This window comes from Novosphingobium sp. BL-S-34 (assembly GCF_056857015.1).
Genome location: NZ_CM166472.1, coordinates 1,189,223 through 1,243,122, shown reverse-complemented (window position 1 = coordinate 1,243,122; position 53,900 = coordinate 1,189,223). Strand labels below are relative to the sequence as shown.

General features: G+C 66.0%; 55 protein-coding genes and 2 tRNA genes (2 of these 57 running past the window's edge). 33 read left to right on the top strand and 24 right to left on the bottom strand.

All coding sequences use genetic code 11. The features are described from left to right. Nucleotides 1-1,043 carry the 5' portion of an FAD-binding oxidoreductase gene (locus tag AC1VV3_RS05780; RefSeq protein ID WP_482962031.1) on the bottom strand. It extends 379 nt beyond the left edge of the window, so the window shows 1,043 of its 1,422 coding nt (coding positions 1-1,043); it begins with the start codon at nt 1,041-1,043; its stop codon lies off the left edge, out of view. 167 nt (nt 1,044-1,210) lie between these two features. Between AC1VV3_RS05780 and AC1VV3_RS05775 the strand changes: the two genes are divergently transcribed. From AC1VV3_RS05775 to AC1VV3_RS05765, 3 genes are all read left to right on the top strand, one after another. Beyond that, complete coding sequence (locus AC1VV3_RS05775) at nt 1,211-1,819, top strand: hypothetical protein (protein ID WP_132263716.1); 609 nt, start codon at nt 1,211-1,213, stop codon at nt 1,817-1,819. A gap of 247 nt (nt 1,820-2,066) precedes the next feature. After that, nucleotides 2,067-3,503, top strand: coding sequence for a DEAD/DEAH box helicase (locus tag AC1VV3_RS05770; protein ID WP_482962072.1), 1,437 nt, complete (start codon nt 2,067-2,069; stop codon nt 3,501-3,503). 196 nt (nt 3,504-3,699) lie between these two features. Then, nucleotides 3,700-5,118: a carboxylesterase/lipase family protein gene (locus tag AC1VV3_RS05765; protein WP_482962030.1), complete on the top strand. Its 1,419-nt coding sequence runs from the start codon at nt 3,700-3,702 to the stop codon at nt 5,116-5,118. A 30-nt stretch (nt 5,119-5,148) separates the two neighbouring features. Here AC1VV3_RS05765 and AC1VV3_RS05760 read toward each other — a convergent pair whose 3' ends face one another. Beyond that, entirely contained in the window at nt 5,149-7,449 is a 2,301-nt protein-coding gene (locus AC1VV3_RS05760) for an ATP-dependent helicase (RefSeq protein WP_431566712.1), read from the bottom strand. Nucleotides 7,450-7,583: 134 nt separating this feature from the next. On the opposite strand from AC1VV3_RS05760, the gene AC1VV3_RS05755 reads away from it, so the two are divergent. Then, on the top strand, nt 7,584-8,261 hold the full coding sequence (locus tag AC1VV3_RS05755) for a hypothetical protein (RefSeq protein WP_431566713.1): 678 nt from the start codon (nt 7,584-7,586) through the stop codon (nt 8,259-8,261). A 45-nt stretch (nt 8,262-8,306) separates the two neighbouring features. Here AC1VV3_RS05755 and rsmD read toward each other — a convergent pair whose 3' ends face one another. Further along, the gene (gene rsmD / locus AC1VV3_RS05750; protein ID WP_431566714.1) at nt 8,307-8,864 is read right to left on the bottom strand and encodes a 16S rRNA (guanine(966)-N(2))-methyltransferase RsmD; all 558 of its coding nucleotides are present in this window, start codon (nt 8,862-8,864) and stop codon (nt 8,307-8,309) included. A 26-nt stretch (nt 8,865-8,890) separates the two neighbouring features. Continuing rightward, entirely contained in the window at nt 8,891-10,348 is a 1,458-nt protein-coding gene (locus tag AC1VV3_RS05745; RefSeq protein ID WP_431566715.1) for a pseudouridine synthase, read from the bottom strand. A gap of 110 nt (nt 10,349-10,458) precedes the next feature. Here AC1VV3_RS05745 and AC1VV3_RS05740 point away from each other — a divergent pair, with 110 nt between their 5' ends. Next, entirely contained in the window at nt 10,459-12,141 is a 1,683-nt protein-coding gene (locus AC1VV3_RS05740) for an AmpG family muropeptide MFS transporter (RefSeq protein WP_431566716.1), read from the top strand. Nucleotides 12,142-12,144: 3 nt separating this feature from the next. Here AC1VV3_RS05740 and AC1VV3_RS05735 read toward each other — a convergent pair whose 3' ends face one another. From AC1VV3_RS05735 to trpB, 3 genes are all read right to left on the bottom strand, one after another. Continuing rightward, nucleotides 12,145-13,440 carry a bifunctional folylpolyglutamate synthase/dihydrofolate synthase gene (locus AC1VV3_RS05735; RefSeq protein ID WP_431566717.1) on the bottom strand — a complete coding sequence of 432 codons (1,296 nt, stop codon included), beginning with the start codon at nt 13,438-13,440 and terminating at the stop codon, nt 12,145-12,147. Between the two features lie 103 nt (nt 13,441-13,543). Beyond that, on the bottom strand, nt 13,544-14,320 hold the full coding sequence (gene trpA / locus AC1VV3_RS05730; protein ID WP_431566718.1) for a tryptophan synthase subunit alpha: 777 nt from the start codon (nt 14,318-14,320) through the stop codon (nt 13,544-13,546). A 4-nt stretch (nt 14,321-14,324) separates the two neighbouring features. Beyond that, nucleotides 14,325-15,566 carry a tryptophan synthase subunit beta gene (trpB, locus tag AC1VV3_RS05725; protein WP_132263702.1) on the bottom strand — a complete coding sequence of 414 codons (1,242 nt, stop codon included), beginning with the start codon at nt 15,564-15,566 and terminating at the stop codon, nt 14,325-14,327. A gap of 244 nt (nt 15,567-15,810) precedes the next feature. On the opposite strand from trpB, the gene AC1VV3_RS05720 reads away from it, so the two are divergent. Continuing rightward, nucleotides 15,811-16,278, top strand: a complete 468-nt coding sequence (locus AC1VV3_RS05720; RefSeq protein WP_132263700.1) for an outer membrane protein — start codon at nt 15,811-15,813, stop codon at nt 16,276-16,278. A 179-nt stretch (nt 16,279-16,457) separates the two neighbouring features. On the opposite strand, the gene AC1VV3_RS05715 is transcribed toward AC1VV3_RS05720, so the two are convergent. Continuing rightward, nucleotides 16,458-17,099: a phosphoribosylanthranilate isomerase gene (locus AC1VV3_RS05715; protein WP_431566719.1), complete on the bottom strand. Its 642-nt coding sequence runs from the start codon at nt 17,097-17,099 to the stop codon at nt 16,458-16,460. Nucleotides 17,100-17,145: 46 nt separating this feature from the next. Between AC1VV3_RS05715 and AC1VV3_RS05710 the strand changes: the two genes are divergently transcribed. Next, nucleotides 17,146-17,583: a DUF4019 domain-containing protein gene (locus AC1VV3_RS05710; RefSeq protein WP_482962029.1), complete on the top strand. Its 438-nt coding sequence runs from the start codon at nt 17,146-17,148 to the stop codon at nt 17,581-17,583. A 22-nt stretch (nt 17,584-17,605) separates the two neighbouring features. Here AC1VV3_RS05710 and AC1VV3_RS05705 read toward each other — a convergent pair whose 3' ends face one another. The 4 genes from AC1VV3_RS05705 to purB all read right to left on the bottom strand — a co-directional run bounded on the left by AC1VV3_RS05705 (nt 17,606) and on the right by purB (nt 21,077). Continuing rightward, nucleotides 17,606-18,364, bottom strand: a complete 759-nt coding sequence (locus tag AC1VV3_RS05705) for an SIMPL domain-containing protein (RefSeq protein WP_132263695.1) — start codon at nt 18,362-18,364, stop codon at nt 17,606-17,608. A 266-nt stretch (nt 18,365-18,630) separates the two neighbouring features. Continuing rightward, nucleotides 18,631-19,308: an orotidine-5'-phosphate decarboxylase gene (gene pyrF, locus AC1VV3_RS05700; protein WP_132263693.1), complete on the bottom strand. Its 678-nt coding sequence runs from the start codon at nt 19,306-19,308 to the stop codon at nt 18,631-18,633. A gap of 4 nt (nt 19,309-19,312) precedes the next feature. Continuing rightward, nucleotides 19,313-19,672: a lipopolysaccharide assembly protein LapA domain-containing protein gene (locus AC1VV3_RS05695; protein WP_431566721.1), complete on the bottom strand. Its 360-nt coding sequence runs from the start codon at nt 19,670-19,672 to the stop codon at nt 19,313-19,315. Nucleotides 19,673-19,763: 91 nt separating this feature from the next. Beyond that, nucleotides 19,764-21,077, bottom strand: a complete 1,314-nt coding sequence (purB, locus tag AC1VV3_RS05690) for an adenylosuccinate lyase (protein WP_134095376.1) — start codon at nt 21,075-21,077, stop codon at nt 19,764-19,766. 369 nt (nt 21,078-21,446) lie between these two features. Here purB and AC1VV3_RS05685 point away from each other — a divergent pair, with 369 nt between their 5' ends. Then, nucleotides 21,447-22,532: an alpha/beta fold hydrolase gene (locus AC1VV3_RS05685; RefSeq protein ID WP_132263687.1), complete on the top strand. Its 1,086-nt coding sequence runs from the start codon at nt 21,447-21,449 to the stop codon at nt 22,530-22,532. Between the two features lie 21 nt (nt 22,533-22,553). Here AC1VV3_RS05685 and AC1VV3_RS05680 read toward each other — a convergent pair whose 3' ends face one another. The 3 genes from AC1VV3_RS05680 to radC all read right to left on the bottom strand — a co-directional run bounded on the left by AC1VV3_RS05680 (nt 22,554) and on the right by radC (nt 25,310). Beyond that, nucleotides 22,554-23,666 (bottom strand): endonuclease/exonuclease/phosphatase family protein, encoded by a 1,113-nt coding sequence (locus AC1VV3_RS05680; RefSeq protein ID WP_431566722.1) that lies wholly within the window; start codon nt 23,664-23,666, stop codon nt 22,554-22,556. Between the two features lie 128 nt (nt 23,667-23,794). Next, nucleotides 23,795-24,547 carry an NRDE family protein gene (locus AC1VV3_RS05675; RefSeq protein ID WP_431566723.1) on the bottom strand — a complete coding sequence of 251 codons (753 nt, stop codon included), beginning with the start codon at nt 24,545-24,547 and terminating at the stop codon, nt 23,795-23,797. Nucleotide 24,548: 1 nt separating this feature from the next. After that, complete coding sequence (gene radC, locus AC1VV3_RS05670) at nt 24,549-25,310, bottom strand: RadC family protein (RefSeq protein WP_431566724.1); 762 nt, start codon at nt 25,308-25,310, stop codon at nt 24,549-24,551. Nucleotides 25,311-25,363: 53 nt separating this feature from the next. Between radC and AC1VV3_RS05665 the strand changes: the two genes are divergently transcribed. From AC1VV3_RS05665 to purT, 10 genes are all read left to right on the top strand, one after another. Continuing rightward, the gene (locus tag AC1VV3_RS05665; RefSeq protein WP_482962028.1) at nt 25,364-28,585 is read left to right on the top strand and encodes an intermembrane phospholipid transport protein YdbH family protein; all 3,222 of its coding nucleotides are present in this window, start codon (nt 25,364-25,366) and stop codon (nt 28,583-28,585) included. Then, nucleotides 28,582-28,869, top strand: coding sequence for a YnbE family lipoprotein (locus AC1VV3_RS05660; RefSeq protein ID WP_132263668.1), 288 nt, complete (start codon nt 28,582-28,584; stop codon nt 28,867-28,869). The genes AC1VV3_RS05665 and AC1VV3_RS05660 overlap by 4 nt, the downstream gene beginning before the upstream one ends. Further along, entirely contained in the window at nt 28,869-29,264 is a 396-nt protein-coding gene (locus AC1VV3_RS05655; RefSeq protein WP_431566726.1) for a YdbL family probable chaperone protein, read from the top strand. Before AC1VV3_RS05660 ends, AC1VV3_RS05655 begins: the two co-directional genes overlap by 1 nt. 409 nt (nt 29,265-29,673) lie before the next feature. Next, nucleotides 29,674-29,994 (top strand): AtpZ/AtpI family protein, encoded by a 321-nt coding sequence (locus AC1VV3_RS05650; RefSeq protein WP_134095383.1) that lies wholly within the window; start codon nt 29,674-29,676, stop codon nt 29,992-29,994. Between the two features lie 53 nt (nt 29,995-30,047). Continuing rightward, entirely contained in the window at nt 30,048-30,833 is a 786-nt protein-coding gene (locus AC1VV3_RS05645; RefSeq protein ID WP_021233351.1) for a F0F1 ATP synthase subunit A, read from the top strand. Between the two features lie 40 nt (nt 30,834-30,873). Next, complete coding sequence (locus tag AC1VV3_RS05640; protein ID WP_007013775.1) at nt 30,874-31,098, top strand: F0F1 ATP synthase subunit C; 225 nt, start codon at nt 30,874-30,876, stop codon at nt 31,096-31,098. 98 nt (nt 31,099-31,196) lie between these two features. Continuing rightward, nucleotides 31,197-31,691 (top strand): F0F1 ATP synthase subunit B family protein, encoded by a 495-nt coding sequence (locus tag AC1VV3_RS05635; protein ID WP_132263664.1) that lies wholly within the window; start codon nt 31,197-31,199, stop codon nt 31,689-31,691. Beyond that, nucleotides 31,684-32,280: a F0F1 ATP synthase subunit B family protein gene (locus tag AC1VV3_RS05630; protein WP_431566727.1), complete on the top strand. Its 597-nt coding sequence runs from the start codon at nt 31,684-31,686 to the stop codon at nt 32,278-32,280. The genes AC1VV3_RS05635 and AC1VV3_RS05630 overlap by 8 nt, the downstream gene beginning before the upstream one ends. A gap of 281 nt (nt 32,281-32,561) precedes the next feature. Then, nucleotides 32,562-33,920, top strand: a complete 1,359-nt coding sequence (gene mgtE, locus AC1VV3_RS05625) for a magnesium transporter (RefSeq protein WP_134095384.1) — start codon at nt 32,562-32,564, stop codon at nt 33,918-33,920. A 31-nt stretch (nt 33,921-33,951) separates the two neighbouring features. Then, nucleotides 33,952-35,118 carry a formate-dependent phosphoribosylglycinamide formyltransferase gene (gene purT, locus AC1VV3_RS05620; RefSeq protein WP_314464454.1) on the top strand — a complete coding sequence of 389 codons (1,167 nt, stop codon included), beginning with the start codon at nt 33,952-33,954 and terminating at the stop codon, nt 35,116-35,118. A 44-nt stretch (nt 35,119-35,162) separates the two neighbouring features. Here the strand turns inward: purT and gloB are convergent, their stop codons facing one another. Together gloB and rpsA are read right to left on the bottom strand one after the other, a co-directional pair. Next, complete coding sequence (gene gloB, locus AC1VV3_RS05615) at nt 35,163-35,933, bottom strand: hydroxyacylglutathione hydrolase (RefSeq protein ID WP_431566728.1); 771 nt, start codon at nt 35,931-35,933, stop codon at nt 35,163-35,165. A 164-nt stretch (nt 35,934-36,097) separates the two neighbouring features. After that, nucleotides 36,098-37,810, bottom strand: coding sequence for a 30S ribosomal protein S1 (rpsA, locus tag AC1VV3_RS05610; protein WP_132263657.1), 1,713 nt, complete (start codon nt 37,808-37,810; stop codon nt 36,098-36,100). Between the two features lie 362 nt (nt 37,811-38,172). Here rpsA and AC1VV3_RS05605 point away from each other — a divergent pair, with 362 nt between their 5' ends. Beyond that, nucleotides 38,173-38,964, top strand: a complete 792-nt coding sequence (locus AC1VV3_RS05605) for an aspartyl/asparaginyl beta-hydroxylase domain-containing protein (RefSeq protein WP_132263656.1) — start codon at nt 38,173-38,175, stop codon at nt 38,962-38,964. Nucleotides 38,965-38,991: 27 nt separating this feature from the next. On the opposite strand, the gene AC1VV3_RS05600 is transcribed toward AC1VV3_RS05605, so the two are convergent. The 3 genes from AC1VV3_RS05600 to aroA all read right to left on the bottom strand — a co-directional run bounded on the left by AC1VV3_RS05600 (nt 38,992) and on the right by aroA (nt 41,395). Then, a complete protein-coding gene (locus tag AC1VV3_RS05600; RefSeq protein ID WP_132263654.1) occupies nt 38,992-39,627 on the bottom strand; it encodes a (d)CMP kinase in 636 nt (211 codons plus the stop codon). A gap of 85 nt (nt 39,628-39,712) precedes the next feature. After that, nucleotides 39,713-40,006: a CBU_0592 family membrane protein gene (locus AC1VV3_RS05595; protein ID WP_132263652.1), complete on the bottom strand. Its 294-nt coding sequence runs from the start codon at nt 40,004-40,006 to the stop codon at nt 39,713-39,715. 66 nt (nt 40,007-40,072) lie between these two features. Continuing rightward, complete coding sequence (gene aroA, locus AC1VV3_RS05590) at nt 40,073-41,395, bottom strand: 3-phosphoshikimate 1-carboxyvinyltransferase (protein WP_431566756.1); 1,323 nt, start codon at nt 41,393-41,395, stop codon at nt 40,073-40,075. 204 nt (nt 41,396-41,599) lie between these two features. On the opposite strand from aroA, the gene AC1VV3_RS05585 reads away from it, so the two are divergent. From AC1VV3_RS05585 to rimM, 5 genes are all read left to right on the top strand, one after another. Then, nucleotides 41,600-41,920, top strand: a complete 321-nt coding sequence (locus AC1VV3_RS05585; RefSeq protein ID WP_132263650.1) for a TIGR02300 family protein — start codon at nt 41,600-41,602, stop codon at nt 41,918-41,920. A 376-nt stretch (nt 41,921-42,296) separates the two neighbouring features. Continuing rightward, nucleotides 42,297-42,372, top strand: a tRNA-Ala gene (locus AC1VV3_RS05580). A gap of 190 nt (nt 42,373-42,562) precedes the next feature. Then, entirely contained in the window at nt 42,563-44,008 is a 1,446-nt protein-coding gene (gene ffh / locus AC1VV3_RS05575) for a signal recognition particle protein (protein ID WP_314464444.1), read from the top strand. A gap of 30 nt (nt 44,009-44,038) precedes the next feature. Next, the gene (rpsP, locus tag AC1VV3_RS05570; RefSeq protein ID WP_132263646.1) at nt 44,039-44,467 is read left to right on the top strand and encodes a 30S ribosomal protein S16; all 429 of its coding nucleotides are present in this window, start codon (nt 44,039-44,041) and stop codon (nt 44,465-44,467) included. Nucleotides 44,468-44,485: 18 nt separating this feature from the next. Further along, nucleotides 44,486-44,995 (top strand): ribosome maturation factor RimM, encoded by a 510-nt coding sequence (gene rimM / locus AC1VV3_RS05565; protein ID WP_132263644.1) that lies wholly within the window; start codon nt 44,486-44,488, stop codon nt 44,993-44,995. Nucleotides 44,996-45,043: 48 nt separating this feature from the next. Here the strand turns inward: rimM and AC1VV3_RS05560 are convergent, their stop codons facing one another. Then, nucleotides 45,044-45,343 (bottom strand): hypothetical protein, encoded by a 300-nt coding sequence (locus AC1VV3_RS05560; RefSeq protein ID WP_134095391.1) that lies wholly within the window; start codon nt 45,341-45,343, stop codon nt 45,044-45,046. Nucleotides 45,344-45,444: 101 nt separating this feature from the next. Between AC1VV3_RS05560 and AC1VV3_RS05555 the strand changes: the two genes are divergently transcribed. From AC1VV3_RS05555 to AC1VV3_RS05540, 4 genes are all read left to right on the top strand, one after another. Then, nucleotides 45,445-46,362: a LysR substrate-binding domain-containing protein gene (locus AC1VV3_RS05555; RefSeq protein ID WP_431566729.1), complete on the top strand. Its 918-nt coding sequence runs from the start codon at nt 45,445-45,447 to the stop codon at nt 46,360-46,362. A 61-nt stretch (nt 46,363-46,423) separates the two neighbouring features. Further along, nucleotides 46,424-47,170 (top strand): tRNA (guanosine(37)-N1)-methyltransferase TrmD, encoded by a 747-nt coding sequence (trmD, locus tag AC1VV3_RS05550; RefSeq protein ID WP_132263640.1) that lies wholly within the window; start codon nt 46,424-46,426, stop codon nt 47,168-47,170. Next, on the top strand, nt 47,167-47,535 hold the full coding sequence (rplS, locus tag AC1VV3_RS05545; protein WP_132263638.1) for a 50S ribosomal protein L19: 369 nt from the start codon (nt 47,167-47,169) through the stop codon (nt 47,533-47,535). The genes trmD and rplS overlap by 4 nt, the downstream gene beginning before the upstream one ends. Before the next feature lie 399 nt (nt 47,536-47,934). After that, complete coding sequence (locus AC1VV3_RS05540) at nt 47,935-48,207, top strand: HU family DNA-binding protein (protein WP_132263636.1); 273 nt, start codon at nt 47,935-47,937, stop codon at nt 48,205-48,207. Nucleotides 48,208-48,366: 159 nt separating this feature from the next. Here AC1VV3_RS05540 and AC1VV3_RS05535 read toward each other — a convergent pair whose 3' ends face one another. Continuing rightward, nucleotides 48,367-49,200, bottom strand: a complete 834-nt coding sequence (locus AC1VV3_RS05535; protein ID WP_314464434.1) for a hypothetical protein — start codon at nt 49,198-49,200, stop codon at nt 48,367-48,369. A gap of 28 nt (nt 49,201-49,228) precedes the next feature. Next, nucleotides 49,229-50,053 (bottom strand): TrmH family RNA methyltransferase, encoded by an 825-nt coding sequence (locus AC1VV3_RS05530; protein ID WP_134095394.1) that lies wholly within the window; start codon nt 50,051-50,053, stop codon nt 49,229-49,231. 163 nt (nt 50,054-50,216) lie between these two features. Here AC1VV3_RS05530 and AC1VV3_RS05525 point away from each other — a divergent pair. The 4 genes from AC1VV3_RS05525 (at nt 50,217) to AC1VV3_RS05510 (ending at nt 53,003) form a co-directional block, all read left to right on the top strand. Further along, a tRNA-Tyr gene (locus tag AC1VV3_RS05525) sits at nt 50,217-50,302 on the top strand. Nucleotides 50,303-50,507: 205 nt separating this feature from the next. Continuing rightward, nucleotides 50,508-51,257, top strand: coding sequence for a phosphatidylserine decarboxylase (locus AC1VV3_RS05520; RefSeq protein WP_132263631.1), 750 nt, complete (start codon nt 50,508-50,510; stop codon nt 51,255-51,257). A gap of 83 nt (nt 51,258-51,340) precedes the next feature. After that, entirely contained in the window at nt 51,341-52,150 is an 810-nt protein-coding gene (locus AC1VV3_RS05515) for a CDP-alcohol phosphatidyltransferase family protein (RefSeq protein WP_134095457.1), read from the top strand. 382 nt (nt 52,151-52,532) lie between these two features. Beyond that, on the top strand, nt 52,533-53,003 hold the full coding sequence (locus tag AC1VV3_RS05510; RefSeq protein WP_132263629.1) for a hypothetical protein: 471 nt from the start codon (nt 52,533-52,535) through the stop codon (nt 53,001-53,003). Nucleotides 53,004-53,018: 15 nt separating this feature from the next. Here the strand turns inward: AC1VV3_RS05510 and AC1VV3_RS05505 are convergent, their stop codons facing one another. Then, nucleotides 53,019-53,288 carry a hypothetical protein gene (locus tag AC1VV3_RS05505; RefSeq protein ID WP_431566731.1) on the bottom strand — a complete coding sequence of 90 codons (270 nt, stop codon included), beginning with the start codon at nt 53,286-53,288 and terminating at the stop codon, nt 53,019-53,021. A gap of 395 nt (nt 53,289-53,683) precedes the next feature. Here AC1VV3_RS05505 and rpsB point away from each other — a divergent pair, with 395 nt between their 5' ends. After that, nucleotides 53,684-53,900, top strand: the beginning of a protein-coding gene (rpsB, locus tag AC1VV3_RS05500) for a 30S ribosomal protein S2 (protein ID WP_132263625.1). Its footprint extends 539 nt past the window's final position; 217 of the gene's 756 nt are visible here — the first part of the coding sequence; its start codon is at nt 53,684-53,686; its stop codon lies beyond the right edge, outside the window.

Here is a 53,900-nt window from a genome sequence, read left to right as displayed (position 1 = left end):
ACCGCCGGACCGCGGGCCCGCTCGGCGGGCGAGATCGATTCGCGCAGGAGCCACATGGCCTCAGCCTGGGCTTCGCTGGCGGACATGGCGGCGTCCTCCACCAGTTCGCCCTCGAAGGCATCGGCCATCATCGCCTCGCAGCGGTCCCGCAGGGTCGCGGCTGCCGAGCGGTCCGCCACCACTTCGATCAGGACGTGCCAAGCATGCGCGTCTGCAAGCGGCGCGCGCGCATCGGGCAAGTGGTCGAGCACGGCTTCGAGGCAGGCCTGGGGCAGCACTTCGAAGCCTTCGAGCGCCTCTCCGGCCGCCGCCTCGCAGTGGAGCAGGAGCTTTCGCGCCGCGCCCAGCGAGGGAACACCTGCCCAGATGACCACGCGTTCGGCGACGGCCGGGAGCAGGGCGAGGGTTGCGGCGGTGACCACGCCCATCGTCCCTTCGGACCCGATCAGCAATTGCTTGAGGTCGAAACCGCGGTTGTCCTTCTTGAGCGGCGTCAGCATCGAGAAGATCCGGCCATCGGCCATGACGGCTTCCAACCCCAGCACCAAGGCCCGCATCGAACCATGGCGCAGCACCTGGGTGCCGCCGGCATTGGTCGAGATCAGCCCGCCGACCGTGGCGGAGCCTTTGCCGCCGAGCGAGAGGGGAAAGCGCAAGTCCTGCGCTTCGGCAGCTTCGTGAAGCGTCTGGAGAACGACCCCCGCCTCGCAGGTTACTTGCCGGGCCTCGGCATCGAGCGCGCGAATCGCGTTCATCCGGCGCAGCGACAGGAGCAGCGCCGAACCGCTGGCGTCCGGGGTCGCGCCACCGGACATGCCGCTGTTGCCGCCCTGCGGTACGATCGGCACGCCGTGCTTCGAGCAGAGCCGCAGAAGCGCGGAGACTTCCTCCGCATCAGCCGGCGAGGCGAGCGCCACGGCCGCGCCGGTGTAACGGCCGCGCCAGTCGGTCAGCCAGGGCGTGACGAGTTCCGCATCGGTGGTGAATCCACGCGGACCGAGCAGGTCGGCGGCTTCGGCGAGAAAGCTGTCGGTATGGGTCATGGGGGCGATATGGCACAGGCGCGAACAGGTTTCACCAGCACTCTTCGCAAGATAGGCAGCACTCTTCGCGGGATAGGAAGGCGGTTGGCGTTGCGCCAAGTTAAGCGCTGGTTCAAGCTCCTGCGCTATGGCGACGGTTAAAGCGCGCCCGGGGACCGTTCCTTTTCATGAATCTCGCTTCCGTCCTGCTCTATCCGTTTGCGCTGCTGCTTCCCGCAGTCGGCCTGGGCGGAGGTGGGCGCGCGAAGCACGAAGATCGTCCAGAAACCCCCGCTGCCACGGCCGCGCCGGCTGAGCAGGGCTACGTCTGGCCGGAAGAACTGCCCGATTCGCCCAGCGCATGGCGCTTCGCCGCCGAGGCTTTCGAGCATGTCGAGCCGGACAGTGCCTGGCAGGTGCGAATCGAGCAGCGCATGACCATCCGAATCAGCCCGCGCGCGCAGATGCCCGCTCCGCCGGAGATGCTCATGGGCATGCCGGGGCGCGAGGACGATCGGCCGCGTTATTCGGAACGCAAGATCGGCAAGTGCCTGCCGATGTCCGGGATTGCCGGGGTCCAGCCCGACGGTCAGAGCCGCCTGCTGCTGTTCATGCGCGATCGCCGCGTGGTCGGCGCGGACCTGGAGCGCGGGTGCCGGGCAGGCGCATTCTACTCGGGTTTCCTGCTTTCCCGCACGTCCGACGGCCAGCTTTGCATCGATCGCGACGAGTTGCTTTCGCGCAGCGGCACGACCTGCAAGCTGTCACGCATCCGTCAGCTTGTGGTGGCGCGATAGGCTGTCACGGAACACGCGCGGGGCGACAGATGCGTTTCGCGCGGCTTTTGCGAAGGCGAATCTTGCGGCCTGAAGCGGGCAGGGCGTGGATTTCCTTGACTTCTGCGGTATTTCCCGCCTAGGCGGCGCGCAGGTGTACGATTGGCATGCGCGTGAATCATATGATTCGGGTCTCGCTGCCGCGCCGCGACATAATCGAAGTACCCTGCATTCTCGCAAGACTCCTGCCTATGAGACCTGTCTGTCTATGAACTTTGCCGATCTCGGCCTGTCTGACGAACTGCTGCAAGCGGTTGAAACCGCTGGCTATAGCGAGCCGACTCCCATTCAGGCGCAAGCCATCCCGCCGGTCCTGATGATGAAGGACCTCATCGGCATCGCCCAGACCGGGACCGGCAAGACGGCCAGCTTCGTGCTACCGATGATCGACATTCTCGCGCATGGCCGACGCCGCGCGCTGATGCCGCGTTCGCTGATTCTCGAGCCGACGCGCGAACTCGCTGCGCAGGTTGCCGAAAACTTCGAGAAGTACGGCAAGAACCACGATCTCAAGATGGCCCTGCTGATCGGCGGCGTGCAGATGGGTGATCAGCTCAAGGCGCTGTCAAGCGGCGTCGACGTGCTGATCGCGACTCCGGGCCGCCTGATGGACCTGTTCGAGCGCGGCAAGATCATGCTCACGGGTTGCGAACTGCTCGTCATCGACGAGGCGGACCGCATGCTCGACATGGGCTTCATCCCCGACATCGAGACGATCTGCTCCAAGCTGCCGACCAACCGGCAGACGCTGCTGTTCTCGGCGACCATGCCGCCCGTGATCAAGAAGCTTGCGGATCGCTTCCTGTCGAGCCCGAAATATATCGAAGTCGCCCGCCCGGCGACGGCGAACACCAATATCGTCCAGCACAAGGTGGCGGTGCAGTCGCGCAAGAAGCGCGAAGTGCTGCGCGACCTGCTTCGCACTGACAACGTCTCTACCGCGATCGTCTTCGCCAACCGCAAGACTACCGTTCGCGAACTGGCCAAGAGCCTGAAACAGCATGGTTTTGCGGCCGGCGAAATCCATGGCGACATGGACCAGCCCGCCCGTCTGGCAGAGCTGCAGCGGTTCAAGGATGGTGCGGTCAATATCCTCGTCGCGTCCGACGTCGCTGCCCGCGGCCTGGACGTGAAGGGCGTAAGCCACGTCTTCAACTTCGATACGCCCTGGCACCCGGACGACTATGTCCACCGCATCGGCCGCACGGGCCGTGGCGGCGCATCGGGCCGTGCTTTCACGTTCGTGACCCCGGAAGATGCCGAGGCGATCGACAATGTCGAAAAGCTCACTGGCGGGAAGATCCCGGTCTATCAGATGGCGGCCGAGGAGGCCGCTGAGGCTCCGGCCCGTGAAGAGAAGCCCCGCCGTGAAAAGCGTGAGCGGTCTTCGGCCCGCGAAGAGCGTCCGGCCCGTGAGGAGCGCCCGGTGCGCGAAGAGCGAGTCGCTAGTGAAGAGCGCGCGCCGGTTCGCGAAGAGCGGCCTGCCCGCGAAGAGCGTGCACCGCGCCGCGAAAGCCGCGGGGAAGAGCAGCGCCGCGAGCGCCGTTCGGATGGCAACCGGTCGCGCCGCCGCGATCAGGAGCCGGCTGACGACGGCTGGAACGGCCCGATCCCGGAATTCCTCCACGTTTCGGCGCTCGCCTGAGCGCACGATCGGGGAAATGCCCTGAAGGGTGTTTTTCCAGCTAATTCAAAAACGCCCCGCTTTCTCTTCGGAGGAAGCGGGGCGTTTTTGCGTTGCGCCTGAGCGTGGGTGATCTCGCTTGCGTGGCTGCACGGCCGCATGCCAGACTGCTTTCGAAGAGGCTGTCTGCTGCGGGGATCCGATGAAATACAGGTACATGCTGGCGTTCGTAGGCGTGTTTGCGGCTTCCTGCGGCGCGCAGGCCGGTCCCCGGCCGGAAGCGGTCGTCGAGGGCGGCAAGCTGGCCGGCCGCGTCGAGAACGGCGTGGCCAGCTGGAAGGGCATTCCTTTCGCCGCGCCGCCGGTCGGTCCCTTGCGCTGGCGCGCGCCGCAACCCGCCGCCGCCTGGCAGGGAACCCGCGAGGCCACGACTTATGGCCATGACTGCATGCAGAAGCCCTTCGACGGAGACGCGGCGCCGCTCGGCACGCCGCCTGCCGAGGATTGCCTCTACGCCAATGTCTGGCGTCCTGCCGCAGCCAAGGGCAAGCTGCCGGTGGTCGTGTGGATCTACGGCGGCGGCTTCGTGAACGGGGGCGCTTCGCCGCCGACCTATTCCGGCGCGGAACTGGCGCGGCAGGGCGTCCTGTTCTTCAGCTTCAACTACCGCATCGGTCGCTTCGGGACTTTCGCGCATCCGGCGCTTACCCGGGCGGCGGAGGACGGCGGGATGGTGGGCAACTACGGCTACATGGACCAGCTCGCCGCGCTGCGCTGGGTTCAGCGCAACATCGCGGCTTTCGGGGGCGATCCGGCCAATGTCACCATCATCGGCGAGAGCGCCGGCGGCATGTCGGTGAACAATCTCGTGACCTCGCCCGAGGCCGATGGCCTGTTTCACAAAGCGGTCGTGATGTCGGGCGGGAACGGCACGAGCCTGGCCAATCCGGATCTTGCCGCGGCGGAAGAGATCGGTGGCCGCTTCGGGCAGTCCAAGGGCATCGCTCCGGGCGACCCGGAGGCTCTGGCGAAATTGCGCGGATTGACGGCCGAGCAAGTGATCGACGGCCTCAATCTCGCGGCGCTGTTCACGCCGCCCGGGGGCTTGCGGACCTTCGCCAGTCCCTTCTCCGATGGCCGCATAGCGGTGGACCAGCGCGAGGCTTATGAAACCAACCGTTTCCACCACGTTCCGATGATGATCGGCGCGACCAGCGACGACATCGGCGGCGTCAGTGGCGGCATGGTAGCCGGCGCGCGGCAGATCTCCGGCCTTGTCGCCAAGGCGGGCGTTCCGGTCTACGAGTACCGCTTCTCCTACGTTGCGTCCTCGCTGGAAGGCGGCGGCAAGGGTGCCGGCCACGCTACCGACATCCCGTTCTTCCTCGATACCCAGGCGGTGAAATATGGAGACCGGACCAGTGCGCGGGACAAGGCGATGGGCCGGATCGTCAGCGCCTATCTCGTGAATTTCGCGCGCACCGGCGATCCCAACGGCGCCTCCTTGCCGAAGTGGTCGCCGCGCGCCGGGGAGGGCGGGGATCTTCTCGACTTTGCAGCCGATGGCACGGCGCGCTTCGAACGCGATCCGTGGATCGAGCAGATTCGCGCGGCGCCGGTAAAGACCGGCCTCTGAAATGGCATCAAGCTGGCAGGTTGGCCCGCGTCAGCCTGCCGGTTTGACGAAACTGTCGAGCACGCGCTTGAGCCCGGCCTGTTCGAATTCGATCTCCAGCTTGTTGCCTTCCTGGGAGATCACCGCGCCGTAGCCGAACTTCTCATGGAACACGCGGCTGCCGATTTCGATGTCGGTACGCGGTTTGGCGGCGAAGCTGGCCGCACTGCGCGTCGATTCGGCGATCTTGCGCGGCGTGGTATCGAATTCCCGGGCTGCGGCGCGCTGCCACCCCGGGCCGCGCGTTACCGTGCGGGCGGGCTGGGCGCGGGCCACTTCGGCAAAGGGATCCGCCATTTCGGACCACTGCGCCCGCCAGAGCGAAGCGCCGCCGCTCAGCGTGGTTTCGCTCTCGACGTGATCGTCCGGAAGTTCGGCAATGAAGCGCGAGGGGATCGAACTGGTCCACTGGCCGTAGATCCGCCGATTGGCCGCGTGCAGGATGGTGCACTTGCGCCGCGCGCGGGTGATCGCGACGTAGGCGAGCCGGCGCTCTTCCTCCAGGCTGGCCAATCCGCCTTCGTCCATCGCCCGCTGCGAGGGGAACACGCCTTCCTCCCAGCCGGGCAGGAACACATGCTCGAACTCGAGTCCCTTGGCCGCATGCATGGTCATGATCGTGACCTTTTCCTCGTCGGAGGCGGCGTCGTTGTCCATGACCAGGCTGACGTGCTCGAGGAAATCGCCGAGCGTCTCGTATTCCTCCATGGCCCGCGCCAGTTCGACGAGGTTTTCGAGGCGTCCGCTGGCTTCGGGCGTCTTCTCGGCCTGGAGCGCGTCCGTATAGCCGCTCTCATCCAAGACGGTACGCATGAGATCGGCTGGGTTCTCGGTGCCGGAAAGGTCCCGCCACCGCGCGAAGTCGCGCATCAGCGACAGGAACGTGTTGCGCGGACGGGCCGGCAATTCGTCGCTGTCGGCGATCTCGATCGCGGCCATGGCAAGCGGGATGTTCCGGCGGCGAGCGAGTGTGTGCAGCGCCTCCAGCGCCTTGGCGCCCAGGCCGCGCTTGGGGGCATTGTAGATGCGCTCGAAGGCAAGGTCGTCCGCCGGCTGCGCGATCACGCGCAGATAGGCGAGGGCATCGCGGATCTCGGCGCGTTCGTAGAAGCGGAAGCCGCCGACGATGCGGTATTTCATGCCGATCGAGATGAACCGGTCTTCGAATTCGCGGGTCTGGTACTGTGCGCGCACCAGGATGGCCACCTGGTCGAGCGGGGCGCCTTCGCGTTCCAGCCGCTCTATCTCGTCGCCCACGCGGCGCGCTTCCTCGGGGGCATCCCAGACGCCGATCACGCGGACCTTGTCGCCGGGATGGCGCTCGGTCCACAGCGTCTTGCCGAGGCGCTGGGTATTCTCGCCGATCAGGCCCGAAGCGGCGGCGAGGATCTGCGGGGTGGAGCGATAGTTCTGCTCCAGCCGGATCACCTTGGCGCCCGGAAAATCCTTTTCGAACTTGAGGATATTGGCCACTTCGGCGCCGCGCCAGGAATAGATCGACTGATCGTCGTCTCCCACCACGCAGATGTTCTTGCGCTCCTGCGCGATGAGCCGGAGCCACAGGTACTGGACCTGGTTGGTGTCCTGGTACTCGTCCACCATCACGTATTTGAACCGCTGCTGATACTGTTCCAGCACCTCGCGGTGAGTGCGCAGGATGTTGAGCATGTGCAGAAGGAGGTCGCCGAAATCGCAGGCGTTCACGGCCTTCAGGCGGTCCTGATAGAGCTGGTAGAACTTCTGCCCGCGGCCATTGGCATAGGCCTCGTTCTCGCCTGCATCGAGGTCGGCCGGGTTGAGGCCGCGATTCTTCCAGCGATCGATGCAACCTGCAAGCTGGCGGGCGGGCCAGCGCTTTTCGTCCAGCCCTTCGGCCTGGATGAGTTGCTTGAGCAGGCGCAACTGATCGTCGGTATCGATGATCGTGTAGTTGGGTTGCAGCCCCACCAGCTCCGCATGGCGGCGCAGCATCTTGGCGGCGATGGCGTGGAACGTGCCCAGCCAGGGCATTCCTTCCACGGCCGGGCCGATCAGGTGCCCCACGCGCTCGCGCATTTCGCGGGCGGCCTTGTTGGTGAACGTGACGCAGAGAATCTCGCTCGGCCAGGCGAGGCGGCTGCGCACCAGATGCGCGAGGCGGCGGGTGAGCGCCGCCGTCTTGCCCGTGCCGGCCCCGGCCAGCATCAGCACCGCGCCTTCGGTGGTCAGCACGGCCTCTCGCTGCGGCGGGTTGAGCCCTTCCAGCAGGGGGTCCGAGGAGGCTTCGGGCAGGGAGGATTGCAGATCGTTCACCCGTGAACATCTAGGGAACGGGATGTCGTGGCGCAAGGCCGGTTCGTCGCAGCCCCGGAACAATCCCCCGGCGCCGGGAGTCGCCTAGTCACGGAAAAGAATAACCAGAAACACGAGCAGATGGAGAGTGAGTCATGCACAAATATCTCCTTTCGGGCGCGGCAGCCCTGGCCATCCTGGGCATGTCCGGCGCCGTCCAGGCCCAAGACACCGCTGGGGATACCGGCACCCCGGACACTGCCGGCGAGATGCCCCCTGTGCCGGAAGCCCCGCCGCCGCCCGCAACCCCTTCCGATTCCAGCATGCCCTCGGGCATGGCCGGGGCCAAGCCCATCACCTCCTCGACCATGACACCCGACCAGAAGTCCATGTACGACGCCTGGCCGGCCGCCCAGCGCGCGGATTACGACTCGTGGACGCCGGAGTATCAAGCCTATTACTGGAGCCTCACGGCGCCGCAGCAGAAGGGCTACTGGGCGCTCACCCCGGACCAGCGCGGGCAAATCTACAAGATGACCCCGGAGCAGCAGGCGATCGCTTGGAACTCGATATCGCAGCAGATGGCCGGCAAGACACCGACGACGCCCCCGGCACAGGCGAACCCTCCGGGTGAAGGCATGCCGACGACCGGCGTTCCCGATCCGCAATATGCCGACCAGACGGTGCGTCCGGCCATGCCGGCCGACCAGACCTATCAGGGCGGCCCCTACAAGGGTGCGATGACGCCGCCGCCTGCGACCGCGATGAACAAGGATTATCCGGTCTGCAGCAAGACCGTGAAGGATGGCTGTCGCAATCGCGGCGGCAAGTAAGCCGGGCGAGACCGTCCCGAACCTTGTCCGGGACGGTACTGCCTTCTAGCCGACGGGCCGCAGCAGATGCAGGCGGGCTTTGCCGACATCGCGCGAGCTTTCGAGTTCGAAGCCCTTGATGGAAACGCCTTCCGTCTTGGCGGTCTCCAGGCTGACCCAGGTCTGTTCGCCGATCCAGCCGAGCCGCGCGAGCTTGTCGATCGCGACTGCGCCGGCGCCCGTCTCGTAAGGCGGGTCGAGCAGAACGAGGTCGAGTGTTCCCTTGGCGGGGCCGAGCGCCATGACCGACCCGGCGCGAACGTCGCTCCGGCCTTGGGCCTGAAGATTGGCGATATTGGCGCGAATCGCGCGGACCGCTGCCGGGTCCTGGTCGACGAAGAGGCAATGGGCCGCGCCGCGCGACAGCGCCTCAAGGCCCAACGCACCCGATCCCGCGAAGAGATCCGCGACTTTCAGGCCCTCGAATGTACCGAGCCGGCTGGCCAGCATCGAGAACAGCGTCTCTCGCGTGCGGTCCGCCGTCGGCCGGGTGGTATCGCCTTCGGGCGCTGCCAGCTTGCGGCCGCGCCATTCGCCCGCGACGATGCGCAGGCCCGTCTTCACGGCTGTGCCCCTGGCCGCGGGCCCCTTCACGACTTGATGCTCGGCAGGGTTTTGCGGAAGTTTTCGAGATCGCGCTGGCTAACCTCGAAGGCCATGCCCTTGGGCAGGTCGAGCAGGCGGAAAGGTCCGTAAGACGTGCGAATCAGGCGGCTGACCTGAAGGCCGAGGTGTTCGAGAACACGGCGGACTTCGCGGTTCTTACCTTCGGTCAGAGTCATCTCGATCCACTGGTTGCGCCCGGTGCGGCGCTCCATGTTGGCGTCGATCTTGCCGTAGACCACGCCTTCGATCTCGATTCCTTCGATCAGGTCTTCGAGCTGTCCCTGGCTGATGTCGCCGAAAGTACGGGCGCGATAAGTACGCGGCACGCCGGTGGCGGGCAGTTCCAGCTCGCGCTTGAACTCGCCGTCATTGGTCAGCAGCAGCAGCCCCTCGGTACTGAGATCAAGACGGCCTATCGGCATCACCCTGCCGCTGCCTTCGGGCAGGGCATTGCGCAAGGCGGTGTAGATCGTCGGCCGGCCGGCGGGATCACGCTCGGCGGTGAGCAGGCCGGCCGGCTTGTGGAAGGCGAAGAGGCGGGTTTCCTGGGCCTCGCGGACCGGGTTGCCGTCCACGGTGACGCCCTTGAGGTTGGCGAGCACGGTCGAGGGGGTCTCGATCACGTCTTCACCCAGCTTCACGCGGCCTTCGATGATCAGGCGTTCGGCTTCGCGGCGGCTGGCGATGCCGGCACGGGCCAGCAGCTTGGCGATGCGCTCGCCCTCGCGCACGGGCAACCCGGCGGACTTGGGCGTGGGCGCTGCCGCCTGGGGCGCCGAGCGGGGGGGCTTGCGACGCGGGCGTTCACTGTCGAAGCGGCCGGAATCCGACGGACGGGGACCGCGCGGCGCATAAGCGCTGCCGCGCGATTCCTGCTCGCCGAAACGAGCGCCGGGGCCGCGGCGCGGCGCGGCGTCACGCGCCGGAGCGGTGGTGCGGGCAGAGCGCTCGCCGCGTGCCGGGGCGCCATCGCGCGATGGCCGATCTTCGCGGAAAGGCCGATCCTCGCGGAAGGGACGGTCGCCACGATCAGGGCGTTCGGTGCGGGCCGGACGATCATCGCGCGAACGACGTTCATCGCGCACGGGGCGTTCGTTACGGCCGAAGAGCTTTTCGTCACGGCCGCTGCGGCCTGAGCGGCCGCCGCGGGCGGGGCGTTCGTCGCGCGTCGATCGCGTATCGCGGGGGTTGCGGCCGTCCCGCGAATCCCGGGCGCTGCGCGTATCGCGCGCATCCCGTGCGGGGCCATCGCGAAACGCGCGTCCCCGGCCGCCTTCTTCCCGTCCCGCATCGCTCCGGGTCGCGCCGTCGCGTGCCGTCCGGTCGGCGCCGCGCCGGCCCGAGGTGCCTGAAGTGGTGCGCGAGGGGCCACGCGAGGAGCCGCCATCGCGGGAAGAGCCGCCACGCTTCGGGCCGCCGGATTTGAAAGGAGGTTTGGACATTCGCCCGCCCATACCTGTTGATCGCCGCTTCATCCAGCCTTCCCTTCGGGAAACCACGCGTTACGGTCGCGCAGGGCCCGTCCCCGGAGTTTGCCAACGGAGAATATTGGATGTCTGAAGCCTCTGCTGCCCCGAAGCCCGGCTTGGGGACGGTGATTCGCGCTTTGGGCAATCGGAAGACCGGGTTCATGGCGGTCTTCGGGTTTGCGGCCGGTCTGCCGTACTCGCTCCTGCTCGGCACGCTTTATGCCTGGCTGTCCGATGCCCATGTCGATCTGGAGACGATGGGCGTATTTTCGCTGATCGGGCTGGCTTACGCGTTCAAGTTCCTCTGGTCGCCCGCGCTCGACCGCATCGACCTGCCCGGCCTTCGCCGCCTTGGCCGCCGCAAGCAGTGGATCGTGACGGCGCAGGTCCTTCTCGGCATCATTCTGGTGACGCTGTCGCAGCTCGATCCGGTCGCGGCGCTGGGCCTGTTCTCGCTGCTGGCGGGCATCGGCGCCTTCGCCTCGGCCACGCAGGACATCGCCATCGACGCCTGGCGCGTCGACGTGGCGGACGACGTGGCGACCATCGACATGCTCTCTACGGTATTCCAGATGGGCTATCGCATCGCCGCGCTCGTCGGCGGGGCATTGGCCCTGATCCTGGCCGAGCGGATCGGCTGGACTTCGGTGTTCCTGGTCATGGGGCTGATTCTCGTGGCTGCGGGCGTGATCTGCCTCTTCGCGCCCGATGCGGATGCTGTCGCGCCGAGCGCCGAAGACCGGGACGAACTGCTGGAACTGCGCGAGGCGGGGCAGTTGAGCCCGCGCGTGCGCACGATTGCGCTGGCGCTGGTGGGCCTGCTGTGGGGCTGGGCGCTGGTTACCGTGGGAATCTTCATGGTCCGCTCGCTGGGCAGCGATCCGGGAGCGCGGCCCGATGCCGTCGATTTCGTGTCGACCACCGGCCCGCTCATCGTCATCGCCACCATCATCCTGCCTGCCTCCATCGCGGCGGTGCTGGTCTATCTGCAGCGCAGCGGACGTCATCTCCTGACGCAGGCCGTGCCGCACGACGGGACCGGTTCGCGCGTGGCGGACCACCTCTACCGCGCCCTGATCCTGCCGCTGACCGAATTGGTGGGGCGCATGGGCTGGGGCCTGGTGCTCGCTCTGGCGCTGGTGCTGACGTATCGCATCTGCGATTCGATCTGGGGCACTTTCGCTTATCCCTTCTACCTGGGCGAACTGAAGTACACGAAGGACGAAGTGGCCATCGCCTCCAAGTTCTTCGGCGTGGGCGCCATCGTTCTGGGCCTCGCGCTCGGGGGTACGCTGCTGACGGTGATCGGCCGCATGGCCACGCTCACGCTCGGCGCGATCCTCGCAGCGGTCACCAACCTGCTCTATGCGGACCTCGCCCTCGGCGGCGCGCGCATGGCCTTGGTGAGCGATTTGCTGGGCGTGACCTGGCTGGTCGAGCAGCTTGGCGGAGAGCCGCGCCTGGGCACGCTGATGGTCACGATCGGCACGGAGAACCTGGCGACGGGCATTGCCGGCGCGGCCTATATCGCCTGGCTCTCGTCCATCGTCTCCAAGGGTTACAGCGCGGTGCAATATGCGCTGCTCTCCTCGCTGACCTTGCTGGTGGGAACGCTGGGGCGCGGCGCGCTGGGACAGCTCATCCAGCAGCAGGGCTATTACCGGATGTTCGTGCTCGTCACCTGGATCGGCACGATCGCCATCGTCCTGTGCCTGCTGGAATGGTGGCGCGTGGCCCGCCAGGCGCGGCGCGCGCGCCTGGCCTGAGGCCTAGTCCGGCACTTCGTCGTTGGCCTTGAGCACCACGCCGGACAGATAGAGCGATCCGGCGATCAATACCGGCAGGCCATCGTCCGGCAGCGCGGCAAGCGCATCGGCCACGCTTTCGGCGCCGAGCGCGCCCGGGCCGAAGCTCGCGGCACCGTGGCAGTCGTGGCCCGGCACCGGCACCGCGCGAATGCTGGCGACGCTTTCGGCCAGCGGCTGGGTGAGCGCGCGCGGGTCCTTGTTGGCCAGCATGCCGATCACGAGATGCAGCCGCTGCCCGGCGAAATGACGGGCGATGGCACGTCCGGCGTCGGGGTTGTGGCCACCGTCCAGCCAGACGGCGCGCCCTCCGGCATGACGGGTAAGCGGACCTTGGGAGAGCCGTTGCAGGCGCGCGGGCCAGTGTGCGGCGCGAATCCCCTCCGCCATGGCCTCTGGCGCGACGTTCACCCGGTCCTGATGGCGCAGCATGGCGACGGCCAGTGCGGCGTTCTCCGCCTGGTGCAGGCCGGGCAGGCTCGGCAGCGGCAGGGTGAGTTCGCCGTGCCGGTCCGAATATTCGATCACGTCGCCCACGCCCGCGTCCCAGTCGCGCCCGCGCATGTGCAGCGGGGCGCCGGCGGTCATGGCGGCGCGCTCGATCTCCAGGGCTGCGCTTTCGGGATAGGCCAGGGTGGCGACGGGGGCAGGGCTGCGGACGATGCCGGCCTTTTCGAAGGCGATGCGGGCGAGCGGGTCCTCGGGCGCGCCAGGCTCCGGGCGGAGCAGGAACGCCTCGTGGTCGATGCCCAGCGTCACGATACCGCAGGCGGCCGGGTGTTCCAGCACGTTAGTGGCATCGAGCCGCCCGCCGAGGCCGACCTCGACCACGCAGGCATCCGCAGGTTCCCGCGCGAAAGCGAGGAAGATCGCGGCCGTCGTCACTTCGAAGAAGCTGGGCTGGAGATCCTCGCCCGCATCGAGAACTTCGGCGAGCAGGTCGGCCAGCATTCCGTCGGAAATCAGCTTGCCGCCAAGGCGGATACGCTCGTTGTAGCGCACGAGGTGCGGTTTGGTGGCCGAGTGGACCTTCAGGCCCTGCGCTTCCAGCATGAAGCGAAGGTAAGTGCAGGTCGAACCTTTGCCGTTCGTGCCGGCCACATGAAAGGTCGGCGGCAGGCGCTTTTGCGGGTTACCGACTCGGTCGAGCAGGGTCAGGATGGTCTCCAGCCCGAAGCGTCCCTGCGGCAGCGACAGCGCCTCCAGCCGGTTGAGCTGGGCCTGGACGCGGGGGTCTTCGGAAACGGCGAAGTCTTTCATGGCACCCGTCCGGAAAAGCACATCGCGGCAACCTGCAAGAGGCCGCCGCGATGCTGGAATTGCGTTGTCGTCATGCGATTGGCAATGACGAAAAACAGAAGGGTCAGCGCGCGGTGTGGACCGCTTCGGCCAGCGAGGCCGTCAGGGCGCGCAGATGGGCAGGAGCGTCGGTGCCGTGCTGCTTGACCAGGTCGACCAGTGCAGAGCCGACGACGACGCCGTCCGCCACTCTGGCAATGGCGCTCGCCTGTTCGGGGGTGCGCACGCCGAAACCGACGGCCACGGGGATGGTGCTGGCGGCCTTGAGCTTGGCCACGGCATCCTCGATCGAGCCTTGTGCCGCCTGCTGCATGCCGGTGACGCCTGCGACCGAGACGTAGTAGAGGAAGCCTGAGGAGCCTTCGAGCACGGCAGGAAGCCGCGCCGCATCGGTGGTGGGCGTGGCGAGGCGGATGAGCGAAACGCTCTTGTCGCGCAGGGCAGGGCCGAGTTCGGCGTCTTCCTCAGGCGGGATGTCCACGCAGATCACGCCGTCCACACCGGCTTTCGCGCATTCACCGGCGAACCAGTCCGCGCCGCGCGCGATCATCGGGTTCGCGTAGCCCATCAGCACCAGCGGCACCTGGCTGTGGCGCGCACGGAATTCGCTGGCGATGCGGAACACGTCGGCGGTCTTGGTGCCGGCATCGAGGCTGCGGATGTTCGCTTCCTGGATCGCCGGGCCGTCGGCCATGGGATCGGTGAACGGCATGCCCAGTTCGATCACGTCGGCACCGCCCGCGACCAGCGCGTCGAGATTGGCGGCGGTATCGCCGTCACCCCCGGTGATGAAGCAGACGAGCGCCGGGCCCTTGGCGAATGCGTTTTCGAAGCGAGTCATTAGCTTAAAGCTCCACGCCAAGCGCTTCGGCGACGGTGAAGATGTCCTTGTCGCCGCGGCCGGAGACGTTGACGACGAGCAGCTTGTCCTCGTCCATCTCGGCGGTCAGCTGCGGCAGCGCGGCGAGGGCGTGCGCGCTTTCGAGCGCCGGGATGATGCCTTCGAGTTCGCAGCAGAGCTGGAACGCTTCCAGCGCCTGCGTATCCGTGATCGGCACGTAGTTCACGCGGCCGCTCTCGTGCAGCCAGGAATGCTCCGGCCCGAGGCCCGGATAGTCGAGACCGGCCGAGATCGAGTGCGCCTCGGTGATCTGGCCGTCCTCGTCCTGGAGCAGGTAGGTCTTGTTGCCGTGCAGGATGCCGGGCTTGCCGCCGGTAAGCGAGGCGGCGTGCTTGTCGGTCTCGATGCCGTGGCCCGCGGCTTCGATGCCGGTCATCGCCACTTCGGGATCGTCAAGGAAGGGGTGGAACAGGCCGATCGCGTTCGATCCGCCGCCCACGGCCGCCACCAGCATGTCGGGCAGGCGGCCTTCCTTCTCCAGCATCTGCTCGCGCGCTTCCTTGCCGATGATCGACTGGAAATCGCGCACCAGTTCCGGATAGGGGTGCGGGCCGGCGGCGGTGCCGATGATGTAGAAGGTGTCGTGGACGTTCGCGACCCAGTAGCGCAGCGCGTCGTTCATCGAGTCCTTGAGGGACTGCGATCCGCTTTCGCAGGAGACGACTTCAGCGCCCAGCAGCTTCATGCGGAACACGTTGGGCTTCTGGCGCTCGATATCCTTGGCGCCCATGAAGATCTTGCAGGGCAGACCGAAGCGCGCGGCGACGGTGGCCGTGGCGACTCCGTGCTGGCCGGCGCCGGTCTCGGCGATGATCTTCTTCTTGCCCATGCGGATGGCCAGCAGGATCTGGCCGATGCAGTTGTTGATCTTGTGCGCGCCGGTGTGGTTCAGCTCTTCGCGCTTGAAGTATATCTTCGGGCCCTTTCCGGCCGGCGCGAGGCCGCGGAAATGCTCGGTCATGCGCGGGGCGTAGTAGAGCGGGCTGGGGCGGCCGACGAAGTCCTTCATCAGCGCGTCGAATTCGGCCCAGAACGCCGGATCCTGCTGTGCCTTGCGGTATTCCTTCTCGAGATCGAGGATCAGCGGCATCAGCGTTTCGGCAACGTAGCGACCGCCGAACTGGCCGAAGTGGCCGGTTTCGTCGGGCAGGGAGCGGAAACTGTTCACGGGCGTCGGTGCGGTCATGAAACGGGCGATTGGCAGAGCGCGACCTGCAAGTCCAGCGCCTTGCTTCCTTGGGGTGCGCCAACCCGTTTTCAATTGCAAATCATGCAACAGACGCACCTGCAATGGCAAGATAATGTCTGTAAGTGGCAGTTTCGTGACGTTTCGGGGTAATTATGAATTATTTCGTTCATCTGGGTGAAAGGTTGGGGGGAGCAGCGGGGCGGCTCCCGGTGAGGGCCGGGACATTCTGGAGTTTAAAAATATGCGTATTGCACTCGTTTCGCTCGCTGCGGTTGCTTCCGTAGCCGCCGCCACCCCCGCTCTCGCCAACGAAGCGCGCGTCGAAGCCCGCACCGGCATCATCTGGGACGGCAGCGACAGCGAAGCAGTTGCAGGCGTCGCAGTCGGCTACGACTACGACCTGGGCAACAAGTTCTTCGTGGGCGTCGAAGGTTCGGCTGACAAGATCCTGACCGACGACACCCGCGTTTCGTGGGGCGTTGGCGGCCGCGCCGGCTTCAAGGTCACCCCGACCACCAAGCTCTACGCCAACTCGACCTGGCAGTCGAAGTTCGCCAAGTACGGCAACAGCGCCGTTGCCGTCGGCGGTGGTCTCGAGCAGTCGCTCAACGACCGCTTCTATGGCAAGGTCGAATACAAGCACCTGCTGGTTGGCGACAACACCCCCGACGCAGACGTCGGCCTGGTTGGCGTTGGCGTAAAGTTCTGATCGGATTTCCGGCCTGACGCAGCTACCGAGTTCGTCAGGCCGGAGCCGGCACAGGGAATTCGCTCTGCAAGGAGCGTAAGCCAGGGAAGGGCGGTCTATGAGGGGCCGCCCTTTCTCTTTGCATCCCCTCCGCGCGTGATCGGCTGCGCCAGGCCGCGCCGCGATCCGGCAGGTTGCGGTCAGGACGCCCGCAAGGCGCGCGCGAAAGCGGCGATCCGGTCGAGGTCCTTGACGCCCGGTGCGCTCTCGACCCCCGAAGAGGTGTCCACCAGCGGAGCGCCGGTCAGCCGAACGGCCTCGGCGACGTTTTCCGGGTTCAGGCCGCCCGCCAGGCCCCAGGGGATGGGGCCCTTCCAGTTCGCCACGAGATTCCAGTCGAAGCTCAGGCCCATGCCGCCGGGCAGGCTGCCCTTGGGTGTCTTGGCATCGAACAGCACGAGATCCACGGCTCCGGCATAAGTGGCGGCCCTGGCCGCATCCTCCGTCGTGGCGACCGAAAGTGCTTTCCACACCGCAATCCCGAACTGCGCGCGAAGCTGCGCTGCGCGGGCGGGACTTTCGCTGCCGTGAAGCTGAAGGGCATCGAGCCGTGCGCTGGCGACGGCTTCGCCGATCGTCGCATCGTCGGCATCGACGAACAGGCCCACCCGGCCGATCCGCCCTTCCGCCCGCTCCGACAGGAGCGCTGCCTGCGCCGGCGTGACGTTGCGCGGACTCCTGGGAAAGAACACGAAGCCGGCATGGGCGGCGCGCGCGCGGATCGCTGCGTCGAGTGCGTCGGGCGTGCTTATCCCGCAGATCTTGATCGCGGCAGTTGGCATGTCGTTTTTCCGGCCTAGATTGCGTCCCGGAACCAAGGGGGACAGGATGAACCGCCAAATGTCGAGACGGGTCGGCCGCTATCTAGTGCCATTTGTCGCCGCCGCAATGCTGGCGGGCTGCGGCGTGAAGGAGTCGTTCAAGGACGCCGAAGCCGAAGTGGCGAAATTCCACCAGGCGATGGACGCCGGAAACCTGCAGCCGATCTGGCGTCAGGCCGATCCGGCGCTGCGCAAGGGTCCGGAGCACGACCAGCTCGCCAAGGCGCTGGAAGCCGTGCAGCGCAAGCTCGGCAAAGTGAAGGGGACCAAGCAGGTGGGCTGGAACGCCAATGCCACCACTGGCGGCACCTTCGTCACCCTGACGTACGAGACGCAGTTCGAACGCGGGTCGGGCGTCGAACAGTTCGTCTATCGCAAGAGTGACGAAGGCCAGGTGGCGCTGACCGGCTACAACATCCAGTCGCAGGACATGATGCTCAACTGAGCCGGGCAGGCGCCTCTGCGAATCAGGGCGCCAGTTCGAACTGTACGGTGACGTTGACGTTGGTTTCCAGCTCTCCGGCCGCGACGGGGGGCGCGGAGGCCAGCGAGTCCATCGCCGCCTTTGCGCGGTACATCACCGGGGCGGGCGAATAGCCGCCGCTCTCGCTGATCGAGACGATGCGGGTGACATGCATGCCCGCAGCACCAGCATAGAGTTCGGCGCGGGCACGGGCTTCCTTGATGGCCGCGACGCGCGCCTCGTTCTGCGCGGCATCGGGCTGCGACAGAGAGAAGTTGGGGCCGTTGACCTGGTTGGCGCCGGCCTTGACGAGCGCATCGATCACTTTGCCCATGTCGTCGAGCTTGCGCTGGCGCACGCCCACGGTGTTGCTGGCCTCATAGCCGACGATCTCGCGCGGGCCGTCGACATAGCTGCCGTCGGGCTGGCGCTTGGGCTGGGCGTAGACCGGATTGACGCTGAGATTGCTGGTCTGGATGTCCTTGTCCGCCACGCCCGCGCGCTTCAGCGAGGCGATGACCTGGTTCATTCGCGTGGAATTGCCATTGAGCGCTTCGCTGGCCGTGGCGCCTTGCGTGGTCACCCCGGCCGAGAAGCCGGCCATGTCGGGCGTGCGGGTGGAGGAACCCTGCGCGTTGACGGTCAGCAGGGTATGGCCCGCGGCGATGGTAGGCACCAGGCCCGTGTCCTGGGCCATGGCGGGCACAGCCACGGCCGAGGCCAGCGCGGCAGTCGTTACGGCAAGCAGGTTCAGGGATTTCATGAGGTCGCACTCTCCGTCCAATTGATCGGTTCAACGATCTGGAGGGAGGGAGGTTGCCCGGCGCTGAACCGTGCATTTTGCGCCGTGAAAGGTTTGGAGCAGGAGGTGTGACGCTGCGCCGGTGGCTTGCGATCCCGGTGTGCAACGGACACGGCCTTGTCTTTCCGTACTCCCGCAGAAGCGGGCTGACGGGCCAAGTCAGTTCTTGTCGGTGTCCGGCTGGGTCAGGTGCGGTGCGGCATTCGACGGGCCGCACCGCTCCTGCATCAGAGCGTCGCTTCGATCGCGATCGCGGCGGCGAGGGGATCTTCGGCGCGGCTGATCGGGCGGCCGATGACGAGCACGCTGGCGCCCGCATCGCGCGCCGCGCGCGGGGTCATGATGCGCTTCTGGTCGCCGTTGCGCCCATCGTCGGGACGAAGGCCGGGGACGACGAAGAAGCCGTCCTTCCACTGCTGGTGGACCGCGCCTACCTCATGGCCCGAGCAGACGATGCCGTCGAGCCCTGCCGAATGGGCCAGGTCCGCCAGGCGAAGCGCCTGCTCGTGCGGTTCCGCGTTCACGCCGATGGCGTTGAGGTCGCCGCCGTCCAGGCTGGTCAATACGGTGACGGCCACGACCTTGCAGTTCTCGCCCGCGGCGGCCTTGGCGTCTTCCATCATGGCACGGCCGCCGGCGGCGTGGATGGTGACGATGGAAGGCTCCAGGACGTGGATCGCCTGCATGGCGCCGGCCACGGTGTTGGGGATGTCATGCAGCTTGAGGTCGAGGAAGATCGGCAGGCCGAGCTTGTGCAGCTCGTGAACGCCATGATGACCGTGCGCGCAGAAGAATTCGAGACCCAGCTTGATCCCGCCGATATGCCCGGCGACCTTTCGCGCCAGCGCCTCGGCGGCGTCGAGGCGGGGCAGGTCGAGGGCGAGGTAGACGGGATTGCTGTTCATGATCTCAGAGTTCCGGAGAGGATTTGAAAGGTGAGGTGGGCTCGGGCGTGAAAAGATGAGCGCCCTGTGCCGATTCCGGGACGGCCGGAACCGTGGAAGGCACGCTGTTGGCCCGAAGGGAGTTTTCGAGGCTGGCGATGCGGCGCTGGAGGCGCCAGCGCACGGCGCGCAAGTACAGCCAGACGGGGGCCATCCCCAGCACGAAGAAGACGAGTGCGACAACGCCGACCGGCCATTCGAAATGGACGTAGTTGGCATCGTCCAGCGGCCAGAAGTTCACCGGCACCCTGGTCCAGTTCATGGCGATGAAAGCGACCAGGATCGCGGTGATCGCGATCCACAGCACCGTGCGGACTATGTTCATGTTCCCTCCGGCAATTCGTGCACCAAGACCTTTCGCAATCGCGCTGGATGCTAAGCGCGATTGCGAGGCATGGGAAGTGTCGGCTGGAAGCTTAGTTCCCGAAAACGCGCGCGAAGATCGTGTCTACGTGCTTGAAGTGATAGTCGAGGTTGAACTTGTCCTCGATGACTTCGACCGGAAGCGCGGCGGTGACTTCGTCATCGGCCTTGAGCAGTTCGAGCAGCGAGAGCTGGCCGTCCGATTCCCACACCTTCATCGCGTTGCGCTGCACCAGGCGGTACGACTGGTCGCGGCTGAGGCCGGCCTGGGTGAGGGCGAGAAGCACGCGCTGCGAGTGAACGAGACCGCCCATGCGGTCGAGGTTCTTCTGCATGCGCTCGGGATAGACGAGCAGCTTGTCGATCACGCCGGTGAGGCGCGCCAATGCGAAGTCGAGGGTGATCGTCGCGTCAGGGCCGATGAAGCGCTCGACCGAAGAGTGCGAAATGTCGCGCTCGTGCCAGAGCGCCACGTTTTCCATGGCCGGAACCACGGCCGAACGCACGACGCGGGACAGGCCGGTGAGGTTCTCGGTCAGCACCGGGTTGCGTTTGTGCGGCATGGCCGACGAGCCCTTCTGGCCGGGCGAGAAGTATTCCTCGGCTTCCAGAACTTCGGTGCGCTGAAGGTGGCGCACTTCGATGGAAAGGCGTTCGATCGAGCTGGCGATCACGCCCAGCACCGCGAAGAACATGGCGTGGCGGTCGCGCGGGATGACCTGAGTGGAAACCGGCTCGACAGCGAGGCCCAGCTTGTCGGCAACATAGTCTTCGACGGCGGGATCGACATTGGCGAACGTACCGACGGCGCCCGAGATCGCGCAAGTGGCGACTTCCTCGCGGGCGGCGATCAGGCGCGTCTTGCAGCGCGCGAATTCGGCATAGGCTTCGGCCATCTTGAGGCCGAACGTCACCGGCTCGGCGTGGATGCCGTGGCTGCGGCCGATGGTGGGGGTATACTTGTGCTCTTCGGCGCGGCGCTTGATCGCGGCGAGCAGGGCGTCGAGATCCGCCAGCAGGATGTCGGCGGCCTTGACCAGCTGCACGTTCAGCGTGGTGTCGAGCACGTCGGAGCTGGTCATGCCCTGGTGCATGAAGCGGGCTTCAGGGCCGACCTGCTGGGCTACCCAGTCGAGGAAGGCGATGACGTCGTGCTTGGTCACGGCCTCGATGGCGTCGATGGCGGCAACGTCGATCACGGGATTGGTGGCCCACCAGTCCCACAGCGCCTTGCCGGCGCTTTCCGGCACGGTGCCCATCTCGCCCATTTTCACGGCGGCGTGGGCCTCGATCTCGAACCAGATGCGATAGCGGGCTTCGGGTTCCCAGATCGCGGTCATTGCGGGGCGGGCGTAACGGGGGACCATGTTCGACTCCTTGAGTGACCTGACTCGACCCGGCGCTGACCCGGCCTCATGGCGGTGCCGCTACGGCGGGCTTGCGACAAAGGCAAGGGTGCGCGGCCGGGAAAGGCCGAAAGAATCCGCCGGGCCGGACGGCGAAGCTGGCGGAATTCGGGGCGTTGCGGGAACAGGGGAGGCAATACTGCGCCCGGTACCGGCGCTTGCACGAATCGAAAGCCGGCAAGGCGAAGCGGCATCCCGCAGACGATAAGTTTGGCGGCGGAGCGATTGTAGAACCACGGTTTTCCGATTTCTCAGGAGCCATCCGATCCGTCAGGCGCTATGGTCGCATCGGTTTCATGCGGCACCCTGTCGATCACGAAAGGACCAGCGATGCCTCGCGCGCTCTCGACGATTCTTGCCGCGGCCTGTCTCTTCGGCGCCGGCATCGGCGCGGGCCATGCCCAGGACGCCGCCGACCCGAAAGCCGTGCCCTCGGCGCTGGCCGCGCCGGTCCTGAGCACCCAGGACATCAAGCTGGAGGAATTCGGCGCCAATCTCGAACGCTTTCCCTATCCCTGGAAAGTCGAGACCATGGAGCTGAATCTGGGCGCCGAAGAAGCCGCCATGGCCTATATGGACGTGCAGCCCGACAAGCCCAACGGCCACGCCGTGGTCCTGCTGCACGGCAAGAATTTCTGCGGCGCGACCTGGGAAGACACCGCGCGAACGCTGCTGGCCGCGGGGTACCGGGTGCTGATCCCCGACCAGCTCGGTTTCTGCAAGTCCTCCAAGCCGGCCTCCGCGCAATACAGTTTCGCGATGATGGCGAACACCACGCACCGGCTCATGGAGAAAGTGGGCCTGGAAAAGGCCATCGTGCTGGGGCACTCGACCGGCGGCATGCTGGGGATGCGCTTTGCCCTGATGTACCCGCAGGCGGTGGAGCGACTGGTGCTGGTCAATCCGCTGGGCCTGGTCGACCGCATGGCGGAAGGCGTGCCTTACGCACCGCTGGACAAGCTCTTGGCCAGCGAGCGCGCCAAGGGCTATGCCGAAATGCGCCAGTATCAGCTCGACACTTATTATCATGGCGACTGGAACCCGCGCTACGATCGCTGGGTGAAGATGCTGGCGGGGCAATATGCCACGCCTGATCAGGATGCGGCGGAACTGGCGCAGGCCAAGACCTCCGAGATGATCCTGACCCAGCCGGTGAGCCACGAGTTCGGCCGTCTCGGCGTTCCCGTGACGCTGATGATCGGCATGCGCGACACGACGGTCTTCGGCAAGGGTCAGGCCCCGGCCGAGATCAAGGCCAAGCTGAAACCCATCCCGCAGATCGCGGCACAAGCGGCGGCGGCCATGCCTTCGGCGCGGATCGTCGAATTCCCCGACTACGGGCATTCTCCGCAGGTGGAAGCGCCGGACGTGTTCGGGGCCAGGCTGCTGGAGATCCTGTCTTCGCCGGCACCCTGAAGAAGAGCTGGCGCGAAGGTCCTATCGGGGATTTGGAGCCAGCGCGCCGGGGATCGTCCGGCAGCCCGGCGCGCGGGTCTCGGAAGCCTTCCAGCGCAGTTCGTAAGTGACCAGGAAGCCGTCATGGTCGGACAGCTGCGGGCTGTCCGGACGCCCGTCGAACAGGGCCTGCACCCGGATGGGGCGGATCTCCACGCCTTGTCCGTTCCAGTAGAACTGCAGGTCCTGCGTATCCATCCAGGGTTCGTCCCCGTCCCACGACATCTGCACGTCGCAGCCCGAGCCAGGGTGCGAGCAGGTGCGGTGCACGAGGTTCAGCGACTGATAGCGTGAGAAATTCTCCCAGCGCGGCTCGGAGTGGCGCATGTTGAAGTCGCCGCCGAAGATCACCGGCGTCGCATCGTCATGGGTGCGGTCGATGAATTCCGAGGCTTCCAGGGCCTGCCGGTCGTGCGCGGCCAGGTTGCGCGCCGCGGGCGCGCCGGAAGCGCCGCGCGAGTTCATGTGCGTGTCGTAGACGTCGATCAGGGTGGGCACGCCCGGCACGTCGATCCTTGCGAGCGCGATGCCCTTGTTCGACAGGCAGTCGAACCCGGCGCAGGACTTGCGGCCATAGGCCCGGCGCTCGGTATCGACGATCGCGTAGCGCGAGGCGATGGCAAGGCCGCTGCCGAAGACGTGGATGCCGATCTCGCCGCGCTTGAGGCTGGAATTGCCGGGCAGCCGTTCCTTGGTGGAACCGCGTGCGCGGGTGGTCCGGCGCGGGCCGGAATCGAGCGCGGGATAGCCGGCAGAGGCCACTGCGCGCTTGGCGGCGTCGCTGAACATCTCCTGGAACAGCACCACGTCGGGCGCGGTGCCGGCGGCGCGCATCCTGGCCAGATGCCTGCCGATCTCCTCAAGCGAAGGCTTGCGCCCGCTGCGCGCGGGCCAGGACAGCCCTTCGATATTGAAAGTGAGCACCGAGAGCGTGGTGGTGGCGCTCCGTCCATCGGCGGACAGAGCGACGCTGGGCTGCTGCGTGGCCGTGCAAGCCACTTGCGCCACGGGGGGTGCCATCGTGTTGCAGCCGCTCGCCAGCAGCGCCGCGCAGAAGGGCAGGGCGCGCAGCAGAACCGAACCTTGAAGCGTCATGCGGTTGGATAATCCCTGTCGCAATCGATCGCCGAACCGCCGGAGACCGGCCCAACTTATGCAAAAGGCGCCGGTAAGTCCATGATGCGGCGAAGATCGGCAGGCGTGGGATTGCCCGGAGCCCTTGCTTAGTTCGGGCCTTGCGAGAGCACCGGCGACCAGTCGAAATCGATACGGACTTCGCCCGAGGCCGAACCGTCCGGGTGGAAGCTGCGCTCCACGATCATGCCGGCGCCGGTGCGGTTCACGGCGATGACCGTGGAGCAGCGGGTGCCGTAGAGCGGATCGCGGATGAAGACCGGGGCGAAGCGCGGCTCGGGGCCGTTTTCGGCATGGCCGGGGGCCATGCCCGGGGTCTCCGCCTGCAAGGCGCCGAGCAGGGGGGACGGATCGGCGTGCCCGTTTGCCAGCCATGCGGAAACCGCCTGCGCCACTTGCAGCGTCTTGGGCCAGGGCCGGTCGAAGCCGCCATTGGAGAGACCATGGATACCGGGGGCGAGAGGCCGCGATTCGCGATGCGGATAATTGGTCAGGAACCGGGCGCTGGTGCCGTTCACTTCGACGAGATTGAACGGGTTCATCGTCTCGACGGGTTCCGGCTCGCGGCCTTCCAGCAGGTCGGTGACGAGCTTGCCGCGCGAAGGACGGCCCGGAACCGAGCCTTCCGGCACTCGGTAATTGGTGACGAGCACCATGCGCGCCGATGGCGTCACGCCCAGCCATGTCCCGCCGCCCAGCAAGTCGGCACCGGCCAGGATTTCGCTGCTGTCCTGCCAGGGCGAAAGCGGCGCCGAGGGGCGTGCGTGGAATTCGTCGCGATTGCCGGCGACCACGAGCGGCCAGTCCGGGTGGGCCTGCCAGGCGACGGCGGCAACGCACATTTCAGATCAGGCCCTTGGCGCGCAGGCTGACATGGCATTCGCGGCCGATGATGACATGATCGTGCACCGAGACCCCCAGCAACCTTCCGGCTTCGGCGATGCGGTTGGTGACTTCGATGTCCGCGCGGCTGGGCTGGGGGGAACCCGAGGGATGATTATGCACGAGGATGAGGGCGGTGGCGCCGATGTCCAGCGCGCGGCGAATCACTTCGCGCGGGTGAATCGCCGCTTCGTCGATCGAGCCGTCGCCCACCAGGTCGTCGAGGATCAGCATGTTCTTGGCATTGAGATAAAGCACGCGAACGCGTTCCAGCGTCAGGTGCGCCATGTCGATCGTCAGATAATCGATCAGCGCCTGCCACGAGCCGATAACCGGCTTCTCGCGCACTGTCTGCCGCGCGAGGCGGGTGGCCGCCACGGTCACCACGCGCAGCGCGGCCACGGTAGCCTCGCCCATGCCCGGATGGCCGCCCAACGTGCGCGGATCGGCCTGAAGCACGGCCGCGAGCGAGCCGAAGCGATGGATCAGACTGCGGGCCAGAGGCTTCATGTCGCGGCGGGGAACGGCCTGCATCAGCAGGAGTTCTATCACCTCGTGATCGCCCAAAGCTTCCGCCCCGCCTTCGACCAACCGCTTCCTCAGCCTTGCGCGGTGACCGCTGGGATCGTTCCCGGCATCGGGGCCGACCGCCGCGACGACGGACGCGGAATCGCAGCCCGCCGGGGCTACAGGTTCATCGAAGAGACGGTCTTGCTCGGGCATAACGCGTACAGACAATTGCCTTTCCCGGAAGGCAAGCGCAAGTGATGGACCGGATGTCGCAGCAGCAGGACCAACCTACCGTACCGGCGGATTTGCCGCAGCCGGCCCGTCGCCTCGGGCGGCGCGTGGCGGCGCTGGGCATGCTGGCCGTGGTCGGGGCAGGACTTGCGGGCGCCTGGGCCTGGCGCAAGGACATCGCCGACGACATCATTGCCGACCAGCTGCACAAGCTCGGCCTGCCGGCCACTTACCGGATCGTTCGCATTGGCCCTTCGGAGCAGGTGATTCGCAATCTCGTGATCGGCGATCCGAAGCACCCGGACCTCACGATCGAGGAACTGCGCGTCGCCACCCGGCTGACCTGGGGCTGGCCGGGCATCGGTCGGATCACCGTCGTTCGCCCGCGTCTGTTCGGTGCGCTCCATCAGGGCAAGCTGAGCCTGGGCGCGCTCGACAAGGCGCTGGCAAGCGGCGGCGGTGACAAGGACCACCCCTTGCCCGACCTCGACGTGGCCGTGGTGGACGGACGCGCGCTGATCGAAAGCGATTATGGCCGCCTGGCCGCGAAATTGACCGGCGCGGGCGGACTGCGCGGCGGTTTCGGCGGCGAATTGGCGGTGGTGTCCCCCCGCCTCGCGGTCGAGGGCTGCGAGACCGGGCGCGCCACGCTTTACGGCAAGCTGTCCATCTCCGGCGAGCGTCCGCGCTTCAAGGGGCCGCTGCGAACCGGCGGCGTGACCTGCCGCGCGCGCGACTTGCAACTCGCCGCCAGCGGGATGCAGCTCGATGTCGTGCTCGACCGGCGGCTGGACGGTGGGGAGGGCCGCCTCGGCCTTGAAGGCGGCGCCCTGCGGATGGCGGGAAATCGCCTCGCCGCGCTCACCGGATCGGGCCGCTTCACGTATCGGGGCGAGGCGCTCAACGCGAATTTCAAGGCCGCCGCGCGCGATGTCGCCACTGCGCAGGCCCGAATCGGGGAGCTGGGCTTCGATGGCCGGATGCGTTCCAGCCACGGCCTCGCCCGCTTCGATCTGGAGGGCGACATTGGCGGCAAGCGGCTCGCGATCGGCGAATCGGCCGATTCGCTGCTCGCCAAGGCAGTCCAGTCCGGGGAGGGCACGCTGGCCGCGCCACTGGCCCGGCAATTCCGCACCGCCCTGGCACGCGAAACCCGCGCCAGCACGCTCTCCGCCAACCTGGTGCTGCGCCGCGGGCAGGACGGCCTGACCCTGGTGGTGCCGCGCGGCAATCTGCACGGCACCAGTGGTGCCTCGCTGCTGACGCTCTCGCGCGTGCAGGCGCAGTTCGGCGCCGAGACCGACAGCGGCCGCCGCCCGGTCGTGACCGGCAATTTCGCGAGCGGCGGGCAAGGCCTGCCGCAGATCTCCGGGCGCATGGAAAGCGATGCGCGCGGACGCCTCGCGCTGCAGGTGGCCATGCCCGAATATGCCGCCGGCGATTCGCGCCTGGCCGTGCCGCACCTCGCGCTCACCCAATCACCTGACGGCGCCATGCGCTTTGCCGGCGAGGCGCGGCTCTCCGGCGCCCTGCCGGGCGGCGCCGCGAAAGGCCTCGTCCTGCCGGTCGATGGGCGCTGGGGCGCCGACGGCGCGCTGGCGGTCTGGAACGCCTGCACGAAAATCGGTTTCGACAGCCTCGCCTTTGCGAACCTGACGCTGGAACGGCGCAGCCTGCAAGTCTGCCCCGCGCCCGGCGGCGCGATCCTGCGCAGCCGGGGCAGCGGGCTCGACATTGCGCTGGGCGTCCCGAATCTCGACGTGTCGGGCCGGCTCGGCCAGACGCCGATCCGGATCGCCAGCGGGCCGCTGGGCTATGCGCAGCTGGCGGGTCGGCCCGGCGCGCTGACCGCCAAGGCCATCGATGTCGCTCTCGGTCCTGCAGATGCGCCGTCGCGTTTCAAGCTCGCCCGCCTCGATGCGCAAGTGGGCAAGGATATCGGCGGCACCTTCGACGAAGCGGACATCGGGCTCGCGGCCGTCCCGCTCGATCTGCGGCAGACCGCGGGCAACTGGCGCTATGCCGGGGGTATCCTCACGATCGACCAGGCACGCTTCACTCTGGTCGACCGGCAGGCGGTGCCGCGCTTCCAGCCGCTGATCGCCCGTGACGGCAGCCTGCGGCTGGAAAACAATGTCATCACCGCGCAGGCCGTCATGCGAGAGCCCAGCAGCGACCGCGAGGTGGTTCGCGCCGACATTGTCCACGACCTCGGCAAGACCAGCGGGCATGCCGATCTGAGCGTGGCTGGCATCACTTTCGACAAGGACCTTCAGGCCGAAGCGCTCTCTCCGCTGCTGCTCGGCATCGTTTCGGACTTGCGCGGTTCGCTCCATGGCAAGGGTCGGATCGACTGGAACGAGCGCGGCGTCACCAGCACCGGCCGGTTCTCCTCGGACGGCCTGGACTTCGCCGCCGCCTTCGGCCCGGTGAAGGGCCTCAGCGGCGACGTGGTTTTCACCGACCTGCTCGGCTTCGTCACCGCGCCGGACCAGCAGCTCAGGATCGCCTCGGTCAACCCGGGCATCGAAGTCAATGACGGCGTCGTCGGCTTCCAGATGGAGCCGGGCTATCTGCTGCGGATCAACGGCGCCAAGTGGCCTTTCATGTCGGGCACGCTCACGCTAGATCCGGCCACGATGCGAATCGGTGCCTCCGAGACGCGGCACTACAAGCTCAACGTCCGCGGCCTCGACGCCGCGACGTTCGTGCAGCATCTCGAACTCACGAATATCAACGCCAGCGGCGTCTTCGACGGCGAAGTGCCGATCGTCTTCGACGAGCAGGGCGGCCGCATCGTCGACGGTTACCTGGCCTCGCGCGATCCGGGCGGCAATGTCAGCTATCTCGGCGCGCTGACCTACAAGGACCTGTCGGCCATGGGCAACTTCGCCTTCGGCGCGCTCAAGTCGGTCGACTACAAGCACATGGAGATCGGCCTGAACGGCTCGATCTCGGGTGACATCCTGACGCGCATCGCTTTCGACGGGCTCAGCCAGGGCTCGTCCGCAGACAAGAATTTCCTCACGCGGCAGGTGGCGAAGCTGCCGATCCGGTTCATCGTCAAGATCAAGGCGCCGTTCTTCAGCCTCTTCGGCTCGATGCGCTCGCTCTATGATCCGACCTACCTGACCGATCCACGCACCCTGGGGATCCCCAACCAGCTTCCGGCGCAGGGCCAGCTCTCGAACGACCCGAACTCGATTCGTCCCGCGCCAGCCACCATTCAGCCTCCAGTCAGCGAGAATAATCCATGAAGGCCCTGGAATTGACCGGAAGCACTCCGGCTGCGACAAGCCCGGCGATGATGAGTCCGGTACGATATTTCGCGCAGCAGCTTGCTTCCCGGTCCGGCCGGCGCGCGGCATGCGCCGTGATGATGATGACGGGCCTGGGATCGGCCCTTGCCGGCTGCGTCAACGTGACGGCGCCCGACAAGCCGATCGTGATAGAGCTCAACATCAACATCAGGCAGGAAGTGATCTATCGTCTCTCCCAGGATGCGGAGAACACGATCAAGGAAAACGAAGGCGTATTCTGATGAGCAAGACCGTTTTCAGCAGACCCGTCGGCCTGATCGGCGCAATGGCCCTGGCTCTTGGCGGCGGCAGCATGGCGCTGGCGCAGGAAGGCCGCGATCCCGCATATGCGGCGGCGCGCTCTGCGGGCCAGGTCGGTGAGCAGAAGGACGGCTATCTGGGCGTCATCGGCGGCCAGTCCGCCGCGGTCCAGGCGATGGTACGCGACCTGAACAACAAGCGCCGCGCCATCTACACGGAAAAGGCCGCGGGCAAGAGCACCATCGAGGAATATGCCTTCGCCACCGCGTGCCGTCTGATCTCGCAGACCCAGCCTGGCGAGAAGTACCAGGCGCCCGACGGATCGTGGAAAACCCGCGGCGCCGGAGCGCCCGAGCGCGACGCACGCTGCCCGTGATCGGCGGCGCCTGCGCGGCCTCCGAATGGCGCCAGGCGAAAGCGAGCATGGCCGAAGGCCCAAAGGCAGAACCCGACAGGGCGGTTGGACATCCAGCCGCCCTTTTTCGTGTGTCTCTTTCACGACGGCGCTGCGACGTTGAACCGACAAACCGCCGCGCCGCTTGACCGGGGCGGGACGCGGCTGTGGTTTTTGCGAGGAATTTCTTCGGTATCGTCCTTGCGGTATTGCCGGCCCAGCCCCATTTTCCAGCCCTGTTCGGCACTTGGGCATACGGGTATCCGTGTGAACAACTGTTGCCGTGCGCGGCCCGCCATGGTTGACTCGGGAATAGCCCCACCCTAAGGGGTCGGCGCCCTCGGCGGGCAGCCGTTGAACGCGTCATCCTTTCCTGGAGGAGGAACCTGACATGAACGACGAGCCGTCCGCACGGGAACCTGTTGGCGAAGATGCGCGCCTCGATACGCTGGACGATCGGCTGAAAGCCCTTCGTGAGCGCGAGGTGAAGCGTCAAAAGCCGGTCGCGGGTGCGGAAACGGACGATGCCTATCGTGCCGGAAACCGCGTCCTGGCCGACTTGCTCGGCGGGGTTGCCGGTGGTCTGTTCCTTGGTTGGGTGATCGATCACTTCGCCGGAACATCGCCCTGGGGTCTGATGGTGATGATGTTCGCAGGAATATTCGTCGCCTTCAGGAATATTATCAGGAATTCGAACCGGCGCCCGGATTGACCCAAGGGGGGTGAGTAAGGGCGCTGTCGTTCATTGGCGACAGGGATATTCGCGTGGCAGCCGAAGCGAAGGTCGATCCGATGCACCAGTTCAGCATCCAGCCGTTGTTCGGCTCGGAAGGCTGGAGCATCGCCGGTTACAACATCGCCTTCACCAACAGCACGCTGTGGATGGCGATCGCCGCCGTGACGCTGGCGTTCTTCGTCGCTGGCGGCATGAAGCGCCAGCTCGTCCCCGGCCGCTGGCAGATGGCAGTCGAAAGCTTCACCGGCTTCATCGACGGCATGCTGGCTGCCAACGTCGGCCCCGGCGGCAAGAAGTACGTTCCGTACATCTTCTCGCTCTTCATGTTCATTCTTTTCGCGAACTTCCTCGGCCTGCTGCCGCTGGGCGTGATCGGCCTCCATGCCTTCACGTTCACCAGCCACTTCTCGGCCACGGGCGTTCTCGCGGTGCTTTCCTTTGCAATCGTCCTGATCGTCGGTTTCGCGAAGCACAAGCTGCACTTCTTCTCGCTGTTCGTGCCGCACGGCACCCCGGTCATCATGATCCCGCTGATCTTCTGCGTGGAACTGATCTCCTTCCTGGTGCGCCCGTTCAGCCTCGGCCTGCGTCTCTTCGTTGCGATGATGGCCGGCCACGTCCTTCTTGAGGTTCTTTCGAGCTTCGTCATCAGCTCGGGCAATGCCGGCATCGGCCTCTTCGCCATCGCCGGGCTGCCCAGCTTCATCCTGATGGTCGGCATCTGCGCTCTCGAGCTGCTCGTCGCCGGCATCCAGGCCTACGTTTTCGCTCTTCTCACTTGCGTCTATCTGAACGACGCAGAGAACCTTCACTGATTTTCAGTCTCACTCGAGTTTTCCAAAGGGAGTTTTTGAAATGGACGCAGAAGCTGCAAAGCTGCTTGGTGCCGGTCTCGCTGCTATCGGTTGCGGCCTCGCCTCGATCGGCGTGGGTAGCGTTTTCGCCAAGTTCCTCGAAGGCGCACTGCGCAATCCGGGTGCCGCGGACGCCCAGCAGGGCCGCCTCTTCATCGGCTTCGCCGGCGCCGAACTTCTCGGCCTGCTGTCGTTCGTCGTTGCCGCGCTGCTGATCTTCGCCTGATCGCGCGCACTGATCCCCTCCGGCTGCCCGAACCCTTTGGTACGGCGGCCGGAGAGGACGCAAGAATTCTACCGGCCACTTCGAGATAGGGCTGACCCATGCCTCAGATCGCACAGCTAGCCGCGACCTATTCCAGCCAGATCTTCTGGATGCTGATCTTCTTCGGCTTCACGTTCTTCGTCGTCGGACGGGGAATGGTTCCCAAGGTCATGGATACGGTTGCGCAGCGCGACAAGCAGATTGCCGACGACCTCGCCGCCGCCGAACGCGCTCGCGCTCAGGCCGATGCGGAGGAGGAAGCCTGGCGCACGCGTGAGAACGCCAACCGCGCCGAGGCGCAGACCCTTATCGCGGAAGCCCGCGCCAAGGCCGCTGCCGTCACGACGGAGCGTCTCGCGACCGCACAGGTTGCAATCGACGCCACGCTCGCCGAAGCCGAAACCCGCATTTCCCAGGCTCGCCGTTCGGCTGCCGCGGAGATCGAGGACGTCGCCGCCGACGCCACGCGCGAGATCGTCAGCCGCATCGCCGGCCTGACTCTCGACGATGGTGCGGTCCGTTCCGCCGTGAAGGAGAACCTGGTCCATGGCTGACAACACCCAGCTGTCCACCACGGACACCGTGGTTGCCGAAGGCACCTCGCACGAGGGCGCCGAGATGGCCGGCACCCAACAGGCAGGCGTCGAGCATCATGCCGAACCGCTGCTGCTGGGCGTCGCCCCGCCGGTCGCGGTCGTCAGCGCCTCGATGCTGGTGCTCCTGGCGATCATGGTCTGGAAGGGCCTGCCCAAGATGATTTCGGGCGGTCTCGACGGCAAGATCGCCGAGATCAAGGCGCAGCTCGAAGAGGCCAAGACCCTTCGCGCCGAGGCGGAAGCCCTGCGCAAGGAATATGCCGACAAGATCGCCGGTGCCGAAAAGGACGCCGCCGCTCTGCTCGAGCATGCCCGTCATGAGGCGGAAACGATCGTCGCCAAGGCCCAGGCCGACACGACGGACGTGATCGCCCGCCGCGAAAAGATGGCGCAGGACAAGATCGGCGCCGTCGAACGCGCGGCCGTTACCGAACTGCGCCAGCAGGCTGCTGCTGCGGCGGCGGCTGCCGCCAGCGGGCTGATCCGCGCCAACCACTCGGTCGATGCCGACAAGGCGCTGGTCGACCAGGCGATCGCCGGTATCTGATACCGCCGGTTCGCTATCGAACAAAAAAGCCTCCGCGCGCTGCGCGGGGGCTTTTTTGTGTCCCGATTGCGGTCACGCTGGGGGCGTCATGGCGCCGATCGGCAGTTGACGCCCCGCGCATTTGGGATCAGAGCGACGACCGCGCAGCCAGTGTTGCTGCGGTGTTTCAGGAAGCGAGGACATGTCAAGCGACAGTTCCAGTAGGACCGCACGCCCGGAGGTCGTCCGCTAGTTCTCGCTGGCCGTCGTCCGCCCGGGTCGTGCGGACGAAAGGTGTGATGATGGTGAACGACCTCCTCGCCGGCGTGACTGCCGGCGCCCGTCCCGCCAAGCGCGGGCTCTATATTGCCGATATCGTCGAGATGCTTCAGGCGCTGCCGCCCGAGGCGGCCGCCGCCAAGCTTGGCCGCATGGCCGACGTGCGCGCCGTGGCGACGCTCGACCGCCCCGAATTCACCGGCGCTGCCGAAGCTCTGGCCTTGCTGCCGCTGCCGCGTGCGGTTCATCTGGTGGCGCAGATGGCCGAGGACCGCGCGGCGGACGTCCTGGCCGAGATGGACGAGGGCGTGGCCGCGCAGATCCTGGCGGCGCTGGCCCCGGAAGTGCGCTCGTCGCTGCGCAGCCTCCTGGCATGGCCCGAGGACAGCGCAGGCGGCATGATGACGACGGAGTTCGTCGCGGCGCGGGCTTCGGCCAGCGTGGCAGATGTGCTCGATCTCATCCGCACGGTCGAACGCAGCCGAGAGACCGTCTACTCGGTGTTCCTCATGGACGAGGCCGGCCGCCTCGAAGCCACGATCTCGCTGCGCCGCCTGATCGCCGCGGCGCCTGATTCGCCCGCGATCGACCTTGCCCGCGACCGCGAGCCGGTCACCGTGACGCCCGACACCGACCGCGAGGTCGTGGCCGATCTGATCCGCCGTCATGACCTGCTGGCGCTGCCGGTGGTCGACGATGCCGGACGACCTCTGGGCATCGTCACCGTGGACGATGTGCTTGACGCACTCGTCGCCGAACATACCGAGGATGTGCAGAAGTTCGGCGGAGTCGAGGCGCTGGACCGGGCGTATCTGGAGACCGGGTTCTTCGAGATGATCCGCAAGCGGGCAGGGTGGCTCAGTGTGCTGTTCCTTTCGGAAATGCTCACGGCCAGCGCGATGCAGCATTTCGAGGACGAGCTGGCGCGCGCGGTCGTGCTCACGCTGTTCATCCCGCTCATCATGAGTTCGGGCGGTAACAGCGGCAGCCAGGCGACGTCGCTCATCATCCGGGCGCTCGCCATGGGGCAGGTCCGCCTGCGCGACTGGTGGCGCGTCGCCTTGCGCGAACTCCCTGCAGGGCTGGTGCTGGGTGCGATCCTCGGCGCGGTCGGCTTCGCCCGGATCGCGGCCTGGCAGGCGCTCGGGTTCTACGATTACGGCAGCCACTGGATGCTGATCGCCACGACCGTTTCGGCGGGGCTGGTGGGGATCGTCACTTTCGGCTCCCTGGCCGGATCCATGCTGCCGTTCCTGTTGCAAAGGCTCGGTTTCGACCCGGCCAGCGCCTCCGCACCGTTCGTCGCGACCCTGGTCGATGTCACGGGGCTGGTGATCTATTTCACCATCGCTCTTGCGATTCTCTCCGGGACGCTGCTCTAGGGCGCAAAGCCAAACGAAAGGACCGGCCGCCATGCCATTCACCGCGAAGATCCTGCTGCTCGGTTCGGGCGAACTGGGGCGCGAATTCGTGATCTCGGCCAAGCGGCTCGGCTGCGAGGTCGTGGCCTGCGATGCTTACGAGGGCGCGCCGGCGATGCAGGTGGCCGATGCTTTCGAAGTCTTCTCGATGCTTGACGGGGAGCGGCTGCGCGCCGCCATCGAGAAGCACCGGCCGGACTTCATCGTGCCCGAAGTCGAGGCCATCCGCACCGAAGTGCTGGCGGAAGTGGAGGCGGAAGGCTTCTGCGTGGTGCCATCGGCGCGGGCGACGCAGATGACCATGAACCGCGACCGCATCCGCGAAGTGGCCGCGACCGAACTCGGATTGCGCACCTCGCGCTATCGCTATGCTGAGAACCTGGGCGAAGTCTTGTCCGGCGCCGAGCACACGGGGCTGCCTTGCGTGATCAAGCCGGTCATGTCTTCTTCCGGCAAGGGCCAGAGTACCGTGCGTGATGCGGCCGATCTGGAGAAGGCCTGGGACTATGCCGTCGCCAACATGCGCGGCGACCGGGCCCGGGTGATCGTCGAGGAGTTCGTCGATTTCGATTATGAAATCACGCTGCTGACCGTGCGCAGCCGCGAGGGCGTGTCGTTCTGTCCGCCGATCGGCCACCGGCAGGAACGCGGCGACTATCAGGAATCCTGGCAGCCGACGCCCATGGCGCCCGCGGCGATCGCAGCGGCACAGGACATGGCGCGCAAGGTCGTGGACGATCTTGGCGGCTACGGCATCTTCGGGGTGGAGTTCTTCGTGAAAGGCGAAGACGTGATCTTCTCCGAACTCTCGCCGCGCCCACACGACACCGGCATGGTCACGCTGATCTCGCAAAACCTTTCGGAGTTCGATCTGCATGCGCGGGCCATCCTGGGCCTTCCGGTCCCCGAAGTCACCCTTCGCGGCCCGAGTGCCTCGGCCGTGATCCTGGCCGACCGCGAGGCCGAGGTTTTCGCCTACGAGGGAATGGCGGATGTCCTGGCGACGCCGGGCGGCGAGGTGGACCTGCGGGTCTTCGCCAAGCCCACGACGCGACCCTATCGCCGCATGGGTGTCGCCCTGGCGCTGGCAAGCGACACCGATGAAGCGCGGCGGATCGCTGCAGAAGCCGCCGCGAAACTGCGGATCGTCTACGAATAGCACTATGCGGGGCAGGGGAACTCCCTGCCTCCGCAAAACAGCCGCTAGAAGGTGTTCTTGGCCTCGCGCAGAGCGGCAAAGGTCGCCACGGCATCTCCGGCCTCGCCCTCCGGCGCCCACCGCGCCTGGATAGCGGGGTCGTCCGCGCGCAGGAACGGGTTCGTCAGCAGCTCGCGGCCGAGCTTGGTGGGGACCGTGGGCAGGCCCGCCGCGCGTGCGCGCGCGATGTCTTCGGCATAAGCGGCCAACTCGCCATTGTCCGGATCGGCATGGAGCGCGAAGCGGGCATTCGCCGCGGTATATTCGTGGGCGCAGTAGAGCATCGTGTCCACCGGCAGCGCCTTGATGCGCTGGAGGCTCGCCCAGAACTGCGCGGGCTGACCTTCGAACATGCGCCCGCAGCCCAGCGCAAAGACCGAATCGCCGACGAAAGCGATCTGCGCCTCGGGTAGGTAGTAGGCGCAATGGCCCATGGTATGGCCGCCTACGTCGATGACATGGGCCTTCCAGTTGCCCAGCATGACGACCTCTCCCTGAGACACGGTCCGGTCGACGCCTTCGATCTTCCCGGCATCGTCCAGTGGAGCGGTGATCGTGCAATTGGTGCAGGCCTTGATCGCCGCATTGCCGCCGGCGTGGTCGGGATGCCAGTGCGTGTTCCAGATCTGCGTGATCTGCCAGCCCTTGTGCCCGGCCTGGCGGAGGTACTCATCGGCATCGGGCGTATCGATGCAGGCGGTTTCCCCGCTGACGGGATCGTGCAGCAGATAGCCGTAATTGTCGCTGAGGCAGGGGAACTGGTGAACTTCGAGCATCGGGCGTCTCCTTGCCGGGCGATGTAAGCCTTCGGAGCGGTGCGCGAAAGAGCCTGGAAGCAAAGGGCGCGCGCGATGGCGACCGCCGGAAAAGCAAAAGCCCGCCCGGATTGCTCCGGACGGGCCTTTGATGGTTCACCTTGCGGTGAAGCCCGGAAGCGTTCTTACGAACGGTTCTTGAGGGCTTCGCCGAGGATGTCGCCGAGCGAAGCGCCCGAGTCCGACGAACCGTACTGTTCCACGGCTTCCTTCTCTTCGGCCAGCTGGCGGGCCTTGACCGAGAAGTTCGGCTTCTTCGAACGATCGAAACCGGTGACCATGGCGTCGAGCTTCTGGCCGACCTGGAAGCGGTCGGGGCGCTGCTCGTCGCGGTCGCGGCCGAGGTCCGAACGCTTGATGAAGCCGGTGGCGCCATCGTCGCCAGCCTGGACTTCCAGGCCGCCGTCGCGAACTTCGAGAACGGTGACGGTGACGACTTCGCTACGACGCAGCGAGCTGCCGCCGGTTGCGGCAACGCCGCCAGCGGCCGGAGCGCCACGCTCAAGCTGCTTCATGCCGAGGCTGATGCGTTCCTTCTCGACGTCGACGTCGAGAACAACGGCCGAAACCTGCTCGCCCTTGCGGTGCAGAGCCAGCGCGTCTTCGCCCGAGATGCCCCAGGCGATGTCCGACATGTGGACCATGCCGTCGACGTCGCCGTCGAGACCGATGAACAGGCCGAATTCAGTGGCGTTCTTGACTTCGCCTTCAACCTGCGAACCGACGGGGTGCTTCTCGGCGAAGGCTTCCCAGGGGTTCTGCTGAGCCTGCTTGAGGCCGAGCGAGATGCGGCGCTTGTCCGAATCGACTTCGAGAACGACCACTTCGACTTCCTGCGAGGTCGAGACGATCTTGCCGGGGTGGACGTTCTTCTTGGTCCAGGACATTTCCGAAACGTGGACAAGGCCCTCGATGCCGGCTTCCAGTTCCACGAAGGCACCGTATTCGGTGATGTTCGTGACGGTGCCGGTGAGCTTGGCGCCCACGGGGTACTTGACGGCTGCGCCTTCCCACGGATCGCTTTCCAGCTGCTTCATGCCGAGGCTGATGCGCTGGGTGTCCTGGTTGATGCGGATGATCTGCACCTTCACGGTGTCGCCGATGGCGATCACTTCGCTCGGGTGGTTGACGCGCTTGTAGCTCATGTCGGTGACATGGAGCAGGCCGTCGATGCCGCCGAGATCAACGAACGCACCGTAGTCGGTGATGTTCTTGACGACGCCTTCGATGACCTGGCCTTCGCTCAGCTTGTCGATCAGCTCGCTGCGCTGTTCGGCGCGCGTTTCTTCGAGGACGGCGCGACGCGACACGACGATATTGCCGCGGCGACGGTCCATCTTCAGGATCTGGAAGGGCTGCGGCACGTCCATCAGCGGGGTGACGTCGCGCACGGGGCGGATGTCGACCTGCGAGCCGGGGAGGAAGGCAACGGCGCCGTCGAGGTCGACGGTGAAGCCGCCCTTGACGCGGCCGAAGATCACGCCTTCGACGCGCTTGCCTTCACCGAATTCGTTTTCGAGCTTGTCCCACGCGGCTTCGCGGCGGGCGCGGTCGCGCGACAGCATCGCTTCGCCGTCGGCGTTTTCGACGCGGTCGACGTAGACTTCGACTTCGTCACCGACCTTCAGGCCATGCTCGCCTTCACCGCGCGCGAATTCGCGCAGCGGCACGCGGCCTTCGCTCTTGAGGCCAACGTCGATGACGGCCTTGTCGTTTTCGATGGCGGTGATGGTGCCCTTGACCACGCGGCCTTCAAAGCCGTCGTCGGCGACGCCGCCGAGCTGGTCGTCGAGCATTTTCGCGAAATCGTCGCGAGTCGGATTGGCAGAACTAGCCATTAAAGGTCTTTCCTGTTCACGTATTTCCGGCCAGGCGGTTGAATCCGCCGGTCTTTCCTCCGCGCGTCCGCACCATGCGGGCGGCGGGCCAAAAGGGCCGTACTGCCACGGGGGCCGGATGCCTTCCGCAGCGTCCTTTCAGCGCAAGGGCTTTCCAGACCGGCGGCCCCTACGCGCCGGAGCGCCAAAATGCAAGGAAAATGCCGGCCTGCCCGGTTCGCCGACGGATCGCGGCGGTCCGTCGGAACCGGGCAGGGCGGCCGTCTTGTGGCCGCCTCGGAAAAGCGCCATTGTCCCGCCCTGTCCTGATCTTCGGCCTGAGATATGGGAGGAGCGCGGGACACTTCGTTCGAGGAGCCTTCATGGCCGAGCACGCTACGTCACCGATCCCAGACAGACTCGATGCCACGATGGCCCCCAGCAAGGCGCTGGTCCCGAAGCCGAACTGGATCCTGCGTTTCGGGAAATGGATGCAGCCCAGGACGAACCGCTGGATTGCCCGCAGTTCGCGCGTGCCGGACGTGCCGGTTCACGATCCGGCGAATTTCCGCTGGACCCGCCTGCTGGAAGACAACTGGGAGGCCATCCGCGAGGAAGCCGCGGCCGTGCTCCAGGACCTGGAGGAAGTTCCGCCACTGGCGACGATTTCACCCGACCATCGGCGCATCGCTCCGGCCGGGCGCTGGCGGTCCTACTTCCTGGTCGGCTATCGCTACCGGGACGAGCCCAATTGCCGGGCCTGTCCGCGCACGGCCGAGTTGATTTCGCGCATACCCGGCCTGAATTCGGCGTTCTTTTCCGTGCTCGTTCCAGGGACGCATCTGCCGGCCCACACCGGCGTCTCGAAAGCGTTCCTGACGTGCCACCTCGGCATCCAGGTGCCGCGCGAATCCGGGGAGTGCCGGATGCGCGTGGTCGACGATTGGCTGGAGTGGCAGGAAGGCAAGTGTCTGGTTTTCGACGATGTCTTCAACCACGAAGTGAGGAACGACAGCGAAGAGACGCGCATCGTCCTGCTCGTGCAGTTCAAGCGCCCGGTCGGTCCCGTGGGGTGGATCGTGGGCAACCTGTTCCTGGAAGGCGTGCGGCGTTCGCGCTTCGTGCAGGACGCCCGGGCCGGGGTCGAGCGCTGGCGCAACCGCGCGCGGGATTGAAGGCCCGCCTTCCAGAGGGCCTCGATGTCAAAGAGCTGGCGATCGGCGCGCGCGCGCTTCGACCGCGGCGATGGCCGCGGCGATTGCTGCGTCGCGGCCGAGGTCGGACGTATCGAGCAGCACGGCGTCATCTGCCGCCACCAGCGGGGCGTCCTTGCGGCCGCGGTCGCGGGCGTCGCGGGCGGACAAGTCGGCGGCGATCTCATCCAGCGAGACATCGCGGCCCTGCGCCTCCATTTCGAGATGGCGGCGCTGGGCGCGGGCTTCCACCGAAGCGGTCACGAAGAGCTTGGCCTCTGCCTCGGGCGCGATCACCGTGCCGATGTCTCGCCCGTCGAGCACGGCGCCGCCGGCCTGCGTGGCGAAGCTGCGCTGGCGTTCGAACAGGGCCTGCCGCACCGCGGGGTGGATCGAGACGCGGCTTGCAAGGCCGCCGCTCGCTTCCGAACGGAGTTCCGGGTCGCTCAGGAAAGCGTCCGGAAAGGCGCATGCGGCAAGGGCGGCCACCGGATCGTCGGGATTGCCGCCGTCGAGGAAGCACTGGCGGCCGACGGCGCGGTAAAGCAATCCGGTATCGAGGTGGGGCAGGCCGTAATGCTCTGCGAGGGCCTTGGCGATAGTGCCTTTGCCCGATGCGGTGGGTCCGTCGACGGCGATGATCATCGCGGGCTCTTGGCGGCTTGGCGCGGCCAAGGCAAGGGGCTGGTCGAGCCGGCGCCGCAGGTTTGGGCGAAGGTTTGGGCGAAGGTCAAGGCAGGCGGGCTTCGTCGGATGGCCGGTCCGCGCTGCGCCTTGATCGCAGGGCCTTCAGGAGGCCCCAGCCGGCGATGATCGCCCAAAGCCCCTCCATCGCGATGGAGGGGAGGTTGACGTTCACCATCAGTGAAATGAGCAGGAGCACGGCCCCGACGAAGTTCAGTCCGTGCTGAAGGTAGCGGTTCGGATTGTTCTCGTAGGTCACATAGGCATAGGCGATCACGCAGCACACGGTGCCCACGAAGCCGAGGATGTTGCTGAGCCACTGCGGCAGGTCGAGGATCATGCACACTCCTGTCAGGCGGGGCGCCCGCGTGGAAGAACGCGGCGCCGCCAGCCTGCAAGAATGCCCTTATCCGGCCAGCGTGGCCAGCAGGTCCTCGAAATTGGGGAAGCTGGTGGCGATCGGGCGCGTGTCGTCCACTTCCACGCCGCCGCTGCTGACGAGGCCGGCAATCGCCATCGACATGGCGATACGGTGATCGAGGTGGGTGACGACTTGCGCGTCGCCGGCCGTGCCGGGCAGGGGCTTGCCGCCGGTGCCGGTGATGACGAGGCCGTCTTCGCGTTCCTCGATCCGGGCGCCGGCCAGCGTCAGGGCGACGGCCATGGCGGTAAGGCGATCCGATTCCTTCACGCGCAATTCGTCCAGCCCGCTGGTGACGGTAACGCCCTCGGCAAGCGACGCCGCCACGAAGAGAACGGGGAATTCATCGATCATGGCAGGCGCGATGGCGGGATCGACTTCGATGCCCTTGAGCTGCGAATGCCTCACCAGAAGGTCCGCCACCGGCTCTCCGCCGACTTCGCGCGCGTTCAGGAATTCGATCTGGCCGCCCATCTGGCGCAGCACTTCGACAAGGCCGGCGCGCGTCGGGTTGAGGCCGACGTTCTCGATCACGACTTCGCTGCCCGGCGTGACGAGGGCGGCGACGATGAAGAAAGCGGCGGAGGAGGGGTCACCCGGTACGTCGATGACTTGCGGCTTCAGTTCCGCCTCGCCCTTGATGGTGATGACGCGGGTGCCGTCCGCCTCCACGGTGACCTCAAGGTCGGCGCCGAAGCCCTTGAGCATGCGCTCGGAGTGGTCGCGCGTCGGCACCGGCTCGATCACGGTGGTGGTGCCGGGTGTATTGAGGCCGGCGAGCAGGATCGCGCTCTTCACTTGTGCAGAGGCGACGGGCAGGCGGTAAGTGATCGGCACGGCCGGCGAGGCGCCGCGCACGATCAGCGGGAGGCGGCCTCCTTCGCTGGCTTCGAAACTCGCACCCATTTCGGAGAGCGGATCGATCACGCGGCCCATCGGGCGCTTGGAGAGCGAGCCGTCGCCCGTGAAGCTGACAGTGATGGGGTGGCTGGCGACCAGGCCCATGAGCAGGCGGGTCGAGGTGCCGGAATTGCCCATGTCGAGCGGACCCTCGGGCTGGAGCAGGGCGCCCACGCCCACGCCGCTCACCCGCCATTCACCGTCTCCCACGCGTTCCACCGTGGCGCCCATGGCGCGCATGGCGGCGGCGGTGGCCAGCACGTCCTCGCCTTCCAGCAGGCCGGTCACGCGCGTTTCGCCCACGGCCAGCGCGCCCAGCATGATCGAGCGGTGGCTGATCGACTTGTCACCCGGCACGCGGATCTTGCCCTTGAGCGGTCCTGCGGGCAGGAAACGGCGGGGGCGCATGGGGGTGGTGTCGTCGTGGCTCACGGGCGTGCTTCTCTCGATACTGGAGGGGCGCAAAATCGCCGGGCTTTTGACAGCGGGTGCGGCCTATGGCAAGGCGCGCGCCCTGATGGTGCCGGGACGCTTGATTTTGCGCGCCGGCCCTCCCATCAAGATACGAAATTCACGCCCGTTCCTTTCGAGCGGGCAATATGAGGACATTTCATGGCAAAGCCTGAGTGGGGCGCCAAGCACGGCTGCCCGAAATGCGGCACCCGCTTCTACGACCTGGGCAAGGACGACCCGGTCACCTGCATCGAGTGCGGCCATTCGTGGCACCCGGAGCCGGTGCTGAAGTCCAAGCAGCCGATTCCCTATGAGGAAATCCAGAAGAAGGAAGTGGTCGAGACCGAAGATTCGGATCTGGCCGAAGAAGATCTGGATATCGACGACGACGGCGATTCGCCGGACAACGACGTCGACCTCGGCGGTGACGACGATCTCGGCATCGGTGCCGGCGACGACGACGGCGACCGGGACGAGTAAGTCTCGGATCGAGTTCAAGGAAAAGGGCGCGGCGCTTCGGCGGCCGCGCCCTTTCTCGTTTTGGTCCGGCAGATTCGATTCCATCCTTCGTCATTGCGAGCATAGCGAAGCAATCCAGGGGAGCCCTACACCGCTCTGGATTGCTTCGCCGGCTTCACCTCCTCGCAATGACGAAGGGCAAAGGCCGCGAAGCGAAGGAGGCTGCAGAGGGGCGGGGGTGCGCTTTCGGGCCGCTTTCCGGAAAATGACAGGCCCGTGAAAATTTCCTCTTGCCAGTCCGGTGAACCCAATCTAGAGGGCGGCCTCCCAAGCGGAGGCGCAAGTCGCCGTGACGGAAACGGATCGGACCTCCCAGGATCGATCCGATGAAATGATTGGGGCCTTAGCTCAGCTGGGAGAGCGCCTGCATGGCATGCAGGAGGTCAGCGGTTCGATCCCGCTAGGCTCCACCATTTCAACATTGCAGTTTCGCGGGAACGCGACACGCTGGCTGACGAGGTTTCGTCCGCCGGCGTTTTTCGCATAACGTCCCGTCACGCCGGTCAGCGAGGTTTCGCCCACCGGCGTTTTTGGCGTTCTGGCGGTTCGACCCGTCGATGAGGAATTTTGGCATGTTCGCCGCGAGTGACGTTAGGAGCGAGAATGTTTGACTCCCTTTCGGATCGTCTTGGTGGCGTTTTCGACAAGCTGCGCGGTCGCGGCGCGCTCAAGGAGCAGGACGTTCGCGATGCCATGCGCGAAGTCCGCATCGCGCTGCTCGAAGCCGATGTCGCGCTTCCCGTCGTGCGCCGCTTCATCGACCAGGTTACAGAGAAGGCCGTGGGCCACTCGGTGCTGCGCTCGGTCACGCCCGGCCAGCAGGTCGTCAAGATCGTCAACGATGCCCTGATCGAGATGCTTGGCGGCGAAGAGACCGCTGAACTCGACCTCAATGCCGCGCCTCCGGTCGTCATCATGATGGTCGGCCTCCAGGGCTCGGGCAAGACCACCAGCACGGCCAAGATCGCCCGCCTCCTTCGTGAGAAGCAGGGCAAGAAGGTCCTGATGGCCTCGCTGGACGTCAACCGTCCGGCCGCGCAGGAACAGCTTCGCGTCCTGGGCGAGCAGGTCGGCGTCGCCACCCTGCCGATCATCCCGGGCCAGCAGCCGACCGAGATCGCCACCCGCGCGATGCAGTCGGCCAGGCTCCAGGCCGTCGACGTGCTGATGCTCGACACGGCCGGTCGCCTCCACGTCGACCAGCAGCTCATGGACGAGATGAAGGCGGTTGCCGCCATCGCAACTCCGCGTGAAACGCTGCTCGTGGTCGACTCGCTGACGGGTCAGGACGCGGTCAACGTTGCGCAGTCGTTCTCCGGCGAAGTCGATCTCACCGGTGTCGTGCTCACCCGTATGGACGGTGATGCGCGCGGCGGTGCGGCGCTGTCGATGCGCGCCGTCACCGGCAAGCCGATCAAGTTCGCAGGCACCGGCGAGAAGATGGAGGCCCTCGAGGTCTTCCACCCCAGCCGCGTCGCCAACCGCATTCTCGGCATGGGCGACATCGTCTCCATCGTCGAGAAGGCCGCCGAAGCGGTCAAGGTCGAGGACGCCGAAGCGCTGGCCAAGCGCATGGAGCAGGGCAAGTTCGACATGAACGACCTGCGCATGCAGCTGGGCCAGATGCAGAAGATGGGCGGCCTGGGCGCGCTGGCCGGCATGATGCCGGGCATGAAGAAAGCCAAGGCGGCGATGCAGGCTTCGGGCATGGACGACCGCGTGCTGCTGCGCATGGATGCGATCATCGGCTCGATGACGCAGAAGGAGCGCGTCAATCCCGCGCTGCTCAACGCCAAGCGCAAGATTCGCGTCGCCAACGGCTCGGGCACCCAGGTGCAGGACGTCAACAAGCTCCTGAAAATGCACCAGGAGATGTCCAAGGCCATGAAGCAGATCAAGAAGATGGGCGGCCTCAAGGGCCTTGCCGCGATGTTCGGAAAAGGCGGCCTCGATGCCGCCATGCCCGGGCTTGGTGGCGGCATGGGTGGGGGCGCCGGCGGCATGCCGGGCCTCGGTGGTCCCGATCTCAGCAAGTTTCTGAAAAAGTAATTCTCGAAGATTTGAAGGAAAGGTAGAGCAATGTCCGTTTCGATCCGTCTGTCGCGCGGTGGCGCGAAGAAGCGTCCTTATTACAAGATCGTCGTCTCCAACTCGCGCGCTCCGCGCGACGGCAAGTATCTTGAGCAGGTCGGCACCTACAACCCGGTCCTCCCCAAGGAAGACGAGAACCGCGTGCGCCTGGTCGAAGACCGCGTGCGTTACTGGCTCGGCGTTGGCGCCCAGCCGACCGACCGCGTTGCCCGTCTGCTCGACAAGGCCGGCATCAAGGAACGCGCCGCCACCGTGAACGCCCAGAAGGGTGAGCCGGGCCAGAAGGCCAAGGACCGCGCCGAGGAAAAGGCCGAGAAGCTGCGTGAAGCTGAAGAAGCTGCCGCTGCTGCTGCAGCCGCTCCGGCCGCTGAAGAAGCGCCTGCCGAAGCAGCTGCTGAGGAATCGACCGAAGCCTAAGCTTCAGGTTGAATCCAGATGGCTGGTCAAGACCGCCCCGTCACGCTTGCTGCCGTAACCGGCGCGCACGGCGTGACGGGCGAGGTTCGCCTCAAGCTGTTCGGTGAAGGCGTGGCGGCGCTCAAGCGCTACCGCGCCTTCACCGATTCCACGCTCACGCTCACCAAAGTGCGCGATGACGGCAAGGGCGGCGCGATCGCCCGCTTCGAAGAAGTGCTCGATCGTAACGCGGCGGAAAAGCTGCGCGGTACCGCGCTCACCGTTCCGCGCTCGCAGATGCCGGAACTGGCGGAAGGCGAGTATTATCACGCCGACCTGCTGGGTCTGCGCGCCGTTTCCGACGCGGGTGACGAGCTGGGCACTTGCATAGCGGTCGAAAACTTCGGCGCCGGCGACGTGATCGAGATCGAGCGTCCGGCAGGCGAGGACGGCAAGCGGCGCCGCTTCATGGTGCCGATGAGCCCGGCCGCCGTGCCCGAATGGGATCACGAACGGGTGGTGGTCAACGCCGCCTTTGCGGAAGAATAAGGAAAGGCCGCCTCCGGGCGGCCTTTCTGCGTCAGGGGCCTTGGTTCCTCAGGCGAGCGCGGGGTCGGTGCAGGGCTGTGCGGCTTGCCGCGGGGCCTGACTGCCATCGGTCGGAGCGATCAGCGGCGTTACGGCCGCCAGACTGGAGCCGGCCAATACGCCTGCTAGAATGGCGATGGTCGTCAGCCTCGCCTTTCGTGCCAGCGCCGTTTCCAGCCGCGCCTTGCGCCCGATCCAGCCGGGCAGGCGCTTGGCCTTGGCGGCGAGCGTTACGAGGCCGCGATCCGCATCTTCGGAAAACCGGGCATGGCCGGCGTTCCATTGGCGCATGAAATGTTCGTCCTGCATTGTCCGGTTCCTCCTTCGGATATCCGGAATCTGCGCGTCGCAGCGCCTCTTTGCCAACAAACCCTCTGGTAGCAGCCATAAGGCTGCCTTATCGTCGGGCCATGGACCGCCTGCCGCCCCTGACCGCCGTTCGCGCATTCGAAGCCGCGGGCCGGCACGAGAATTTCTCCCGTGCCGCCGAGGAACTGGGCATGAGTCAGGCGGCCATTTCCTATCAGATCAAGCAGTTGGAAGACCGGGTCGGCAAGCCGCTGTTCGTGCGGGAGAAGGGCCGGGCGCGGCTATCGGATGTCGGGCGCAGGCTGTTGCCCGCGCTGTCCGGTGCGTTTGCCGCGATGACGGATGCTTTCGCCGCCGTTCGCAGCGAAGAAGAGGACGTGCTGGCGATCAATGCCTCGGTATCGCTTGGCGCAAGCTGGCTCAGCACGCGCATCGGCCGCTTTCAGCTCCGCCATCCCGACATTGCCGTCCGCATGTCGCTTTCGAACGAAGTGATCGATTTCGCGACTTCGAACTACGATGCCGCGATCCGGGGCGGCGCGGGACGTTGGGAGGGGCTGCGCAGCGAATTCCTGTTCCGGCAGCACTATTCGCCGATCTGTGCACCGAATTTCCTGGAGCGCCACAGGATCACGCGGCCGGAAGACTTGCTGGCGGTGGAGCGCTTCGCCCCTAACGATCCTTGGTGGGCGGCCTGGTTCGCGGCCGCCGGCGTGGGAACGCCGCCGCCGCCGTCCCGGCGCGGCTTCATGTTCGACAACCAGCTCCAGGAAGGCAGCGCGGCCCGCGAAGGCTTCGGCATAGCCCTGATGACACCACTGATCTGGCGCGAGGACCTGGCGGCGGGGCGTCTGGTCCAGCCGTTCGCGACGATGTTCCTGCCCGGCACCGGCCATTGGCTGGTCCACCCGGAGCAGCGCGTGGGTGTCCGCAAGCTGGAACGCTTTCGGGAATGGCTGCGCGACGAAGTGATGCGCGACCGGGATTTCCTGCCGCCCGAAGTATGGGAACCCTTCTGAGCGGCACAAAATCCCGCCCGGCCTCTTGTCGCCGCCGCCGAATTGGGCTTTGCGCGACAGCATGACTTTCAACGCCACCGTTCTCACCCTCTATCCGGAGATGTTTCCTGGCTCGCTCGGCGTCAGCCTGGCGGGCAGGGCGCTTGCCGAGGGCAAATGGGCCATGAACCCCGTGCATGTCCGCGATTTCGCGGCCGACAAGCATCGCACCGTGGACGACACCCCCGCAGGCGGCGGCGCGGGAATGGTGCTCAAGGTGGATGTGCTGGCGGCGGCTATCGACCATGCCCGCAGCATCAATCCGGCCGCGCCGGTCATCGCCATGACACCGCGCGGCAAGCCGATCTCGCAAGCCCGCGTGCGCGAGTTGGCGGAGGGCTCCGGCGTCACCATCCTGTGCGGCCGGTTCGAAGGTTTCGACGAGCGCATTTTCGAGGGCCGCGACGTCGAGGAGATGTCGGTCGGCGATGCGGTGCTTTCCGGCGGCGAACCCGCGGCGATCCTGCTTCTCGACGCTTGCATTCGCCTGCTTCCCGGCGTAATGGGCGCGGCTTCCAGCGGGACCGAGGAATCGTTTGAGGACGGTCTTCTCGAATACCCGCAATATACCCGACCCACCGAGTGGGAAGGGCGCACGATCCCTGAAGTGCTGCGATCGGGGGATCATGCGAAGATCGCCGCCTGGCGGAAACAACAGGCGGAGGAAGATACACGGTCACGCAGGCCGGACCTTTGGGAACGTCGCAGTGACGTTCGGGGCCAGTCTGCCTCTGGTGCGCGGCGCAAAAACGAGGACTTAGGTTCATGAACCTGATTCAGCAGATCGAGGCCGAGGAAATTGCCAAGGCCGCCAAGGAAATCCCGACCTTCCGTCCGGGCGACACCGTCCGCGTCGGCGTGAAGGTTGTCGAAGGTACCCGTACCCGCGTCCAGGCTTACGAGGGCGTGTGCATCGCGCGCTCGAACCGTGGCATGGGTTCGAACTTCACCGTTCGCAAGATGAGCTTCGGCGAAGGCGTCGAGCGCGTATTCCCGCTCTACTCGCCGAACATCGACTCGATCACCGTGGTTCGCCGCGGCGTCGTGCGTCGTGCCAAGCTGTACTACCTGCGTGGTCGTACCGGCAAGCGCGCTCGCATCGCCGAGCGTCGCATCAACGACGTCCAGGGCTAAGCTCCGGCATCGTGTCCGCCTCTTGCAGGCTGGACAACTTGAAAGGCGGTTCGGTTTCGAACCGCCTTTTTTGTGTCTCCGCCTGGATGACAATTACGGTTATCGACTTGATTCCGCGAAGCGAATCAGTCCACGCCGGCAAAATGAACCCGCGCGGCCCTTCTGTTGTTCGACGCAATGCCTTTCGGAAAGAGGGCAGGCGTCGCACGGTCGATCATGCTGCGTTGCACAATTCAGGAATCGTCATCTGAATGGCGGAAAAACGCGATAAAGTGCCAGTTTTGGCTTTGTTTAGCCTTTGACACCGCGCGCAAAAACCGCTCAATTCCGTCGCGTTTAGAGGCGAGTCCGAATATCCCGACACATCCGATTCAACAGAAAGGTTAGGGGGTACCCATAATGAACAAGAACGATCTTATCAGCGCCGTAGCAGACTCGAGCGGTCTTACCCGTACCGATGCCACCAAGGCCGTCGAAAGCGTGTTCGACGCCATCTCCGGCGCGCTGAAGTCCGGCGACGAAGTTCGCCTCGTTGGCTTCGGCACTTTCTCGGTTGCCAAGCGCAAGGCCTCGACCGGCCGCAACCCGCGCACCGGCGAACCGATGGAAATCAAGGCTTCGGCTCAGCCGAAGTTCAAGGCCGGCAAGGGCCTCAAGGACGCTGTCAACTAAGCATCCTTGTAGCCTGCTACGCCTCGCGGGCTGAAAAGATTACGCCGCGCCAACTTTGGGTTGGCGCGGCGTTTTTCGTTGTAGCGGTCTGTTTCGCGGAGGATGCCGCCGGGACCCAGGCCAGGCAGGACCTGCGCCGAGGCGCCGGCCCTCTCCGGTTCAGGGCATCAGTTTGACCAGAGCCGTCGGTGCGGCGGGCGTCCGGGGGTCTATCTTCCACACGAGCGCCTTGCCATTGGCAGCCGCCTGAGGGCCTTCATCGGTGTTGTTGGCCAGGATCTCGCCATCGGTCGTCACGGTGAAGGTGCCGTCGGCCTCGGTGGTGCCGGGCATGGCATCGCCCTCCTTTTCATTGGCCAGGCCGCTCATCATGGCCCCCATGCCCGTCGCGCCGCCCTGGGGTCCGAACGATGGTGCATCCACGCGCACCGAGCCGTCCCGGCGCAGCGAGAGCTGGACGAACCGATTGCTCATCGCAAAGCCCTCGATGGTCGGGAATGCGAAATCATGGTCGAGCCGGCCGGTCATCGCGAAATCGACATCGAACTTGCCGTCTCCCATGTAGACGGCCTTGTTCCAACCGACCTGGCGGCGGAGCTTCTCGGCCACTTGCTCCCCGGCTTTCGGATCGCTGGGATCCAGCCCGCCCAGCAGCATTTGCGCGGCCTGAGCATCGCTCTTCTTCTTTTCCTCGTTGGACTTCTCCCAATCGGTCTTCTGCTGGGCGAGTTCCTCCTCGGTGCAGGGGTGCTCGTTGTAGTCTTCGTCGTGGCACGCTTCCGGCGCGAAGACCTTGGGCTTGGATGCCTGGAGAGGCACCATCACGATTTCGCCGGCATAGCGGAAGGTGAACGTGCGGTTCTTGCGCAAGTCCAGCGTCGAGGTGAATTTGCCGGGTGCGAAGATGCACGCTGCCGCCAGCAGGGCGAGGGCGGTGACGCCCAGCCCTGCCAGCAAGCGGCGCCCCAGGGGGCGCCGTTCGACTTGGTTCATGATGAGTGCCCCTCTTGCGTTCGGATCGTCAGCCGCGGGTCGCCGCGGCGTAAAGCGCGATGGCAGCGGCATTGCTGACATTCAGGCTTTCCATCGCATCGCTGATCGGCAGCTTGGCGACGGAGTCGCAATGCTGGGCGATGTTGTGGCGCATGCCGTCACCTTCGGCGCCGAGCACGAGCGCGACCGGTCCGGCAGGAAGCGCTTCGCCGAGAGTCGACTGCGCGGCGCCGTCGAGGCCGATGCGCCAGTAGCCGGCTTCCGCGATTTCCTCGAGCGCGCGGGCCAGGTTGACCACGCGCACCCAGGGAAGGACTTCCAGCGCACCGGAAGCGCTCTTGGCCAGGGTACCCGATTCGGGCGGCGCGTGACGGTCCTGCGTGACGATGGCGCAGGCATTGAAGGCCGCCGCCGAACGCATGATCGCGCCGACGTTGTGCGGGTCGGTTACCTGGTCGAGCACGACGACGGGGCGCGAGGGATCGCCATCCAGCACATCGTCGATGAAGATATCATCGAGCGGTGCGCATTCGAGCACGAGGCCCTGGTGCGGAGCGTCGCGTGCGACGAGGCGGGCGAGATCGGCTGGCTGGGCCCATTCGACGGGGAAGTCGGCCGGCAATTCGCCGTCGAGCGATTCCACGCCCTCACGAGTCGCCCAGAGCTTGCGATGGCTGCGATTCGGATTCTTGAGCGCGGCCTCCACGGCGTGGCGACCCCAGAGCCGAACCATGCCGGTGCTCGCTCTGCCGCTGCCACGGCCGTTCTTCATCCGGCCTGCGCGGCCGCGCAGCGCCTTCCCGGAGCGTCCGCCTTCGCGGTCGCCTTCTTGCCGGTCGCTACGATTGGTCATGAAAACTGTCCTTTTTGGAAAAACTATGCCGCTCCTGCCATTCCCCCCATTGACAGGCAAGGCCGCGTTCTACATAGGCGCGCTCCTCGGCAGCGAGGCTCTGGTTTCGGAGCTTCAACACAACGGGTTTTTCGAAAGAAGAACCCCCGCCAGCAACTGGTGTGGACAGGTGGCCGAGTGGTTAAAGGCAGCAGACTGTAAATCTGCCCGTGCAAGCGTACGCTGGTTCGAATCCAGCCCTGTCCACCACCGGTTTCCCTAACAGGACATTCCCTTCGGGGCTCCCCTCCAGCTACAGCATCGAACGAGATAACCGTGCCGTGCCGCGTATCGCGGCGGACAGGGTGCCATGTGGCGTATCGCGCTGGAAACTATCCCCGGCCGTCGGCGCGGATGGGAACATGCCCTTCTTCCCGGCATTGCGGGAGGGGTGGACACTGACTAGAGGATGGTGATGCCCGGAGAAATTCTCGATAATCAGGGACGCGGCGAAGCGTCCTGGAGCTGGCCTTCCATCCACCCGGAAGGCCGCAAGTTCGGCGCCATCGCCGGTGTCGTGGCCCTGATCGGCTGGATCGTGTTCGGTCCGCTGGTCGGTTGGCCGCTGGCGCTGCTCACGGTCTGCGTGCTGGCCTTCTTCCGCGACCCCGTGCGCGTGACGCCGCAGGACGACCGTTATATCGTCGCACCGGCCGATGGCCTGGTGACGCTTATCGGCAAAGTCTCTCCGCCGCGCGAACTGACGGTCGAGGATGGCAGCGGCTCGCAGCCTATGTCGACGGAACCGGTTACCCGCATCTCGATCTTCATGAGCGTCTTCGACGTCCACATCAATCGCAGCCCCATCGGCGGCACGGTGCGCCGGGTGATCTACATCCCCGGCAAGTTCCTCAATGCCGACCTCGACAAGGCCAGTGAAGAGAACGAGCGCCAGCACATCCTGGTCGAGCGCGGCGATGGACTGCGCGTCTGCTTTACGCAGATCGCCGGTCTGGTCGCGCGCCGCATCGTTCCGTTCGTGAAGCCGGGCGACATGATCGCCTCCGGCCAGCGGATCGGCCTGATCCGCTTCGGCAGCCGCGTCGACGTCTATCTCCCCGCAGGAACGGAGCCCAAGGTGCTCATGGGCCAGCGGATCGTCGCCGGTGAAACCGTGCTGGCGGAACTCGGTTCGGCGCCGGTGATCGAGGGTATCTCGCAGTGAACGGCGAGCCCGACGGAATCCAGGGCGGCGAGTTCGAGGGCGATGGCCTTCGCGTGCGCCGCCGCCTTGCCGGCGGGCTGCCGATGCGCGTTTTCGTTCCCAATGCGATCACGGCCGCCGCGCTTTGCTCCGGCCTTACCGGTATCCGTTTTGCGATCGGCGGCGATTATGAACGGGCCGTGCAGGCCATCATCCTTGCGGGCCTGCTCGACGGCATCGACGGCCGCGCGGCGCGCCTGCTCAAGGCGCAGACGCGTTTCGGCGCCGAGCTGGACAGTCTGGCCGATTCGATTTCGTTCGGTGTCGCGCCGGCGCTGATCGTCTATCTCTGGACGCTTCACCAGCTGCCCAGCCTGGGATGGATTGCCGCCCTGGCTTTCGCGATCTGCTGCGTCCTGCGTCTGGCGCGCTTCAATTCCCGCCTCGACGAGATCGATCAGCCGCATAAGGACGCCGGTTTCCTGACCGGTGTTCCGGCGCCGATCGGCGCGGGGCTGGCGTTCCTGCCGATGTATCTGTGGATCGCGAGCGGGGTGCCGGAATTCGCCAATCCCATCGCGGTCAGCGTCTGGATGGTGGTGATCGCCTTCCTGATGATCTCCAGCCTGCCGACGCTCAGCTGGTCCCGCATGAGTCCGCCGCCAAGCCTTCGCGTCGGACTGATCGCGCTGGTCGGCCTGACCGTGGCGGCGCTGCTGACCGAGCCCTGGTTCACGCTGGCCGTGATTACCATTGCCTATCTGGCGCTGATTCCCATCGGCATCGTCACTTACATGAAGATCAGGCGGCGAGGTCCGTCGCCGGCAGTTCCATCCCCGGCCATTCCAGTCCCGGGCGTTCCGCCGCAGTCCACTGCGACTGACGGCGAGGACGGACCGAACGGTCCTTTCTGAGCGTGGCGAGCGCGGGCAGGGGCACGCGTTCGATCGCTTTCCAGACCAGAAGAGTGCTGTCCGGGCAGCCACGCAGCTGCGCCGGCAAGGACCGCGCCGCATCCGCGTGGCGCAGCCAGCTCGTGGCGATGACATGGGCCGAAACAATCGCGGCCACAGCGAAGATACAGGCAGCAAAAGCAGTCATGACCGTTCCTTTCGAACCATCATCCATGGCCTCCTTGGTCTGCCGAAGAGCAGCGCCTGTGGACACCTTGTGGAAAATCCAGAATCGTTCTATTAATGTTCCTGTGATCTCGTTGTTCTCAATTTGTTCTCCGGCTGTCAAGCAGGAATCGTCCAGGCCTTCGCTGAGCGTAAAGCGCGCGCTGCGGGGGGCGGCATGAGCGGAGAAGCCGTCGATCGTCTGGCCGAGCTGGAGGGCTTGCGCGACTGGTGCGAGAGCAATCAGTTCGATCTGGAGGAAATTGATTCGAGCGAACTCGTCCTGACCGATCGCGAAGCGGGGAGCGTCTGGTCGGTATTCGGCGTCGACGACTGGATCCAGATCAAGGGTCTGGTTCTGGACGAAGTCGAACCGGGATCGGCCTTATGCCTGACTCTCGCGCGCTTGCATGACCGGTTGCTGGGCTGCCGGTTTTCAGTCGACGCGCAGCAAGGCCTCATCATCATCGTCGATCTCATGCCCTCCTGCCGAACCGCTGCGGCAATCGGCGAGGCGGTCATGCAGATGCAGGCAATCATCGATCATACGAGCGAACTGCTGGAGGATGTCATCGAGCGCGAGATGGAGGCCGATGACCGGACCATCGACCAGGCGTTCGGACTGGAAGGCTCGCGGCGCCTGCACTGATTCGCTAATGTCAGGTCAGGCGGCCCGATGATGGGTTAGGCGGCGCGGAATATGCGGCGCGGGCTTTGGAGCGAGCAGGCGGCGGCGGACTGCAGGGGGGCGGCGCGGGGCACGATCTCCCGGCAATACGGCACCCCGTCTCCAGCGCACGGAGTCTCCGGCTTCAAGGTCGATCTGGCGTTTCAGGTTGCGCAGTGCGGGCAGGGCAGCGCGGTAGCTCTTCCAGATCGTCATGAGCGCCAGAGCGGCGCCGATTCCGAACAGGATGGATGAAACGACGGTCATCGATTGCGTCCTTGAATTCGCGACCCCCTCAGGCGCTGTCCTTGAAAGATCCCTTCTGCTGTGCCGATCGCTGGCGCCGGATGGAACTGCGCCAGAAGCGCCGGCAGCTTGGGGATTACCCTGTGGAAAAGCAGTGGAAGCCCTGTAGTTTCCGGCCTTGGCCGCCAAGTCTCGCGCTCTGCGACGAAATGCCTTGTCGGGACGCCGGATTGGGGCTGGTGTTTTCCGGCAAACGGCGCTAAGGGCGGCCCCGCTCGGCGAAAGGTGTCGAATTCGCGTCACCCGCGACTCGGGCAATCCACATGGAAAGCGCACATACCGGTGCTAGGCGGCCAGGGATCGATATCCCCGCTTGGTTCCTGCTTTCCAGAGGTTCAACCGGAAGGAATTACATTATGGCGGCTCCCGTCGTCACCATGCAGCAGCTCATCGAAGCCGGCGCGCACTTCGGCCACCAGACCCACCGCTGGAACCCGCGCATGAAGCCGTACATCTTCGGCGCGCGCAACGGCATCCACATCATCGACCTTTCGCAGACCGTGCCCCTGATGGCCCGCGCTCTCGAGTTCGTTTCGGCCACCGTCCAGGCCGGCGGCAAGGTGCTCTTCGTTG

Bases quoted from the DNA above. Each gene is read 5' to 3' on its own strand.
- AC1VV3_RS05775 (WP_132263716.1), top strand. From the start codon at position 1,211: ATGAATCTCGCTTCCGTCCTGCTCTATCCGTTTGCGCTGCTGCTTCCC.
- AC1VV3_RS05770 (WP_482962072.1), top strand. From the start codon at position 2,067: ATGAACTTTGCCGATCTCGGCCTGTCTGACGAACTGCTGCAAGCGGTT.
- AC1VV3_RS05765 (WP_482962030.1), top strand. From the start codon at position 3,700: ATGCTGGCGTTCGTAGGCGTGTTTGCGGCTTCCTGCGGCGCGCAGGCC.
- AC1VV3_RS05755 (WP_431566713.1), top strand. From the start codon at position 7,584: ATGCACAAATATCTCCTTTCGGGCGCGGCAGCCCTGGCCATCCTGGGC.
- AC1VV3_RS05745 (WP_431566715.1), bottom strand. From the start codon at position 10,348: ATGTCCAAACCTCCTTTCAAATCCGGCGGCCCGAAGCGTGGCGGCTCT.
- AC1VV3_RS05740 (WP_431566716.1), top strand. From the start codon at position 10,459: ATGTCTGAAGCCTCTGCTGCCCCGAAGCCCGGCTTGGGGACGGTGATT.
- AC1VV3_RS05735 (WP_431566717.1), bottom strand. From the start codon at position 13,440: ATGAAAGACTTCGCCGTTTCCGAAGACCCCCGCGTCCAGGCCCAGCTC.
- trpA (WP_431566718.1), bottom strand. From the start codon at position 14,320: ATGACTCGCTTCGAAAACGCATTCGCCAAGGGCCCGGCGCTCGTCTGC.
- trpB (WP_132263702.1), bottom strand. From the start codon at position 15,566: ATGACCGCACCGACGCCCGTGAACAGTTTCCGCTCCCTGCCCGACGAA.
- AC1VV3_RS05720 (WP_132263700.1), top strand. From the start codon at position 15,811: ATGCGTATTGCACTCGTTTCGCTCGCTGCGGTTGCTTCCGTAGCCGCC.
- AC1VV3_RS05715 (WP_431566719.1), bottom strand. From the start codon at position 17,099: ATGCCAACTGCCGCGATCAAGATCTGCGGGATAAGCACGCCCGACGCA.
- AC1VV3_RS05710 (WP_482962029.1), top strand. From the start codon at position 17,146: ATGAACCGCCAAATGTCGAGACGGGTCGGCCGCTATCTAGTGCCATTT.
- AC1VV3_RS05705 (WP_132263695.1), bottom strand. From the start codon at position 18,364: ATGAAATCCCTGAACCTGCTTGCCGTAACGACTGCCGCGCTGGCCTCG.
- pyrF (WP_132263693.1), bottom strand. From the start codon at position 19,308: ATGAACAGCAATCCCGTCTACCTCGCCCTCGACCTGCCCCGCCTCGAC.
- AC1VV3_RS05695 (WP_431566721.1), bottom strand. From the start codon at position 19,672: ATGAACATAGTCCGCACGGTGCTGTGGATCGCGATCACCGCGATCCTG.
- purB (WP_134095376.1), bottom strand. From the start codon at position 21,077: ATGGTCCCCCGTTACGCCCGCCCCGCAATGACCGCGATCTGGGAACCC.
- AC1VV3_RS05685 (WP_132263687.1), top strand. From the start codon at position 21,447: ATGCCTCGCGCGCTCTCGACGATTCTTGCCGCGGCCTGTCTCTTCGGC.
- AC1VV3_RS05680 (WP_431566722.1), bottom strand. From the start codon at position 23,666: ATGACGCTTCAAGGTTCGGTTCTGCTGCGCGCCCTGCCCTTCTGCGCG.
- AC1VV3_RS05675 (WP_431566723.1), bottom strand. From the start codon at position 24,547: ATGTGCGTTGCCGCCGTCGCCTGGCAGGCCCACCCGGACTGGCCGCTC.
- radC (WP_431566724.1), bottom strand. From the start codon at position 25,310: ATGCCCGAGCAAGACCGTCTCTTCGATGAACCTGTAGCCCCGGCGGGC.
- AC1VV3_RS05665 (WP_482962028.1), top strand. From the start codon at position 25,364: ATGTCGCAGCAGCAGGACCAACCTACCGTACCGGCGGATTTGCCGCAG.
- AC1VV3_RS05660 (WP_132263668.1), top strand. From the start codon at position 28,582: ATGAAGGCCCTGGAATTGACCGGAAGCACTCCGGCTGCGACAAGCCCG.
- AC1VV3_RS05655 (WP_431566726.1), top strand. From the start codon at position 28,869: ATGAGCAAGACCGTTTTCAGCAGACCCGTCGGCCTGATCGGCGCAATG.
- AC1VV3_RS05650 (WP_134095383.1), top strand. From the start codon at position 29,674: ATGAACGACGAGCCGTCCGCACGGGAACCTGTTGGCGAAGATGCGCGC.
- AC1VV3_RS05640 (WP_007013775.1), top strand. From the start codon at position 30,874: ATGGACGCAGAAGCTGCAAAGCTGCTTGGTGCCGGTCTCGCTGCTATC.
- AC1VV3_RS05635 (WP_132263664.1), top strand. From the start codon at position 31,197: ATGCCTCAGATCGCACAGCTAGCCGCGACCTATTCCAGCCAGATCTTC.
- AC1VV3_RS05630 (WP_431566727.1), top strand. From the start codon at position 31,684: ATGGCTGACAACACCCAGCTGTCCACCACGGACACCGTGGTTGCCGAA.
- mgtE (WP_134095384.1), top strand. From the start codon at position 32,562: ATGGTGAACGACCTCCTCGCCGGCGTGACTGCCGGCGCCCGTCCCGCC.
- purT (WP_314464454.1), top strand. From the start codon at position 33,952: ATGCCATTCACCGCGAAGATCCTGCTGCTCGGTTCGGGCGAACTGGGG.
- gloB (WP_431566728.1), bottom strand. From the start codon at position 35,933: ATGCTCGAAGTTCACCAGTTCCCCTGCCTCAGCGACAATTACGGCTAT.
- rpsA (WP_132263657.1), bottom strand. From the start codon at position 37,810: ATGGCTAGTTCTGCCAATCCGACTCGCGACGATTTCGCGAAAATGCTC.
- AC1VV3_RS05605 (WP_132263656.1), top strand. From the start codon at position 38,173: ATGGCCGAGCACGCTACGTCACCGATCCCAGACAGACTCGATGCCACG.
- AC1VV3_RS05600 (WP_132263654.1), bottom strand. From the start codon at position 39,627: ATGATCATCGCCGTCGACGGACCCACCGCATCGGGCAAAGGCACTATC.
- AC1VV3_RS05595 (WP_132263652.1), bottom strand. From the start codon at position 40,006: ATGATCCTCGACCTGCCGCAGTGGCTCAGCAACATCCTCGGCTTCGTG.
- aroA (WP_431566756.1), bottom strand. From the start codon at position 41,395: ATGCGCCCCCGCCGTTTCCTGCCCGCAGGACCGCTCAAGGGCAAGATC.
- AC1VV3_RS05585 (WP_132263650.1), top strand. From the start codon at position 41,600: ATGGCAAAGCCTGAGTGGGGCGCCAAGCACGGCTGCCCGAAATGCGGC.
- ffh (WP_314464444.1), top strand. From the start codon at position 42,563: ATGTTTGACTCCCTTTCGGATCGTCTTGGTGGCGTTTTCGACAAGCTG.
- rpsP (WP_132263646.1), top strand. From the start codon at position 44,039: ATGTCCGTTTCGATCCGTCTGTCGCGCGGTGGCGCGAAGAAGCGTCCT.
- rimM (WP_132263644.1), top strand. From the start codon at position 44,486: ATGGCTGGTCAAGACCGCCCCGTCACGCTTGCTGCCGTAACCGGCGCG.
- AC1VV3_RS05560 (WP_134095391.1), bottom strand. From the start codon at position 45,343: ATGCAGGACGAACATTTCATGCGCCAATGGAACGCCGGCCATGCCCGG.
- AC1VV3_RS05555 (WP_431566729.1), top strand. From the start codon at position 45,445: ATGGACCGCCTGCCGCCCCTGACCGCCGTTCGCGCATTCGAAGCCGCG.
- trmD (WP_132263640.1), top strand. From the start codon at position 46,424: ATGACTTTCAACGCCACCGTTCTCACCCTCTATCCGGAGATGTTTCCT.
- rplS (WP_132263638.1), top strand. From the start codon at position 47,167: ATGAACCTGATTCAGCAGATCGAGGCCGAGGAAATTGCCAAGGCCGCC.
- AC1VV3_RS05540 (WP_132263636.1), top strand. From the start codon at position 47,935: ATGAACAAGAACGATCTTATCAGCGCCGTAGCAGACTCGAGCGGTCTT.
- AC1VV3_RS05535 (WP_314464434.1), bottom strand. From the start codon at position 49,200: ATGAACCAAGTCGAACGGCGCCCCCTGGGGCGCCGCTTGCTGGCAGGG.
- AC1VV3_RS05530 (WP_134095394.1), bottom strand. From the start codon at position 50,053: ATGACCAATCGTAGCGACCGGCAAGAAGGCGACCGCGAAGGCGGACGC.
- AC1VV3_RS05520 (WP_132263631.1), top strand. From the start codon at position 50,508: ATGCCCGGAGAAATTCTCGATAATCAGGGACGCGGCGAAGCGTCCTGG.
- AC1VV3_RS05515 (WP_134095457.1), top strand. From the start codon at position 51,341: ATGCGCGTTTTCGTTCCCAATGCGATCACGGCCGCCGCGCTTTGCTCC.
- AC1VV3_RS05510 (WP_132263629.1), top strand. From the start codon at position 52,533: ATGAGCGGAGAAGCCGTCGATCGTCTGGCCGAGCTGGAGGGCTTGCGC.
- AC1VV3_RS05505 (WP_431566731.1), bottom strand. From the start codon at position 53,288: ATGACCGTCGTTTCATCCATCCTGTTCGGAATCGGCGCCGCTCTGGCG.